The sequence below is a fragment of the Methylomonas sp. Kb3 genome, assembly GCF_002834115.1.
GTDB lineage: Bacteria > Pseudomonadota > Gammaproteobacteria > Methylococcales > Methylomonadaceae > Methylomonas > Methylomonas defluvii.
Genome location: NZ_PIZT01000011.1, coordinates 55,118 through 107,666 on the forward strand (window position 1 = coordinate 55,118; position 52,549 = coordinate 107,666).

The 52,549-nt window shown below is 50.2% G+C and carries 58 protein-coding genes and 1 tRNA gene; 48 read left to right on the forward strand and 11 right to left on the reverse strand.

All coding sequences use genetic code 11. The features are described from left to right. The first annotated feature begins 205 nt into the window (after positions 1 to 205). The 3 genes from CWO84_RS09210 (at position 206) to CWO84_RS09220 (ending at position 3,643) form a co-directional block, all read left to right on the forward strand. Positions 206 to 1,561: a (Fe-S)-binding protein gene (locus CWO84_RS09210; protein WP_033158666.1), complete on the forward strand. Its 1,356-nt coding sequence runs from the start codon at positions 206 to 208 to the stop codon at positions 1,559 to 1,561. A 4-nt stretch (positions 1,562 to 1,565) separates the two neighbouring features. Further along, positions 1,566 to 3,272, forward strand: a complete 1,707-nt coding sequence (locus tag CWO84_RS09215) for an ATP-binding protein (RefSeq protein ID WP_101052392.1) — start codon at positions 1,566 to 1,568, stop codon at positions 3,270 to 3,272. A 179-nt stretch (positions 3,273 to 3,451) separates the two neighbouring features. Beyond that, positions 3,452 to 3,643 carry a hypothetical protein gene (locus CWO84_RS09220; protein WP_101052393.1) on the forward strand — a complete coding sequence of 64 codons (192 nt, stop codon included), beginning with the start codon at positions 3,452 to 3,454 and terminating at the stop codon, positions 3,641 to 3,643. 151 nt (positions 3,644 to 3,794) lie between these two features. On the opposite strand, the gene CWO84_RS09225 is transcribed toward CWO84_RS09220, so the two are convergent. From CWO84_RS09225 to CWO84_RS09250, 6 genes are all read right to left on the reverse strand, one after another. Further along, positions 3,795 to 4,307, reverse strand: a complete 513-nt coding sequence (locus tag CWO84_RS09225) for a GNAT family protein (protein WP_101052394.1) — start codon at positions 4,305 to 4,307, stop codon at positions 3,795 to 3,797. A gap of 77 nt (positions 4,308 to 4,384) precedes the next feature. After that, a complete protein-coding gene (locus CWO84_RS09230; protein ID WP_133120658.1) occupies positions 4,385 to 5,086 on the reverse strand; it encodes a hypothetical protein in 702 nt (233 codons plus the stop codon). Positions 5,087 to 5,220: 134 nt separating this feature from the next. Continuing rightward, the gene (locus CWO84_RS09235) at positions 5,221 to 5,652 is read right to left on the reverse strand and encodes a DUF2513 domain-containing protein (protein ID WP_101052396.1); all 432 of its coding nucleotides are present in this window, start codon (positions 5,650 to 5,652) and stop codon (positions 5,221 to 5,223) included. Positions 5,653 to 5,832: 180 nt separating this feature from the next. Further along, positions 5,833 to 6,099 carry an RnfH family protein gene (locus CWO84_RS09240; RefSeq protein ID WP_201799047.1) on the reverse strand — a complete coding sequence of 89 codons (267 nt, stop codon included), beginning with the start codon at positions 6,097 to 6,099 and terminating at the stop codon, positions 5,833 to 5,835. Between the two features lie 4 nt (positions 6,100 to 6,103). Further along, positions 6,104 to 6,538 (reverse strand): type II toxin-antitoxin system RatA family toxin, encoded by a 435-nt coding sequence (locus tag CWO84_RS09245; RefSeq protein ID WP_026146793.1) that lies wholly within the window; start codon positions 6,536 to 6,538, stop codon positions 6,104 to 6,106. Between the two features lie 3 nt (positions 6,539 to 6,541). After that, positions 6,542 to 7,900, reverse strand: coding sequence for a sodium-dependent transporter (locus CWO84_RS09250; RefSeq protein ID WP_101052397.1), 1,359 nt, complete (start codon positions 7,898 to 7,900; stop codon positions 6,542 to 6,544). A 100-nt stretch (positions 7,901 to 8,000) separates the two neighbouring features. Here CWO84_RS09250 and smpB point away from each other — a divergent pair, with 100 nt between their 5' ends. The 14 genes from smpB to CWO84_RS09320 all read left to right on the forward strand — a co-directional run bounded on the left by smpB (position 8,001) and on the right by CWO84_RS09320 (position 20,704). After that, positions 8,001 to 8,486 carry an SsrA-binding protein SmpB gene (gene smpB / locus CWO84_RS09255; protein WP_020481594.1) on the forward strand — a complete coding sequence of 162 codons (486 nt, stop codon included), beginning with the start codon at positions 8,001 to 8,003 and terminating at the stop codon, positions 8,484 to 8,486. Positions 8,487 to 8,497: 11 nt separating this feature from the next. Further along, the gene (locus CWO84_RS09260) at positions 8,498 to 9,058 is read left to right on the forward strand and encodes a hydrolase (RefSeq protein ID WP_240618011.1); all 561 of its coding nucleotides are present in this window, start codon (positions 8,498 to 8,500) and stop codon (positions 9,056 to 9,058) included. Positions 9,059 to 9,073: 15 nt separating this feature from the next. Further along, complete coding sequence (locus tag CWO84_RS09265) at positions 9,074 to 10,099, forward strand: FAD:protein FMN transferase (protein ID WP_101052399.1); 1,026 nt, start codon at positions 9,074 to 9,076, stop codon at positions 10,097 to 10,099. A gap of 52 nt (positions 10,100 to 10,151) precedes the next feature. Continuing rightward, positions 10,152 to 10,913 carry a DUF2231 domain-containing protein gene (locus CWO84_RS09270; protein ID WP_101052400.1) on the forward strand — a complete coding sequence of 254 codons (762 nt, stop codon included), beginning with the start codon at positions 10,152 to 10,154 and terminating at the stop codon, positions 10,911 to 10,913. Between the two features lie 119 nt (positions 10,914 to 11,032). Beyond that, entirely contained in the window at positions 11,033 to 11,653 is a 621-nt protein-coding gene (locus CWO84_RS09275; protein ID WP_101052401.1) for a phosphoribosylanthranilate isomerase, read from the forward strand. A 5-nt stretch (positions 11,654 to 11,658) separates the two neighbouring features. Beyond that, positions 11,659 to 12,861, forward strand: a complete 1,203-nt coding sequence (gene trpB / locus CWO84_RS09280; RefSeq protein WP_101052402.1) for a tryptophan synthase subunit beta — start codon at positions 11,659 to 11,661, stop codon at positions 12,859 to 12,861. After that, positions 12,858 to 13,661: a tryptophan synthase subunit alpha gene (gene trpA, locus CWO84_RS09285; RefSeq protein ID WP_101052403.1), complete on the forward strand. Its 804-nt coding sequence runs from the start codon at positions 12,858 to 12,860 to the stop codon at positions 13,659 to 13,661. The genes trpB and trpA overlap by 4 nt, the downstream gene beginning before the upstream one ends. Before the next feature lie 24 nt (positions 13,662 to 13,685). Next, positions 13,686 to 14,627, forward strand: a complete 942-nt coding sequence (gene accD, locus CWO84_RS09290) for an acetyl-CoA carboxylase, carboxyltransferase subunit beta (RefSeq protein WP_101052404.1) — start codon at positions 13,686 to 13,688, stop codon at positions 14,625 to 14,627. Between the two features lie 11 nt (positions 14,628 to 14,638). After that, a complete protein-coding gene (gene folC, locus CWO84_RS09295; protein WP_101052405.1) occupies positions 14,639 to 15,904 on the forward strand; it encodes a bifunctional tetrahydrofolate synthase/dihydrofolate synthase in 1,266 nt (421 codons plus the stop codon). An 11-nt stretch (positions 15,905 to 15,915) separates the two neighbouring features. Continuing rightward, positions 15,916 to 16,755, forward strand: coding sequence for an SPOR domain-containing protein (locus tag CWO84_RS09300; RefSeq protein ID WP_101052406.1), 840 nt, complete (start codon positions 15,916 to 15,918; stop codon positions 16,753 to 16,755). 42 nt (positions 16,756 to 16,797) lie between these two features. Continuing rightward, positions 16,798 to 17,316: a CvpA family protein gene (locus tag CWO84_RS09305; RefSeq protein ID WP_101052407.1), complete on the forward strand. Its 519-nt coding sequence runs from the start codon at positions 16,798 to 16,800 to the stop codon at positions 17,314 to 17,316. A 12-nt stretch (positions 17,317 to 17,328) separates the two neighbouring features. After that, positions 17,329 to 18,837, forward strand: a complete 1,509-nt coding sequence (purF, locus tag CWO84_RS09310) for an amidophosphoribosyltransferase (protein ID WP_101052408.1) — start codon at positions 17,329 to 17,331, stop codon at positions 18,835 to 18,837. An 11-nt stretch (positions 18,838 to 18,848) separates the two neighbouring features. Beyond that, the gene (locus CWO84_RS09315) at positions 18,849 to 20,039 is read left to right on the forward strand and encodes an O-succinylhomoserine sulfhydrylase (protein ID WP_101052409.1); all 1,191 of its coding nucleotides are present in this window, start codon (positions 18,849 to 18,851) and stop codon (positions 20,037 to 20,039) included. A gap of 86 nt (positions 20,040 to 20,125) precedes the next feature. After that, positions 20,126 to 20,704, forward strand: a complete 579-nt coding sequence (locus CWO84_RS09320) for a PilZ domain-containing protein (protein WP_101052410.1) — start codon at positions 20,126 to 20,128, stop codon at positions 20,702 to 20,704. Between the two features lie 150 nt (positions 20,705 to 20,854). Here CWO84_RS09320 and grxC read toward each other — a convergent pair whose 3' ends face one another. Both grxC and CWO84_RS09330 read right to left on the reverse strand, forming a co-directional pair. Then, the gene (gene grxC, locus CWO84_RS09325) at positions 20,855 to 21,109 is read right to left on the reverse strand and encodes a glutaredoxin 3 (RefSeq protein WP_033158647.1); all 255 of its coding nucleotides are present in this window, start codon (positions 21,107 to 21,109) and stop codon (positions 20,855 to 20,857) included. A gap of 37 nt (positions 21,110 to 21,146) precedes the next feature. After that, a complete protein-coding gene (locus CWO84_RS09330) occupies positions 21,147 to 21,809 on the reverse strand; it encodes a class II aldolase/adducin family protein (protein ID WP_101052411.1) in 663 nt (220 codons plus the stop codon). Positions 21,810 to 21,852: 43 nt separating this feature from the next. On the opposite strand from CWO84_RS09330, the gene CWO84_RS09335 reads away from it, so the two are divergent. The 31 genes from CWO84_RS09335 (at position 21,853) to CWO84_RS09490 (ending at position 48,820) form a co-directional block, all read left to right on the forward strand. Beyond that, positions 21,853 to 24,513, forward strand: coding sequence for a mechanosensitive ion channel protein MscS (locus CWO84_RS09335; RefSeq protein ID WP_240618012.1), 2,661 nt, complete (start codon positions 21,853 to 21,855; stop codon positions 24,511 to 24,513). Between the two features lie 20 nt (positions 24,514 to 24,533). Continuing rightward, a complete protein-coding gene (locus tag CWO84_RS24905) occupies positions 24,534 to 25,223 on the forward strand; it encodes a mechanosensitive ion channel domain-containing protein (protein WP_240618013.1) in 690 nt (229 codons plus the stop codon). A gap of 83 nt (positions 25,224 to 25,306) precedes the next feature. Further along, a complete protein-coding gene (nrdR, locus tag CWO84_RS09340) occupies positions 25,307 to 25,765 on the forward strand; it encodes a transcriptional regulator NrdR (RefSeq protein WP_033158646.1) in 459 nt (152 codons plus the stop codon). Beyond that, on the forward strand, positions 25,755 to 26,846 hold the full coding sequence (gene ribD / locus CWO84_RS09345) for a bifunctional diaminohydroxyphosphoribosylaminopyrimidine deaminase/5-amino-6-(5-phosphoribosylamino)uracil reductase RibD (protein WP_101052412.1): 1,092 nt from the start codon (positions 25,755 to 25,757) through the stop codon (positions 26,844 to 26,846). Before nrdR ends, ribD begins: the two co-directional genes overlap by 11 nt. 22 nt (positions 26,847 to 26,868) lie before the next feature. Beyond that, complete coding sequence (locus CWO84_RS09350) at positions 26,869 to 27,111, forward strand: hypothetical protein (RefSeq protein WP_101052413.1); 243 nt, start codon at positions 26,869 to 26,871, stop codon at positions 27,109 to 27,111. Positions 27,112 to 27,147: 36 nt separating this feature from the next. Then, complete coding sequence (locus CWO84_RS09355) at positions 27,148 to 27,804, forward strand: riboflavin synthase (protein WP_101052414.1); 657 nt, start codon at positions 27,148 to 27,150, stop codon at positions 27,802 to 27,804. Beyond that, a complete protein-coding gene (gene ribBA, locus CWO84_RS09360) occupies positions 27,801 to 28,913 on the forward strand; it encodes a bifunctional 3,4-dihydroxy-2-butanone-4-phosphate synthase/GTP cyclohydrolase II (RefSeq protein WP_101052415.1) in 1,113 nt (370 codons plus the stop codon). The genes CWO84_RS09355 and ribBA overlap by 4 nt, the downstream gene beginning before the upstream one ends. 62 nt (positions 28,914 to 28,975) lie before the next feature. Next, entirely contained in the window at positions 28,976 to 29,452 is a 477-nt protein-coding gene (gene ribE, locus CWO84_RS09365) for a 6,7-dimethyl-8-ribityllumazine synthase (RefSeq protein WP_033158641.1), read from the forward strand. Next, positions 29,452 to 29,895, forward strand: coding sequence for a transcription antitermination factor NusB (gene nusB / locus CWO84_RS09370; RefSeq protein ID WP_033158640.1), 444 nt, complete (start codon positions 29,452 to 29,454; stop codon positions 29,893 to 29,895). Before ribE ends, nusB begins: the two co-directional genes overlap by 1 nt. Next, complete coding sequence (gene thiL, locus CWO84_RS09375) at positions 29,895 to 30,827, forward strand: thiamine-phosphate kinase (RefSeq protein WP_033158639.1); 933 nt, start codon at positions 29,895 to 29,897, stop codon at positions 30,825 to 30,827. Before nusB ends, thiL begins: the two co-directional genes overlap by 1 nt. Continuing rightward, entirely contained in the window at positions 30,811 to 31,323 is a 513-nt protein-coding gene (locus tag CWO84_RS09380) for a phosphatidylglycerophosphatase A (RefSeq protein ID WP_033158638.1), read from the forward strand. The genes thiL and CWO84_RS09380 overlap by 17 nt, the downstream gene beginning before the upstream one ends. Positions 31,324 to 31,500: 177 nt before the next feature. Then, positions 31,501 to 32,331 (forward strand): heme-binding protein, encoded by an 831-nt coding sequence (locus CWO84_RS09385; RefSeq protein WP_033158637.1) that lies wholly within the window; start codon positions 31,501 to 31,503, stop codon positions 32,329 to 32,331. Positions 32,332 to 32,450: 119 nt separating this feature from the next. Beyond that, positions 32,451 to 32,527: transfer RNA gene (locus CWO84_RS09390), tRNA-Met, on the forward strand. A 145-nt stretch (positions 32,528 to 32,672) separates the two neighbouring features. After that, entirely contained in the window at positions 32,673 to 33,029 is a 357-nt protein-coding gene (locus CWO84_RS09395; protein WP_084153419.1) for a hypothetical protein, read from the forward strand. Position 33,030: 1 nt separating this feature from the next. Further along, positions 33,031 to 33,573 carry a hypothetical protein gene (locus CWO84_RS09400; protein WP_084153417.1) on the forward strand — a complete coding sequence of 181 codons (543 nt, stop codon included), beginning with the start codon at positions 33,031 to 33,033 and terminating at the stop codon, positions 33,571 to 33,573. Next, positions 33,573 to 34,646 (forward strand): site-specific integrase, encoded by a 1,074-nt coding sequence (locus CWO84_RS09405; RefSeq protein WP_033158635.1) that lies wholly within the window; start codon positions 33,573 to 33,575, stop codon positions 34,644 to 34,646. The genes CWO84_RS09400 and CWO84_RS09405 overlap by 1 nt, the downstream gene beginning before the upstream one ends. Positions 34,647 to 34,648: 2 nt before the next feature. Further along, a complete protein-coding gene (locus tag CWO84_RS09410) occupies positions 34,649 to 35,101 on the forward strand; it encodes a hypothetical protein (RefSeq protein WP_033158634.1) in 453 nt (150 codons plus the stop codon). 44 nt (positions 35,102 to 35,145) lie between these two features. Beyond that, positions 35,146 to 35,475, forward strand: coding sequence for a type II toxin-antitoxin system RelE/ParE family toxin (locus CWO84_RS09415; RefSeq protein ID WP_033158633.1), 330 nt, complete (start codon positions 35,146 to 35,148; stop codon positions 35,473 to 35,475). Next, on the forward strand, positions 35,468 to 35,782 hold the full coding sequence (locus CWO84_RS09420; protein ID WP_033158632.1) for an addiction module antidote protein: 315 nt from the start codon (positions 35,468 to 35,470) through the stop codon (positions 35,780 to 35,782). The genes CWO84_RS09415 and CWO84_RS09420 overlap by 8 nt, the downstream gene beginning before the upstream one ends. After that, entirely contained in the window at positions 35,779 to 36,078 is a 300-nt protein-coding gene (locus CWO84_RS09425) for a HigA family addiction module antitoxin (RefSeq protein ID WP_101052416.1), read from the forward strand. The genes CWO84_RS09420 and CWO84_RS09425 overlap by 4 nt, the downstream gene beginning before the upstream one ends. Before the next feature lie 112 nt (positions 36,079 to 36,190). After that, positions 36,191 to 37,240: a hypothetical protein gene (locus CWO84_RS09430; protein ID WP_033158630.1), complete on the forward strand. Its 1,050-nt coding sequence runs from the start codon at positions 36,191 to 36,193 to the stop codon at positions 37,238 to 37,240. A 277-nt stretch (positions 37,241 to 37,517) separates the two neighbouring features. After that, positions 37,518 to 37,769, forward strand: coding sequence for a hypothetical protein (locus CWO84_RS09435; protein ID WP_033158629.1), 252 nt, complete (start codon positions 37,518 to 37,520; stop codon positions 37,767 to 37,769). A 245-nt stretch (positions 37,770 to 38,014) separates the two neighbouring features. Then, positions 38,015 to 40,249: a bifunctional DNA primase/polymerase gene (locus tag CWO84_RS09440; protein ID WP_101052417.1), complete on the forward strand. Its 2,235-nt coding sequence runs from the start codon at positions 38,015 to 38,017 to the stop codon at positions 40,247 to 40,249. 739 nt (positions 40,250 to 40,988) lie between these two features. After that, positions 40,989 to 41,774, forward strand: a complete 786-nt coding sequence (locus tag CWO84_RS09450; protein ID WP_051670363.1) for a head maturation protease, ClpP-related — start codon at positions 40,989 to 40,991, stop codon at positions 41,772 to 41,774. 26 nt (positions 41,775 to 41,800) lie between these two features. Beyond that, positions 41,801 to 43,147, forward strand: a complete 1,347-nt coding sequence (locus tag CWO84_RS09455) for a phage major capsid protein (RefSeq protein WP_033158627.1) — start codon at positions 41,801 to 41,803, stop codon at positions 43,145 to 43,147. 62 nt (positions 43,148 to 43,209) lie between these two features. Next, entirely contained in the window at positions 43,210 to 43,707 is a 498-nt protein-coding gene (locus CWO84_RS09460) for a hypothetical protein (protein ID WP_033158626.1), read from the forward strand. A gap of 213 nt (positions 43,708 to 43,920) precedes the next feature. After that, on the forward strand, positions 43,921 to 44,238 hold the full coding sequence (locus tag CWO84_RS09470; protein ID WP_033158621.1) for a hypothetical protein: 318 nt from the start codon (positions 43,921 to 43,923) through the stop codon (positions 44,236 to 44,238). Between the two features lie 17 nt (positions 44,239 to 44,255). Continuing rightward, entirely contained in the window at positions 44,256 to 45,905 is a 1,650-nt protein-coding gene (locus CWO84_RS09475) for a phage tail tape measure protein (protein WP_101052418.1), read from the forward strand. Positions 45,906 to 46,323: 418 nt separating this feature from the next. After that, positions 46,324 to 46,803, forward strand: coding sequence for a flavodoxin domain-containing protein (locus CWO84_RS09480; RefSeq protein WP_051670357.1), 480 nt, complete (start codon positions 46,324 to 46,326; stop codon positions 46,801 to 46,803). 40 nt (positions 46,804 to 46,843) lie between these two features. After that, entirely contained in the window at positions 46,844 to 47,884 is a 1,041-nt protein-coding gene (locus CWO84_RS09485) for an alpha/beta hydrolase (protein WP_084153415.1), read from the forward strand. Positions 47,885 to 47,950: 66 nt separating this feature from the next. Beyond that, complete coding sequence (locus CWO84_RS09490) at positions 47,951 to 48,820, forward strand: AraC family transcriptional regulator (RefSeq protein WP_225892844.1); 870 nt, start codon at positions 47,951 to 47,953, stop codon at positions 48,818 to 48,820. Positions 48,821 to 48,963: 143 nt separating this feature from the next. On the opposite strand, the gene CWO84_RS09495 is transcribed toward CWO84_RS09490, so the two are convergent. The 3 genes from CWO84_RS09495 to CWO84_RS09505 form a co-directional block, all read right to left on the reverse strand. Beyond that, complete coding sequence (locus CWO84_RS09495) at positions 48,964 to 49,683, reverse strand: hypothetical protein (protein ID WP_101052419.1); 720 nt, start codon at positions 49,681 to 49,683, stop codon at positions 48,964 to 48,966. A gap of 33 nt (positions 49,684 to 49,716) precedes the next feature. Further along, on the reverse strand, positions 49,717 to 52,227 hold the full coding sequence (locus tag CWO84_RS09500; RefSeq protein WP_101052420.1) for a hypothetical protein: 2,511 nt from the start codon (positions 52,225 to 52,227) through the stop codon (positions 49,717 to 49,719). A gap of 164 nt (positions 52,228 to 52,391) precedes the next feature. Further along, positions 52,392 to 52,549: transposase (locus tag CWO84_RS09505; protein ID WP_165786296.1), on the reverse strand; the 158-nt coding region annotated here is incomplete at its 5' end.

Genomic DNA, 52,549 nt, shown 5'->3' on the forward strand with positions numbered 1-52,549 from the left:
TTCTTGCCGGTCTAAGCGGATAACGCTGTGGTAAATCGTCCGCTACGGGTCTTGATTGTCGGATTTGCTACATGGCGGGTTAAGTAACGGAGGCTTGGAAATGTCACAACTGCGCCAATGACAGGGCCGATACGCATAGCGCATCAGTCAAGCACAGTCTGGCTTCGTTTTTGCTTGACCCAGGTTTTTAATCAGCCTGGTGCCTATGAAACTGTTTCTGGATTGGTCGTCTTATGAAAATGCCGGGATGGGCGACGCCTATGCTGATATTCCCAAGCATGGCGCCGATTTCGCCAAGGCCGTGGCGGTGTGTATCGGCAGCAAGCAATGCGAACGGGATGCTAAAGGGGTGATGTGCCCTAGCTATAGGGTTACGCAAAATGCTGGTTTATCGCCGGGCGGACGAGTAAGGGCGTTGAAGGCAGCTTTGAACGCCGATAATGATGCGGCTTTTTTCAATCCGGAACTGGCCGAAACCATGGCCTTGTGTATCAGTTGCAAGGGTTGTAAGCGCGAGTGTGAGAACGAAGTGGATATGGCCTTGATCAAGGCCGAGTTTCTGGCGCAGCAAGTGCAGCGCAATGGCTTGACGCTGCGGCGGCGCCTGTGGGCGGAGTTACCGAAAATACTGCGTTGGCGCGCGCTCCGACCCTTAATCCAGTGGCGCAATCGCATGCCGCTGCTGGCGCGTTTAGGCGAAGCCTGGCTGGGCATCAGCGCCAAAGTCCGCTTGCCGGAACCTGCCGCGCAAGCGTTTCAGGTGCCGGCCCAATCCGAATTAAGTTTGCATCCGGAGTTAGTCGAGAAACAGGTTGTGCTGCTGGTCGATACCTTCAATTATTACTTCAATCCGGCCGCCGCCGAAGCCGCTAAAAAGCTGCTGAATACCGCCGGTTATCATGTGCATATCGCTACACCCTTGGCTGGCGATGAAGCGGATCGGCCCTTGTGCTGTGGCCGCACTTATTTTTCCAATGGTCTGATCGATAAGGCCCACATCGAAGCGCAGCGCATGCTGGGGGCTCTCGCCGAGCATGTCGCTGCGGGGCGCACGATCATTGGTCTGGAGCCATCCTGCATTCTGAGTTTACGCGACGAATATCTAAAGCTGGGTTTAGGCGAACCGGCGCAAAAACTGGCGGAAAAGGTGTTGTTACTGGAAGAGTTTATCGTCCGCGAACAAGCCGGCAAACGCTGGCCTATCGAGTTTCAAGCCATCCCCGGCGTTAACAGTTTGCTGTTGCACGGCCACTGCCATCAAAAAGCCGTTGGTGCGATCAAGTCGGTGCGCAAACTGCTGAAACAACTCCCCGATCTGAAATTCGAACTGATCGAATCGTCCTGCTGCGGCATGGCCGGCAATTTTGGTGTCGAAGCCGAGCATTACGACCAAGCCCAAGCCATGGCCGAGTTGGCCTTATTTCCAGCACTGCGTGCCGAACCTGACGCACTGCTGGTCAGCAATGGTTTCTCTTGTCGGCAGCAGATCGGCAATGGCGGTTTCGCCAAGCCGCTGCATTTAGCCGAAGTACTTTGTTTAGCCTTACCGTCACAGGATTGATGCTATGAAACTAACTATCGACAAACGTCATCTCGAACAACTGCTTAACGATCACCCCCGCTTGCAAAGCATCAATGAGCAATTGCGTTTTGGCACCAAGGCGCAAGTGCCTTACGATTTACTCAGTGAGGCAGAATTAGCCAGTCTGGCTGGCATCTACTTGCAACAAGGCGAAGCCTTACAACAGCAAGCGGCGCTATTGATAGCTTTGCAAGCGGCGCTGGCCGACAACAGCCATCGCTACAACGTCGATCAACTGGAAATGTTGTTGCCGGCTATTGCCAATTATTTATTGGAGGGTGGGCTGCGTGGTTGGCTATTTCATGTGCAGCCTTCCGGCAGAACCTTGGCTTATCTGATCACCCGCCTGGATTACACGCCACCAGGGGAGGAAGAAGCCGGGCGGATCTTGATCGAATTAAAAGCCAACACCAAGGGTAAAATCATGGTTGAGAGCCTCATCATTCGTAGCAAAGATCTGGCGAACAAAACCATCCCGGAGATTTTTGCCACCAAAGGTTATTTAAAAGAAACCCCGGAATTAATAGCCAGTTACGATGAGGCTACCGCGCGGTATTTTGACTGGCGGGCGCGCTATGGCGAACAGTTTTCCGGGTGGGGTACCGGCGAATATGCCGAGGATCCAACCGCCAGCCATCGCAGCAGCGACTGGACGCGCAAGAATACGGTAGTCATGTCCTCCGGCGGCGGGATCTGCCGTTTGGTCAACGACGAGAATATCCTCAGCGAACGGGCTTTGAGCCTGGACGCATCCGGCGACATTCTTGGCACTTATCTGCGCAAAGCCGGCAAAAGCATGCGCTACGACAGCAAAACCGAAAGCGCCATGGAAGCCGCCAAAGCCGAGGTACCCAAGGGCATGTTTACAGAAATGCCGGTGCATGGCTATATCCTTATGTTTCATCTGGAATTGCATCACCATGTCTGGGTGCATGTCGATGATACCCAGCCTTATGTGTATCAGCCGGAGTTGAAACAAAAGCTGATCCTGCCGCCCGAACAAACCGATCTGATCGATATCCTGACGGCGGAAATGGACATGTTGATGGACGACATCGTCGCCGGCAAATCCGGAGGCACTACGGTATTGTGCGCCGGTCCGGCGGGCGTGGGTAAAACGCTGACAGCCGAGGTGTATTCGGAAATCATCAAACGGCCTTTGTACCGAGTGCATTCCGGGCAGTTGGGTTTAAACGTCGCGGAGATGGAAAAAACCTTGAAGGACACTTTGATCCGCGCCCAGCGCTGGGGGGCGGTGATGTTGATCGACGAAGCCGACGTGTACATCAAAAGCCGCGCCGACAACTTGGCCTCCAATGCCGTGGTAGGCGTGTTTTTGCGGGTGCTGGAGTATTTCAACGGCCTGCTGTTCCTGACCACCAATCGAGTGGACGACATCGACGAAGCCATCATATCCCGCTGTATCGCCATGTTGCGCTATCACGCCCCGGATCACGCTGATCGATGCAAAATCTGGCGAGTGATGACCGAGCAATTTAGTTTGCCGGTCAAGGAAGAGTTGATCGACGAACTGGCGGCCATCTTTCCGGGTGCCACCGGCCGCGACATCAAGGGTCTGACCAAACTGGTCGCCAAGTTCTGCCAGCAAAAACAACTGGCGCCGGAACTGGATGTGTTCAAGCGCTGCTCGGTGTTTAGAGGCCTGGAGTTGTTGGATGAAGCTGCTTAATTTAAAAATCGGGTGGCTGTTTGCATCGGATAAGGGGTGAATCACAAATACACTTAGTATTGTTACTGTTTTATTAAGTAAAACAATAAATTACCGCTTGCGTGTATTGTTGAATTTTAATAAGCCGATATAGTGAATGCGAGATTTCGTTTCGACCGACAAACGGTCCGGGAGGCCAAATGAAGATCGCTAAGATAGGAAATACCGGCATAGCTATGCTGATCGTTGTCATTGCCGGTTTGCTGGGGATACTACCGATGGGATTGGTCTTTTCGATATTGCTCTTTGCCGCCTTGATACGGGGTAGCGTGATGTTGATTGATAAAGCCATTGATAGCGGGGCACAAGCGAAGGAAATTGATCGGCATTAATGCCGGTTAGCATATTTACCAATAGCCTGAAGTTTAGGAAAACTAATGGGTAGCGACACCCAGCTTGACGGCTTTTATGCTGCGATTCACGTTGTTCATCCCAGTTGACGGTCCTGCTGGCCTGGCGTTGGCGCTTCGGTTGAACGATCAGTTAGGCGGGATTTGTGCGGCCCCTTACGAGCGCCCAGCGTTCATGGTTTCGCCAGCGTCCTCCGATCTTGAGGTATGCCGGCGAGTAGCCCTCTTTGCTGAAGCCGCAGGCGCGAACCAGCGCAATTGACGGCAAATTGCCTGGTTGAATGTTGGCTTCCAAACGGTGCAGCCGTAGCCTGCGGAAGGCATGCTGGACGACCAGTGAGAGTCCACGCTTCATGTGGCCACGACCCTCGTATCCGCTGAACGCGAAGTAGCCCAGATAGCCGCTGCGAAACGCCCCGTAGACGACGTTGGTGAGATTGATGGCGCCTACTAGTTCACCGGTGTCTTTGAGGACGACAACAAACCCAAAGTGGTTGAGATTGTCAAAGCGAGCCAGGTAGCGAGTGAAGGCTGCCTCGTCGCAGGGAGCAGTAGCCCAGGGATGATGAAGTCGACGGCTGCGGTTAGCGGCAGAGACAAAGTCGTCCGCGTCCTGGGCAGAAACGGGCCGGATAGTGATTGGCATGGCGTCTAACGGTAAGTTAACCGGCGGCGCGCTTTTGCGCCGTCCCGATTGAACGTAGGATTATGCATGCCTTTCAACTAACGCCCTTTCCGCCTTACGAATTCGCATACCGGAATGGATGTCTTATCGGCGGCGACACGCTTGACGGTAACCTTAATAACCTTGTTGCAGCCGTAATAGCCGCCATAGGCCCAACTGCCAGAGCACTCTCTGCCAATAGCGTAGTCAGTGCCCTTGGTGTTAAATATCGGCATCCAAATAGGCGACCAGTCATCAGAAAGTTTCTCGCCGACGGCGAGTATTTGAGCAAACTCGGTAGCGAGTGTTTCCCTCTTAATCTGGTGTGCGCCCTTTACCCATTCCTCGTACTGAAGTGGTCGCGGATCTTTATTTACTAGCGCCATAAGTTGTTCTGTGTTGACCTTCCACGTTTCTAGTTGTCGCGGGTGTCTATCTCCTTGAAAGCCGTCTAGGTACACAATCGAATATGGCTTACCGGGTGCATGGGCTATCGATATGGTGGTGTAGCCATACTGGTTAACAGCAAGTTCAGTGAAGGGCGTTTTCGTAAGCTTTGAATTACCTTCCGTTCCCCACTTGAGCACGAAGCAGTCGTTATCGGTGAGAGGACACACATTGAAAGATGAATACATCTGTTGAAATTCTTGGCAAAGCCTAGGGCTAGTTGCATAAGAAGTCACAAGCATGCGCTGGCTTGTCTCCGCAGAGGCAGGGACAATAGCGCTTGCCAGAAGGAGAAATGAAATCTCAAGTTTCATAATACGCCCCAGCATGCAAACGTGGAGCTAATGGGCAGTTACAGACGGCGCATAAAATGCGAAGCATGCGCAGTTTGTAACTGTCCAGTGACGAGCGAAGCAAGGAAAGACCTTGAGCGACTTGTTATACGCATTCATTTCATTATTGATTCCAGCTTCTTTTGCGCATAAAACTCCAGTAACTTTTGCCCAGTTTCAAAAATAGCCTTAAATGGCGCGTCTTTGAATTCGGATTTAAGCTTGGATAGTACGTCTTTGTTATTGAGCGACAAAGCAAAATCATGGCCAATCTGAGTAAGCCTTATTGGTATAGCTCCATAGTGGTAGCTGCCACTCAATGATTGAATTATTCCGATGTCTTTTAGGCAAAAGGCGCAGCCACTATCGGTTCCAATTAGCTGATTATCAATTGCCAACTCAATGTGAAATATAAATTTCTCAGTAAATTCATCATTTTCTATGGCCGGTAGATCCGATTTTATTAAATTCTCAATAGTGATTCTTGCTGTGTCAGCGCTTATAAAAACTTCTAGTAGTTTTGCCATGTAATCTAGGTCAACTTTCACGATTTCCTCCTTGCGTATAACTACAATTAGACATCCTAAATGACGCAAAACATTGCGTCAAAACGATGTCAAAAAGTTTTAAAAAATAAAAAATATCTTTTCATTTCAACTGTGTGTCTGCATTTAGCACTGCCTAAATCAAATTGGTTAACCATCAACAGATTATCCAGACTACCCAGACTACTTCTGCAACCGCCCCCGCCGCGCATCCATCGGATTCTGCTTTAAAGGTCGATAAATCTCGACACGATCTTCGGCGCTGAGATTTTTGTCCAAATTACAAACCACCCCAAAAATCCCGACCTTCTGCTGACTTAAATCAATTTCCGGAAACTCCCGCAAGATGCCGGAAGCTTCTATGGCTAGTTCGACGGTGGAATTCGCCGCCAGGCTAATGGGAATAAGCAGTTGTCGCTCCGGCGTGGCGTAAGCCACCTCAACCGCAATCAAATCATCCGCCATACAAGGCTTTTGCGCGTTGGGTGAAGGAGGTGACCATGGTGTTGCAGATTTGATTGAACACCGGGCCAAAGGCCAGGTTGGCCAGCATGCCGGAGATCTCGAACTCCAGGTCAAGCGAGATTTTGCTGGCGTCTTCGCGCAAGGGCATGAAACTCCAAAAACCTTCCAGCGAGGAAAACGGCCCGTCCAGCAAGCTGATCTGGATTCTGCCGCCTTGATCGACTTTATTGCGGGTGGTGAAGGATTTATGAAAGCCGGCCTTGGCAATGTCGATTTGGCCTTCGACGATATTGCCTTCTCGTTTCAATATTTTGCTGCCGGAGCACCAGGGTAAGAACTTGGGATACGACTCGATATCATCCACCAGATCAAACATCTGCTTGGCGGAAAATTTGACCAAGGCGCTTTTTTGTACAACCGTGATCATTTACAGCACCCCGAGTACATGTAAGAAGACGATAAACACTGCTGCAGGCGCTACGTATTTGATCAGAAATTGCCAAGCTTGAAAGCCTTGCGCCGGCAGTTCCAGTTCCTGCTCCGCATGGGCTTGTTTCATCATCCAGCCGGCAAACACCGCGATGCAAAATCCGCCCAAAGGCAGCATCAGGTTGGCGGTCAGGTAATCCAGCAGTTCGAACAGATTTTTATCGAAGATTTTGAATTCTGACCAGATGTTGAAGGAAAACACCACCGCCATACCCAAACCCCAGCAAGCGGTGCCTGCCCAGACGCAGGCTTTTTGCCTATCGATATTTTTGTTTTCCACCAGCCAGGCCACGGCCGGTTCAATCAAAGAAATTGACGAGGTGAGGGCGGCGAAAAACAGCAGTACAAAAAACAGCACGCCGAATAACCAACCACCGCTCATATGCCCAAAAGCCAAGGGCAGGGTTTGAAATATAAGGCCCGGACCGGTGGCAACTTCCAGTTGATTGGCAAACACCAAGGGAAAAATGGCGATGCCGGCCAGCAAGGCTACCGCGGTATCCGCGCCGGCAATAAAAAAGGTGGTTTTGGCAATCGAAACATGGCTGGGCAGGTAAGAGCCGTAAACCATGATCGCGCCCATGCCCAAACTTAGGGTGAAGAAGGCGTGACCCATCGCGGTAAGCACCGCGTCGGCGTTGATTTTGCTGAAATCGGGGCTGAACAAAAAGTGGATGCCTTGCGCATAGGAGCCGGAAGCCATCGCATAAGCCACCAAAATAATCAGGATCACAAATAAGGCCGGCATTAAAAAGCGCACGGCTTTTTCCAGGCCGCCTTTCACGCCGCGCATCACTACTTGCATGGTGATGAACATGAACACGGTGTGCCAGAAAATCTGCTGGATCGGGCTGGCCATCAAATTGTCGAACATTTCCTTCACTTCGCCGGCGTCGGTACCGAAGAAGCCGCCGAAGAATGCTTTAAAGATATAAGCCATCGACCAGCCGGCAATCACGCTATAGTAGGCCAGGATTAAAAAACCGGCGATCATGCCCATCCAGCCCAAATAGCCCCAGCGCGGATCGACTTTGGCTTCTTCGGCCAAGGTTTGCATGGTGTTGATCGGGCTTTGCCGGCCGCGCCGGCCCAGCATGATTTCCGCAATCATGATCGGTATGCCGATGGCTGCCACGCAGATTAAATACACCATCACAAAAGCGCCGCCACCGTTTTGGCCGGTGATGTAAGGAAATTTCCAGATATTACCCAAACCGACCGCCGAACCGGTGGCGGCCAGAATAAAGGCGAAGCGGGAGGACCATTCGCCGTGGATGGATGGGGTTTTATCGGTCATGTTGGGGAGCCCTTGTGTTTTTATGTCGTTATTTAACGGGTGTGTGAGTAAAATATCAAAATTCACGTTTTCAGTCAGTTTAAAAAATCTTCGCTACGCAATGGCAGCCAAAAAATCCAAGAAGGACAACAAAGCCACCGATAACACGATTGCGGTTAATCGCCAGGCTTCCCACGAGTACACCATAGACGAGACTTTCGAAGCCGGTTTGGTATTGGAAGGCTGGGAAGTGAAAAGCTTGCGTGACGGCCGGATTCAGCTGAAAGAGAGCTATGTCGAGATCAGACGCGGCGAAGCTTGGCTGAGTGGGGCGCATGTGTCGGCTTTATTGTCGGCGTCCACCCACGTCAATCCGGACGCGGTACGCAAGAAAAAATTATTGTTACACCGACGTGAATTGAACAAGCTGATCGGCTCGGTGGAACGCAAAGGCTACACCCTGATTCCGCTATCGATGTATTGGATCAAGGGCCGCGCCAAGCTGAAAATCGGTCTGGCGAAAGGTAAAAAATTGCACGACAAGCGCGCAGCTTCCAAAGACAAGGATTGGCAGCGCGACCGAGCGCGCATCATGAAGCACGGCTAATTTCGATGACGATGCATCCCAATTTATTGGACGCGGATAATAGCGTTTTGCTGGTGGTGGATATTCAGGAACGTTTGTCGACGGCTATGCCTGCATTAGACCTAGAGCAGATGCTTAAGCACGGCCAACGCTTGCTGCAAGCCGCCGGTTTGTTGAATGTGCCGGTGCTGTTGACCGAACAGTATCCGCAGGGACTTGGGCCTACTCAAGCGGAGATTAGCGAGTGTTTGCCCGGCAATACCCGTATCTTTAGTAAAACCGGTTTTTCTTGTTGCGCCGCGGACGGCTTCAAGCAAGCCCTGGCTGATACCGGTCGGAATCAGGTTGTGGCGATAGGTCAGGAAGCGCATGTGTGCGTGTTGCAAACCGCGCTTGAGTTGTTAAGTGCAAACTATCAAGTTCATCTGGTGGCTGATGCGGTTTGTTCGCGCCAAGTCCAGCACAAAGATTACGCCTTGCAGCGCATGCAGCAGCAAGGTGTCACGTTGAGCTGTCACGAATCGGTGTTGTTCGAATGGTTGCGGGATGCTCGGCATAGCCATTTCAAAACTATTTCAGCGCTTTTGCGTTAATTGCACGGGGGTTTAATGCTACGGAAAGGATGGATCGCGGTAATACTGGGATTGTTGCTGGTACTGGGATGTGCGGAGCCGCTGCCGCCAGTAAAGACTTTTAGCGGTTTCGCGCAAGGTACTACGTATCACATCAGTTATTGGACGCCGCAAGCGCGGGATGATGCGCAAGTCAGCGCTGAAGTTGAAAAAGTTTTCCTGGATTTGGATAAAACCTTATCCAATTACCGACCTGACTCGCTAATCGAGCAGTTCAATGCCAACGCTTCGACCGATGCTCAGCCAGTCGGCGAGGAAATCGTGGCTTTGGTTAAAATCGCGCAGAACGTCAGCGCCCTGAGCCAGGGGTGTTACGATTTGACGATCAAACCTTTGTTCGAGCTTTGGGGCTTCATGGGTGATGATTTGACTATTCCCGACGATGCAACGCTACAGGCCGCTTTGGCGAATGTCGGCATGGACAAATTGCAGTTGGTGGACGATAGCCATATATCAAAAAAACTGCCGAGGTTGCGTGTCGATGTGTCGTCGATAGCCCAGGGTTACAGCGTAGAGAAAATCAGCAATGCGCTGCAGGCTATGGGTATCCAAAACTACTTGGTGGAAATAGGCGGCGAGTTGAAAGCGCTGGGTAGCAAACCGGACGGCAAGGCTTGGCGGATTGCGGTAGAAAAACCGCTGCCGGGCGAACAAAAAATGCATAAGGTCGTGACCTTGCCGAAAGACAGCCCCATGTCGGTGATGACTTCCGGCACGTATCGGCATTATTTTGATGTCAAAGGTAAACGCTACAGCCACATCCTTGATGCCCGCAGCGGCGCACCGGTTACTCACGACTTAGTAGCGGTCAGCGTGTTTAACGAAAGTCCGACTATCGCCGACGCCTGGTCTACCGCTTTATTGTGCCTGGGGCAGGAAGAAGGGATGAAACTTGCCGATGCGGAGAAATTGCAAGTGATGTTTATCCAGCAACAAGGCACCGAGTTTTTGGAAAGTAAAACCAGGGCCTTGACTATGTCCACCCAAGTGACGATTAACTAGGCTAAGGCCTATCGTGGTAGTATCCGCGCAAAACTGAAGCGGGGGAGATTTTATGTGGGGTCTAAACGATCACTTGACGTTCGCCGTGCATGGTGGCGGCGACAACGGTGGAGGAGTGGCCGGTGGGGTGGAGAGCTTATTGTCCTTCATGGAAGTGTTGGTGCGGCAATCTCCTTCGGAAAGTCTGGATAGTTTATTGCCGGGCGTTACTGCGTTACAAAATATTCATCCCTTGCTGGTGCATTTCCCGATTGCGTTGTTGACTATGTTCTTCACTCTGGATTTGATCGGCAGCGTGGCGAAGCGCTCGGAGTGGCGGCAGATAGCCGGCGCATTTCTGTATCTGGGTACCGTGTTTGCAGCGCTTACCGTGGCGGCCGGTTTGGTGGCGGCAGGGAGTGTGGCGCATGGTGGTGATGTTCACGAGATCATGGAGCATCATGAGCACCTGGGTATTTCGGTATTGAGTCTGGCTACTGCGCTGTCGGCGTGGCGTTTGTTTAGCAAAGGGCTGATAGTCGGACCAGCTAACACGCTGTACTTGTTGCTAGCGGCGATTTTAGCCGCCTTGTTGGCGTTTGCCGCCGATCTGGGTGGTCTGATGGTTTATAAACATGGCGTCTCGGTGCACGCTGCGGATCAAGTCAATCAAGCGGCGGCGCGCGCTCATGAACACGAAGGTGCTGTTGAAGATAGTTTGCCGGCAACGCATGAAGAAGCCGAAGTCGAAGATTTGAAGCCGGAAGATAGCCATCATGATGAAGCGGCGCATGGCGTTGCCGGTCATCATCACGACCATCATCATGCCCATTGACGCCCGCCTGAAGAGCCGCCGGACAAAGGCTGACAAGGGTCAGCCTTTTTTTATTGGTCCGGACATGACATATCGGATAGCTGTGTTATCCTACGCCGCCATTTTTTGTGAGGCTTTAGATGCGTACCCGCGTTAAAATTTGCGGCTTTACCCAGGTGGAGGATGCGCTTTATGCGGCCAATTTGGGCGTCGACGCGATTGGTTTGGTGTTTTATCCGCCTAGTCCAAGAAACGTCAGTATTGAACAAGCCGCAAGCATCAGTAGGGCGTTGCCAGCTTTTGTTAACGTGGTAGCCTTGTTCGTCGATGCTGAGCCGGCTTTGATCCGCGAAGTATTGAATAAAGTAAGGGTGGATTGCCTGCAATTTCATGGCGACGAGCCTGCTGAGGATTGCCGGATTTACGATAAATCGTATATCAAAGCCATTCGCATGCAATCCGATACCGACGTCGTAGGATTGCAACAGCAGTACCACGATGCGGCCGGGTTACTGTTGGATGCTTATCATCCGGGCGTGCAGGGCGGCAGCGGTAGCAGTTTTGACTGGGATTTGATTCCTAAGGCCCGCAGTTTGCCGATCATTCTCGCGGGTGGATTGATGCCGGAAAATGCCGGGGAAGCGATTAAAGCGGTAAAACCGTATGCGCTGGATGTCAGCAGCGGTGTTGAGGCCGGGAAAGGCATCAAGGATGCGGCGAAAATGGCTGCTTTCATAAGAATAACTAATCAAGCGACTTGAGAACTATGACAGATAGATACGATATGCCGGATACCCGGGGCCATTTCGGGCCTTACGGCGGTATTTTTGTTGCGGAAACGCTGATGCCGGCCATAACCGAACTGAACGAAGCCTACCAGCGCTATATGCTGGATCCGGAGTTTATTGCCGAGCTGGATGCGGATCTGCGCGATTATGTTGGCCGGCCGTCGCCGCTGTATCACGCCGAACGCTGGAGCCAGCATCTGGGCGGTGCGCAGATTTATCTGAAGCGTGAAGATCTCAATCACACCGGCGCGCACAAGGTAAATAACACTGTTGGGCAAGCTTTGCTGGCGAAGCGCATGGGCAAGACTCGTATCATCGCCGAAACCGGCGCTGGCCAGCACGGCGTTGCTACTGCCACTGTAGCCGCGCGCCTGGGTTTGGAATGCGTGGTTTACATGGGCGCTGTCGATGTCGCGCGCCAAGCCTTGAATGTTTATAGGATGAAGTTGCTTGGCGCTACCGTGGTGCCGGTCGAGTCAGGTTCCAAAACCCTGAAAGACGCGCTGAACGAAGCCTTGCGCGATTGGGTCACCAATATCGACAATACTTTTTACATTATCGGCACCGTAGCTGGTCCGCATCCTTATCCTGCCATGGTCCGTGACTTCCAGGCCGTGATAGGCCGGGAAGCGCGCCAACAATGCCTGGATCAAGCCGGCAAATTGCCCGACGCCTTGGTCGCTTGCGTTGGTGGTGGTTCCAATGCCATTGGCTTGTTCTATCCGTTTATCGACGATGCCGGCGTGAAGATGTATGGTGTCGAGGCTGCCGGCGACGGTATCGAAACCGGTCGTCATTCCGCGCCGTTATCGGCCGGCAGACCCGGCGTATTGCACGGCAATCGCACCTATCTGATGGCCGACGACGACGGTGAGATTATTGAAACCCATTCGATTTCCGCCGGTCTGGATTATCCCGGTGTCGGCCCGGAGCACGCCTGGTTGAAAGATACCGGCCGCGCTCAATATCCGAATATTACCGACGATGAGGCGCTGCAAGGCTTCCATGCCTTGACCAAAATGGAAGGCATTATCCCGGCGTTGGAGTCCAGCCACGCGATGGCTTACACGATGAAACTGGCGCCCACCATGCGCAAGGATCAAATTATTATCGTCAATCTGTCCGGACGCGGCGACAAAGACATGCACACCATTATGCAACGCGAGGGCATCAGTCTATGAGCCGTTTAGCCAACAAATTTGCTGACTTAAAAGCCTCCGGGCGCAAAGCCTTGATCCCTTTTATTACCGCCGGCGATCCTTATCCGGAATTTACCGTACCACTGCTGCATGAAATGGTGGCAGCCGGTGCCGACGTGATCGAGCTAGGCGTGCCTTTCTCCGATCCAATGGCTGATGGACCGGTGATACAACGCGCCAGCGAGCGGGCTTTATCTCATCATGTCGGCTTGCGGAAAGTATTGAGCATGGCCATGGAGTTTCGTAAAACCGATCAGGACACCCCATTGGTGTTGATGGGCTATTTAAATCCGATAGAAATCATGGGTTACGAAGACTTTGCGAATGCCGTACAGCGCGCTGAGGTTGATGGCGTATTGACGGTGGATTTGCCGCCGGAAGAGTCCGAGTCTTGTGTTCGCATGCTGCGCGACCGCGGCATCGATCAAATTTTTTTATTAGCGCCGAACACCAATGCTGAACGGATCCAGAAAATGGATGCGGTGGGCAGCGGTTACTTGTATTACGTGTCTCTGAAAGGCGTCACTGGTGCCGGCCATCTGGATACCGCCGATGTCGAAGAAAAGTTGCAACTCATTCGCCAGAATACTGCACTGCCTGTAGGTGTTGGTTTTGGTGTTAAAGATGCCGATACGGCGAAAACCATTGCCGCGATTGCCGACGGCGTCGTGGTGGGTAGCGCGCTGATCAGTAAAATAGAAGCGAATCTCGATGATCCTCAGCAAGCCAAGCATGAGATCATCACTTTATTGAAATCCATGCGCGCAGCCATGGATGTTTAAGCTTTCAAGCGGAGACTACACCGAATGAGTTGGTTTGAAAAACTGGTTCCCTCTGCCATCAGAACCGAATCCTCGCAGAAGAAAACCACCGTGCCGGAAGGCTTGTGGAATAAATGTCCGCGTTGCGATGCGATTTTGTTTAACGCCGAGCTGGAGAAAAACTTAAGCGTTTGCCCAAAATGCGATCACCATTTACGCATTTCGGCGCGTAAACGCTTGAATATGTTTTTGGATGAAGACGGCCGTCAAGAAATCGGTGCTGGATTAAAGCCCAGCGATCCTTTGAAGTTTAAGGACAGCAAGCGCTATAAAGACCGGATTAGTCAGGCGCAAAAACAAAGCAACGAAAACGATGCGTTGGTGGTGATGAAGGGCACGCTAAAAGGTGTCGGTATCGTTGCGGCGGCGTTTGATTTTGGTTTCATGGGCGGCTCGATGGGTTCGGTGGTTGGTGAGCGATTCGTGCGCGGCGTGAACGAAAGTTTGCGTTCGGGTGTGCCGTTCATCGTCTTTACTGCCAGCGGCGGTGCCAGAATGCAGGAGTCTTTGTTCTCCCTGTTTCAAATGACCAAAACCAGCGCGGCCTTGACCAAACTAGCCGAAGCCGGGATTCCGTATATTTCCTTCATGACCGACCCCACCATGGGTGGTGTTTCCGCCAGTTTGGCGATGTTGGGCGATATTAACGTCGCAGAGCCGGATGCCTTGATCGGCTTTGCCGGCCCGCGAGTCATCGAGCAAACCGTGCGCGAGAAGCTGCCGGAAGGTTTCCAACGTAGCGAATTTCTGCAGGAACACGGGGCCATAGACATGATCGTTGATCGCCGCGAGATGCGCGATAAAATAGCCAGCATTCTGGCTATTATGTGCGCCGGTAGCAGCAGTGCCGACGTGGTCGGAGTGATTGCCACCAGCGAGCCATTAAGCAATCAGGGTGAGAGCGATAATCTGCAGTCTCAGGAATAAATACGGTCGAAATGACACGTTTTGATTCGCTGCAAGCCTGGTTGGATTGGCAGGAAAAACTACATCCTCGGCCTATCGATTTAGGGTTGGGAAGAGTTGCTGGCGTATATCGGCAGCTTAATCCCGAACAAAAAAAACCGCTAACCATCACCGTTGCTGGTACCAACGGCAAGGGTTCCTGCGTGGCGTTTCTGGAAGCGATCTATCGGGCCGCGGGCTACCGGGTTGGCGCTTACACATCGCCGCATATTTTGCGCTATAACGAACGCATTCGTATTGATGGTGTGCCGGTCGAGGATGCCTTGATTTGCGATGCTTTTACCCGCATTGATTCGGCGCGCGGCGAGACCAGTTTGAGCTATTTCGAGTTTGGCACGTTGGCAGCCTTGGGTATTTTCGCCGAGGCAGATCTGGATATTCAGTTACTGGAAGTCGGTTTAGGCGGCAGACTTGATGCGGTGAATATTATTGACCCCGATGCAGCGATTGTGACGACGATAGCACTTGATCATGTGGATTGGCTGGGGCATACCGAAGAAGCCATCGGTCGGGAAAAAGCCGGCATTTTTAGAGCCGGTGTGGCGGCTATAATCGGCGATGCGCAAGCGCCACGCTCAGTAGTCGAAGTAGCCGAGCAAGTCGGAGCCATTGCGCTGCAAATGGACAGCGAATTCAGTTATCAAAAACAGCGCGATAGCTGGGAATGGCGCTCTGCGGATAAGCAAATAGATCGCTTGCCGGCGCCGGCGTTTAAGGGCGAACACCAATATCGAAATGCTTCCGCGGCGATTATGGCTATAAACACCCTACAGCCTCAATTAGCGGTCAGTGACGATGCAATTCGGCAAGGATTGGAAAGTGCCCGGCTATCAGGACGTTTCCAGTTGATTGCCGGCGCGCCGCGCATTTTGCTTGACGTGGGGCACAACCCGCAGGCTGTGCAGACATTGATCAACTATTTGTCTGAATACTTCCCCGAGATCAGAATACATGCAGTTTTTGCGATGATGCGGGATAAAGATATTGCCGGCGTATTGAACATGATGCGCGACAAAGTGGCTACGTGGTATTTAGCGCCACTTGCTAATCCTCGCGCTGCAACTCCGGATATGTTAGAAACCATTTTTCAGCAACAAGGCCTGGATAATGTCCGTAGCGGTTTTACCGATTTTACCGAGGCATTTCAAGCCGCCCGGCAAAATACCGGACAGGACGACTTGCTTTTGATTTTTGGTTCTTTTTTTCTAGTATCCGAATATTTATCGAAATTTTCATAGAGGTGATCAGAATGGATCAAGAGTTAAAGCAGCGATTGATTGGTGCGGCGGTCATTACCGCGTTGGCGGCGATTTTCGTGCCGATGTTATTTGACGACCCGATAGACGAAACCGGCAAAAGCATCAATGAATTGAAAATTCCCGAGCTGCCTGCCAAGGCTCAAGATGTGGAAATCATGCCTCTGCCGGAAAAAGTTGAAGAGGTAGCGGAAACTCTGCCGGCCGAGACTGCGCCCAAACAAACGATCAAAGTGCTGGAAGAAGGCGAATCGGAAGCCCAGTTGGAAGCGCCCAAGCCGCAAGTTAAATTGACTGCCAAAGAGACCGCGCCGGCGCCACGGAGTCTGCCGGCCGCCAAACCTGCTACACAGGCGGCAGCCGTGGCGCAAGTCGATGAAGAACCCGCTGAAGCGGAAGACGTGCCGCCGGCAGTCCTTAGCAAGCCCAGCAAATCGCCGGCGCCTGCCGTCCAGCCTTTACAAGCGGTGAGCCCAACACCGAAAGTGCTTAAACCGGTTAACAAATTACCTGAACCTAAAACAGAGGTGGCGGCAATTCCGGCTCAGGCACCAGTGGCTACCGCGGCCGGCAAAGCACCGGCCGCCGCTACCGAGGACAGCAATCGCTGGTATTTGCAGGTGGGTACGTTCAGTCAAAAACCCAACGCCGTCAGTTTGCAGGATAATCTCAAGCAACAAGGTTTCGCCGCATCGGTTAGAGAGGTTGCCAGCGATAAAGGTACTGTGTTTAAAGTACGCATAGGGCCTATCGTTGATAAAGCCAAGGCTCAGGCGGTGAAGGCCAAATTGGCGCAAATTAACGTCAACAGTTTTGTTTCGGCGGACGAATAGCCCTTTGCCAACGTCGTTTTGTTTGATTTAGCCGGCTAGACCATGTTGGATTTTGTACCCTGGGCTAAGTTGCTGTGGGTGGATTACGTCGTCATCTCCATTATCTTGATTTCGGCGATAATGGGCCTACTGCGCGGATTTGTTAAAGAAGCGTTTGCATTGGTGCTTTGGATGGTCGCGGTTTGGGTGGCAACGCAGTACTGCCGGGATGTTTCGGTACTGCTGCAATCCACCATTAGCTATCCTTCGGCCAGAATCGCTGCGGCATTCGCGTTGCTTTTTTTCGCCACCTTAATTTTGGGTAGTTTAATCAGTTTTTTGCTGAGTCAGCTTATCGAGAAGACCGGCTTGACCGGTAGTGATCGTCTGCTGGGTATGTTATTCGGTATTGCCCGCGGGGCGGTACTGGTTTCCTTGTTGGTGATGCTGGCCGGGCTAACGCCGTTGCCGGAAGATCCCTGGTGGAAACAATCCCTTCTCATTCCTCCGTTCCAAGCCTTGGCGATGTGGTTGAAAACCCACATGCCGACCGGTTTGGCGGATTACATCCATTATCGATAACTTGGGTCTGCTATGTGTGGTATTGCCGCTATTGTTTCCAATCAAAGTGTTAATCAGGATTTATACGACGCCCTGACGGTACTTCAGCACCGGGGTCAGGATGCCGCCGGTATTGTCACGTGCGACGGTAGCCGTTTGCATTTGCGTAAGGATAACGGTTTGGCGCGGGATGTATTTTCCAGCAAGCAAATGATGAAGCTGAAAGGCAATATGGGCATTGCCCATGTGCGCTATCCGACCGCCGGTTGCACCAGTTCGGCTGAAGCCCAACCTTTTTACGTGAACTCGCCGTTCGGTTTGACCTTGGCGCACAACGGCAATCTGACCAATACCGAAGAACTGAAATATCAGGTGTTCATGGATGACCAACGTCACATCAATACCGATTCAGATTCCGAAGTATTGTTGAACGTATTCGCGCATGAATTGGCGCAATTCGGCAAACTCAAACTAACCGTGGATGATGTGTTTCAAGCGGTTAGCGCGGTACATAAGCGGATTCGCGGCGCTTACGCGGTAGTGGTGATGATTGCCGGTTTCGGCGTATTGGGTTTCCGCGACCCGCACGGTATTCGGCCCATCGTGTTCGGCAAACGCAAAACCGAGGATGGCACTGATTACATGATCGCTTCCGAAAGCGTGGCGCTGGACGTGCTGGATTTTCAATTGATACGCGACATCGAGCCGGGCGAGGCCGTGTTTATCGAAGCGGACGGCCAGTTACATACCCGGCAATGTACCGAATTAGTCGATCATTGCCCGTGTATTTTCGAATATGTGTATTTCGCCCGGCCGGATTCGATCATCGACAATATTTCGGTGTACAAAGCCAGAATGCGGATGGGCAGAAAACTGGCGGAAAAAATTCAGCGGGAATGGCCGGACCACGACATCGACGTGGTGATTCCGATTCCGGATACCAGTCGCACCGCTGCGTCGCAGATTGCCCATGACTTGGGTGTGAAGTTTCGCGAAGGCTTTATGAAAAACCGCTATATCGGCCGGACTTTCATCATGCCTGGACAAAAAATGCGCAAAAAGTCGGTCAAGCAAAAACTGAATGCGATTTCACTGGAATTCGATGGCAAGAATGTATTGCTGGTGGACGACTCCATCGTGCGCGGCACCACTTCCGAACAAATTATTCAGATGGCCCGCGATGCCGGTGCCAAGAAAGTTTATTTTGCATCCGCAGCGCCACCCGTACGTTATCCCAATGTCTATGGCATCGATATGCCGGCCGCGCATGAGTTAATAGCGCACGACCGTACCGAGGAGGAAATTTGCCAGGCCTTGGGCGCGGATAAGCTGATTTATCAAAGCTTGGACGATCTGATCGAAGCGGTCGGTAGAGGTAATCCGGACATCAAGCATTTCGATACCTCGTGCTTCAGCCACGATTACATTACCGGCGATATCGACGATGCTTATCTGGCGCGCATCGAAGCCTTGCGCAATGACAATGCGCAGGAATTGCGCAACAGCAGCAGCTTTATCATAGAGATGCAGGTTGCAAAGTAACAGGACCCGAAATGAGTGAATTTGATTGGCAAGATTATGCCCCAGAAACTCAGGCCATCCGCACTGGGCACAAGCGTACTCACGAAGACGAACATAGCATTCCTATATTTGCAACCTCCAGCTATGTGTTCAAATCGGCTGAGGAAGCGGCGCTGCGCTTTACCGGAAAGCAACCCGGCAATATCTACTCACGCTTCACCAATCCGACCGTCAGCGCGTTTCAGGAGCGTTTAGCGTATCTGGAAAAAGGCGAGCGTTGCTTGGCGTTTGCGTCGGGAATGGCCGCGATCATGGCGGTCGGCATGGCTCTACTGAAGGCCGGCGACCATGTAGTATGTTCGCGCAGTGTGTTCGGCAACACGGTACTGACTTTCCAAAATTATTTCGGCAAATTTGGCGTCGAGACCGATTTCGTCAGCTTGACCGATCCGGCGGCCTGGGAAGCGGCGATTAAGCCCAATACCCGGTTTCTGTTTCTGGAAACGCCGTCCAATCCTTTAATTGAAATCGCCGACATTCGGGCCATAGCCGATATAGCCCATCGGCATGGTGCGCTCTTGGTGGTCGACAACGTGTTCTGCACGCCAATCTTGCAACAGCCATTGACCTTGGGCGCCGATTTGGTAGTGCATTCCACGACCAAATACATCGATGGCCAAGGGCGTTGCGTCGGCGGTGCGGTGGTAGCCAACGAAGAATTGATCGAAAAATACGTGTATCCCTATCTGCGTACCGGCGGTGCGACGATGAGTCCGTTCAATGCCTGGGTGTTTTTAGGGGGACTGGAAACGCTGGCGTTACGCATGAAAGCGCATTGCGATAATGCGTTCGAGCTGGCCAAATGGCTGGAGCAACAACCGGCCGTAGCCAAGGTGCATTACCCCGGATTGGAATCGCATGCCCAGCACGAGTTGGCTAAGCGCCAACAGACGCATTTCGGCGCAGTGGTCAGTTTCGAATTGCAAGGTGGCAAAGATCACGCCTGGCAGTTGATTGATTCGACACGCATGTTGTCGATCACGGCGAATCTAGGCGATGTCAAAACCACTATCACCCATCCCGCAACTACCACACATGGCCGGTTGACGCCGGAAGCGCGCGCCGAGGCTGGAATCAAAGACAGCTTGGTGAGAATTTCGGTGGGTTTGGAAAATGTCGATGACATCAAGGCCGATTTGCTTAACGGACTGACAAATTGCTGATGGTGCGGTTCGGTCAAGCCTGCTGTCTCGCCACGCAAATCCAAAATTAAGCTATCTTTGACCGACGTTATAGAGAGATTGCGATCATGTTTCAGGATAGAAAAGAGTACCGAAAAAACTTTAACGCGGAAGGCCAACTGTTTGTGGGTGGCGAAACCTTGCAGTTAAATTGCTACGATGTGTCGCTGAAAGGCGCGATGGTCGAAGTCAGTCCTGGCGATTTGCTCACCACTATCCAGGATTTCGAAGCGTTGCTGAACGAAGACCGGCAAGCTGAAATATTTGTCGCCGAATTAATGTTGGCCGGCGAGGTGGATATTGTTTGGGTTAAAAGGGAACGCAACCGCATCATGATGGGCCTGGAGTTTCGGGATGTCGTGCATAACGCCCACAAACTCTGGCGCAAGCGGTGCGGTTACCGCAAACTCGAAGCGTTTAAAGCCGAATTGTTTATCGACAAGGAGCGATTCAACGTGGAAGGTGTGAATCGTTCGGTACAGGGTATGTGCCTGAAATTAAGCGGTCATCATTCCTGTATTAAGGTCAATGCTCCGGTTAAGTTGTTGGCTGCTGAACTGGGATTGAGCGCTTTGGGCAAAGTGGTTTGGGTCGAGAGCAACGAGCTGACCACTCGCCTTGGTCTGCAATTGGTCATCGTTAAATAAAGTCAGGTTAACCCGCTTGCGCCGGTTCATTCGCTCTGGGGAGTTTTGGGCCAGACGTTAACGTGCACAATACGAATATGTATATCGCAGTTGGACTCATTTAGTTAGAAACGAGTCCAAAAATTCATGTCAAAACCCGTGCTGACCTGCTTAAGCGTTTAATAGCGGATCCAGTTCGTGGCTCATATCCAGCGCATGCAAATCATCAAACCCCCCAATATGCCGCTCACCGATATAGATTTGCGGTACCGTGCGACGTTTGGTTTTTTCCATCATTTGCTGGCGTAGTCCAGGTTCGGCATCCACATTGATTTCCGTATAGCCGACGCCTTTGCGATCAAAAAGTTTTTTTGCCATGGTGCAATACGGGCAGAGCTTCGCGGTGTAAATGATAATTTCCGGCATGAGAAAAAATTAATAAATGCTAATGAATGAAGGTATTCTAAAGCGACGGCTGCTTTTGCTCAATAGTCATGGCCTTGGCGAGTTCCTCGATTAATAAGCAGGACGCTGCGGGTAAGGTCGCGCCAAATGCCACAATCCCGTCAGCGTGACCAAGCATGCTGAATAATCCAGTTTGTTGCAGTCTACCTGAGGTAAATAACTCGGCAACGGCGTTGGCCATTTCCGGGGTGCCGTAGGGCACGTCTGCCGCAGTAAAAGCCAGATTCAGCCGGTCGGTCTGCAACCACAACTCCGGGCAGTGCACATGTATCACGGCACCAATTGCCGGGTGTTGACGATAAACGCTGGCGTGGGTGAGTGCTTCCGAGGACGGTTGAGATAAGCCGCGCGACTTGATGGTATTACGTTCCGGCGATGCGCTTTCGATCAGCGCATAGTGTTGCTTGTTAAGGACCGGCAAGTGTCCGGTTTGTGTGCCGGAGATCAAAAACGCCTGACCACCGGGAGCCAAGCGTCGACTGATATTGCCAAATCCCAGCCCAGCGTATTTTTCGGCGATTTGCCCAATCAGCCGCAAGCGATAAAACAGGCTGCGCCAGGCGTTGAGTTCGCTGATATCAATGTCTGCCGCGAACTCGCCATGCTGATGATCAAGGCGATATTTAATAACACCTTCCAGTTCGCTCAATCCGTTTTCCATTCTTATAATGTGTTTTAAGATTTATTTTTTATCCAGCCAACGCATGAAACCAAATTTTTTAAGACCCGGCTTTGCCTTTTGTTTGCTGTTTTTGTTGATCAGTTTAAACCTTGCCCACGCCGCAAATCAAAACCCGCCCAACAAAACGCTGTCGCATACCGATATACAGCAACGTATTCAAGTCATCAAAGATAAGCAGAATCTGCCTGAAGAACAGAAAAACCGGATTTTGGCGGCGTATCACGAAAGTGAAGATAACCTCAACGAATTGGAGGCACAGGACGCGCAAGCCGAATCCTTCAAGCAGGCTTTAAACAGCCTACCGATAGAAATGAAGCAATTGGCAAGGCAAATAGCTGAGGCCGAGAGCAATTTAAAAAATAGGAAGTCTGAGAAGCTGGTGATTTTTCCGACGGATGAGTTGGAGCAACGCCTGCTTATCGAAAAAACCAAGCTTAGCGATTTAGACGCCGAAATCAGCCGTATTGAAGCGACTTTGGGCGAATTGAACAGCCGGCCGCAATGGATTCGGGAAAAAGTCTCCGAAATCAAGAGCAAACAGACTTCCAGTCAGCAGGAACAGCAGAGTTTGGCATCCAGGGCTGACGACAATCTATATCAAAAAGAGGCCAGGCAGATACAACTAGATAGCCGGATTCGTCTGTTAAACAGCACGCTGAAAACGCTGGAATTGGAAAATCTTAGTAATCCCTTGCAACTGCAAGCTAACAAGGATCGTGTACATCTGTTGACCCTGCAACGGGAGCAGCAGAGTTTACTAATTGCTGACCTCGATAATTTCTTGCTGGAGCGGCGCCAACAGGAAACTGATAAAGAGCAGGCAGCATTATTGCAGGCCGAAAAGGACGCGGAGGGCAAACATCCGTTGATTCGGGCTGCCACGAAAGAGAACATGCAGTTCAACCGCAGTTTGCAGGAAATCAATAAAAACATGGAGCAGTACTCGCTCCAAAAAAATGAAATAGACGTTCGATATAAGCAGCTGGAGAAAGATTTTCAGAGCGCCGAGCAAAAAATCAGCCTGGCGGGCTTAAGTCCTGCTTTGGGCAATTTACTGCGCGAACAGCGCCGTAACTTGCCCCAACGTAAACAATACGGCACCTTGAGTGAAGAGGTTCAAAACCAGATTGCCTTGACCAGTCTGGAAATGTTCAAGTTGGACGAGGCCAAAAAAAGTCTGGCCGATATTAACCAGGTGTTGCTGACGCGCATTGCCCAATTGCCGGCGGAGACGGACGAGTCGGAAAGGCTACGGGTGCGTACCGAGTTACGCATGTTGTTGAACGACCAGAAAGACCTGGTGGCAAGACTGGCGGGCGGGTATAACGACTACGGCCGGCTCTTGGGTGACGTTGATTTCAGTTTGCAGCAAATGTTGAGTATCGCCGATAAATTTAGCGGCTATCTGGATCAGCGTTTATTGTGGGTGCCTAGTGCGCCGGTTATCGACAAACATTATTTCCAGGAAATTTTTTCCTCATTGCTATGGTTCATGAGTCCGAGCAATTGGCTAGGTGTGGCGACGGCTTTTTGGGATGGCATCAACCATTTCCCGCTCCTGGTATTGGTGGGTTTGGGTATCGTAATACTACATTGGCGTTTCCGGGTTCGAATCAAGCAGCAACTCGCCGTGCTGTTAGCAAAAAAAGCTATCAATCACAATTTTGGCGATATTGTTTCCAGTCTGCTTTATCTGTTATTGATGTCTCTTTACGGGGCCTTGTTGATGGCCTGGATCGGTGGCGTGCTGATATTGAACGCGCGAGCCGATTTTTTCAGTCACTCGTTCGCCGCCGGTTTAATCGCTTCGGCCTTGTCATTGTGCCTGGTGCAATTCTTCTATCGATTATTTAGGCCGAGAGGTGTCGCGGATACCCTGTTCCATTGGTCTGATCACGCTATTTTGTTGTTGTACACGCAAATGAAGTGGGCCCGATTCATACTGGTGCCCTGCGTGTTTCTTATCTCAATGACCGGTAGTGATCTGTTCTCCGAACACAGTTATGCATTGGGCCGAACTGCGTTGATCGTGATGATGGCAACGATGGCCTATTTGTTTCACCGTCTGATGCACCCGCAGTCGGGATTGGCAAAAAACTGGTATTTGCAATCGGAAGGCTGGATTAGCCGCTTGCGCTATGTGTGGTACGCAATTGCGATTTTGGTACCCTTGGTAATCATCGGTTTTGGGGTGACGGGTTATTACCAAAGTGCGCTGGAACTGCAAGGCAAGTTGATAATGAGCTTGCGTTTGATATTTCTCACCGTATTGTTCCAAGGCTTGTTATTGCGTTGGTTGCGCAATACCGAACGCAAGCTGGCGTTGAAGAATGCGGAAAAAAAACGCAAGCAGGTCGAGCAAGCCGCCGTTAGCAGCGCCAATCTGGAAGGGGGGTATCCTGTCGAGGAGCAGTTGCTGGATATTTCCAAAATTAATCAGCAAAGCCATAAGTTGTTGACCACGGTGGTCATGGTGATCATGTTGGTCGGTTTCTGGATGATCTGGAGCGATATTTTACCGGCTTTGACGGTATTCGATCAGGTGGTGCTGTGGCAGCATAGTGAAATGGTGGACGGCAAGGAAATATTAGCGCCCATTACCTTGATCAATCTATTGATTTGTTTAGTGTATAGCGGACTGGCTTTTATATTTGCAGTAATTTTCCGGCTCTGGTCGATTTGATAACCGCCGGCAAGTTCGCGATGACCGCCGGTAGCCGTTACGCGCTGATTCAATTGGTGCGCTATTCACTGATTACCGTGGCCTTTCTGGCGATTGCCAACGAGCTTGGTGGCAGTTGGTCGCAAGTGCAATGGTTGGTGGCGGCGTTGTCGGTGGGTTTAGGTTTTGGTTTGCAGGAGATTTTCGCGAACATGGTGTCGGGCATTATTTTGTTGTTCGAGCGGCCGATTCGTGTGGGTGATACGGTCACGGTCGGCGATGTGACCGGCCGGGTCAGCCGCATTCAAATGCGGGCCACGCATATTGTCGACTGGGATAGAAAAGAGTTGGTAGTGCCGAATAAAACCTTTATTACCGATCGATTGATTAACTGGACGTTATCGGATACCGTCACCCGGGTGGTGGTGCCGGTCAGCGTGGCCTACGGCACCAGCGTGGAGATGGTCGAGAAAATTCTGGCTGATGCGGTAAAAAGTATCGAACAAGTACTGAGTGACCCGGAACCGTTGGTAATCTTTATTGGTTTTGGTGATAGCGCCCTACAGTTCAAAATTAACGTATTTGTCCGCGAACTCAGCGATAGGACGGTGGTTACCCATCGTCTGCACACGAAAATTTACGAAGCCTTGCTGGCCCATCATATTGAGATACCTTATCCGCAGCGCGATGTACACATCCGTTCGGTCGCGAAAGGCATATTGAACGAATGAGGTGCGGTTTATTAGCCGATTTCAATATAAAGCCATTCTGTAATAAAATGGCCGCCCTTTGAACCTGGCTTTGGCTCTTTAATATGCGTTGTCCGTTTTGCTCAGCACAAGATACTCGGGTAATCGATACCCGCTTGGCCGACGATGGCGATCAAGTCAAACGCCGCCGGGAATGCGTGGCCTGTAAAGAGCGGTTTACCACCTTTGAAGTGGTTGAATTGACCCTGCCGCGCATCATCAAACGCAACGGCGCTCGGCAGAGCTTTGACGAAGCTAAACTGCGGGCCGGCATGCAGCGAGCCTTGGAAAAACGCCCGGTACAAGTAGACGCTGTCGAGGCAGCACTCAGCCGGATCAAGAAAGCCCTGACGGCAAAAGGCGAGCGCGAGATTCCGGCTCGCGAATTGGGTGAACTGGTGATGCAAGAATTGCAAACACTCGATCATGTTGCTTTCGTACGCTTCGCCTCGGTGTATCGCAGCTTCCAGGATGTCTCCGAATTTACCGCGATGATCGAAAATCTGCAAAAGCATGACGTCTAGCCAAGACGCTGCCTATATGGCGCGTGCCGTCAAATTGGCGCAGAACGGTAAATACACGACCGACCCCAATCCGCATGTCGGCTGCGTGTTGGTCAAAGACGGCAAGGTGATTGCCGAGGGTTGGACACAACGCGCCGGGTTTGCCCATGCCGAAGTTGATGCGCTGGCCAAAACAGACAACGCACGAGGCTCGACAGCTTATGTGACATTGGAGCCTTGCAGCCATCATGGTAAAACCGGCCCGTGCTGCGAGGCATTAATCGCTGCCGGCATCAGCCGAGTCGTCGTGGCGATGCAGGATCCCAATCCACTGGTGGCTGGCCGCGGTTTGCAAAAACTCTGCGAAGCTGGCATTGAGGTGCTGGTCGGCGTCTTGCAGCAAGAAGCGGAAAAGCTAAACCAAGGCTTTTTTAAACGTATGCGGCTGGGTTTGCCGTGGATACGCAGCAAGCTGGCCATGAGCCTGGACGGCCGTACCGCGCTGGCCTCCGGCGAGAGTCAATGGATTACGTCCGCCCCCGCCAGGCAAGATGTGCAGATCTGGCGGGCGGCTAGCAGCGCCATTGTCACCGGCATCGACACGGTGTTGTACGACGATCCACAATTGAACGCGCGTGTGGATTTCGATGCAGTGCAGCCGGTCAAAGTGGTGCTGGATTCGCAATTACGCATGCCTTTGTCCGCCAAGCTGTTGGACAATGCGGTAGACGTCTGGATTATGACCTGTAGCGACGATGCGCTTAAACAGCAAAAATTACGCGATGTGGGTTGCAAAGTCTTTCAAGTCGATGAGCGGAATGGGCGTGCGGACTTGGTTCAGGTTTTTAAGTTGTTGGCCGAGCTACAAATCAACACGGTTTGGGTGGAGGCAGGTGCCACACTAAACGGTGCGCTGCTCGATAGTGGGCTGATCGATGAATGGTTGATTTACATGGCGCCCTGTGTATTGGGCGATCAAGCGCGCGGCCTGTTCACTCTGTCGGGCATATTGACCATGCAGGATAAAAAATGCCTGCGCCTGCTAGAAGCCCGGCAAATTGGACCGGATTTGAGATTGCGCTATCAAGCAAAAACTGATTGAAACGATGAAAAGTATTGTTGTAATGACATTGTTAATTAGCCTGCTGCCTGCTTGGGCGACGGCGGATGAGGACGATAAACCGGAAACCAGCACCTTGCAGATTCAAGGCGGCAAAGTGATCGGCGAAAAGCACGAAATCGAAGTCTACGATTATCATAGCGGCACCTATCAAACCTTTGATGTTTATCGTAAGCCGGCCAAGTCGCCAAACAAAGACACGGCCTCCCAAACCCCAAAGCCATCCACCGAGACCGCTCCGCGCTGATCGTAACGGACATTTTTACTTTTTAGAGTGATAACCATGTTTACCGGGATTATTTTAGCCATCGGCAAAATCAAGGCCATCCAGCCTAAAGGCGGCGATTGCCGGTTGATTATCGATACCGGCAAGCTGTCGCTGCGCGAATGCGCGTTGGGCGACAGCATCGCGGTGAATGGTATTTGCCTGACCGCCGTGGAGTTGGGCGAACATTATTTTTGCGCCGACGTTTCCAATGAGACCTTGTCGCGTACCACTTTAAAGACCGCAAGTACCGGTACGCCGGTGAATCTGGAGTTGGCGATGACGCCTTCCAGTCGGTTGGGCGGGCATATTGTCAGTGGTCATGTCGATGGTATTGGTAAAGTGGTTGAGAGACAGGCCGATGGCCGCTCGATTCGCTTCAAATTCAAGGCGCCGGATTCGCTGGCCAAATACATCGCCGAAAAAGGCTCGATTTGCATTAACGGCATCAGCCTGACTGTCAACACAGTTGATGGCGCTTATTTTTCCGTGAATATCGTGCCGCATACCTTACAAGAAACCACCTTGGGTCAAACCGAAGCCGGCAGCGAGGTAAATCTGGAAGTCGATTTGCTGGCCCGCTACTTGGAACGTCTGATGCAAGGGGAAGTCGCTGCTTACAGTCAAGGCGGCGTCACCGAGGCCTTATTACAAAACGCAGGCTTTATTAAATGAATAGCATAGAAGAAATCATAGCCGACCTTCGTCAAGGCAAGATGGTCATCATCATGGACGACGAAGATCGGGAAAACGAAGGCGATTTGTTGATGGCGGCGGCCTTTGCCCGGCCGGAAGATATTAATTTTATGGCTAAATACGGCCGCGGCCTGATTTGTCTGACCTTGACCCGCGAACGCTGTCAACAGTTGCGTTTACCTTTGATGGTCAGCGACAACAATACGCCGTACACCACCAATTTCACGGTGTCGATTGAAGCGGCTACAGGCGTGACCACCGGTATTTCCGCCGCCGACCGCGCGTTGACCGTGCAGGCGGCGGTAGCAAAAAACGCCCAGCCGAGTGATCTGGTGCAACCGGGGCATATTTTCCCGTTGATGGCACAAGCCGGCGGCGTACTGAATCGGGCCGGTCACACGGAAGCCGGGTGCGATCTGGCCAGGTTGGCAGGCGTGGAACCCGCGGCGGTGATTGTGGAAATTCTGAACGATGACGGCTCGATGGCGCGCAGGCCCGATCTGGAAGTTTTTGCCGAACAACACGGCCTTAAAATCGGCACGATTGCCGATTTGATTCACTACCGTATCAAACACGAAAACACCCTGGAGCGGATCAGCGAATGCGTCTATCCCACCGAATTCGGCGATTTCAGATTGTATGCCTACCAGGATTGTAACGACGACAATGTGCATCTGGCCTTAGTGATGGGCGATGTGGCCGGCGACGAGCCGGTGCTGGTGCGGGTCCACGCCCGCAACTTGATCGACGATTTATTGTTTTCCAAACGCAGCGATTGCAGTTTGCCGGTGCGGGAAGCCTTGAAAAATATCGCCGAAGCTGGGCGCGGGGTTTTGGTGATCATTCGCCAAAAAGAAAATAACAAGGATTTGGTGGAACTGATACATGCCTATCAAATGCAGGATCATGGCGTCAAAAACAGTCAGGATTTAAGTGCCGATTCGGATTGGCGCACCACGGGAGCCGGCTCACGTATCTTGTCGGATTTGGGTGTGCGGCGCCTGAAGGTGATGGGGGCTCAGAAAAAATACATCGGTCTGTCCGGCTTCGATTTGGAAGTCGTCGAACATATCGATTCAACGCATTAAGGCAGGGTCGATTCATTCGACACGTTTTACAGCATTTTAATCATTCAACAACAGGTAAACACATGGCAGCAGTCACTACTCTGGAAGGCAACTTTTCCGCGCAAGGCGGCAAGTTTTGCCTCGTTTCTTCACGCTTCAACAGCTTTATCGTCGAACAATTGGAAGGTGGTGCGATCGATGCCTTGGTGCGCCATGGCGCAGATAAAAACGACATCACTCTGGTCAAGGCGCCGGGTGCTTTCGAATTGCCGATGGTGGTGCAACGTATTGCTGCTACCAAAAAATACGATGCGATTATCGCTTTGGGCGCAGTGATTCGCGGCGGTACACCGCATTTTGAGTATGTGGCAGGCGAATGCGTGAAAGGTATCGCTCAGGTTGCCTTGCAATACGACGTACCGGTGGCTTTTGGGGTATTAACCGTAGACAGCATCGAGCAGGCTATCGAACGTGCCGGCACTAAAGCCGGTAACAAAGGCGCGGAAGCAGCGCTGTCGGCGATCGAAATGGTCAGTCTGTTCAACAACCTGGGTCGTTAATGAGTCAAGCAAAAACCAACGCTAGAAAGTGCGCGGTACAGGCGCTGTATCAATGGCAAATGTCCGGCGAGAGCCTGATCCGTATCGAAACGTATTTTCTGGAAGAAGAGCATCTGAAAGGCGCGCAAAAAACCTATTTCAGCGAATTGTTTCATGGCGTACCGAAACAATTGGCTGTGATCGACGCGGCCCTGGCCGAATTTGTCGATAGGCCGGTGGAAAAAATCGATCCGGTGGAGCGGGCGATTCTGCGCATCGGCGCTTACGAACTGATGAACCGCTTGGAAACGCCGTATAAAGTCATCATCAACGAAGGCGTCAATCTGGCTAAGGATTTCGGCGCCGACGGCAGTCATAAATATGTCAACGGCATTCTAGATAAAGTCGCACAGAAACAGCGTGCCGTCGAGATTGCCGCCAAGCAGGCGAAATCTCAAAACTGATGGCAGTCGCCGAGTTCGATTTGATCCGCCGCTATTTTGCGGTGCATGCTCCTAGGCATCCGTTTAATCAATTGGGCATAGGCGATGATTGCGCGTTACTGAACCTGCCGGCCGGCCTTCAATTGGCGGTCACCGCCGACACGATGGTCGAGAATGTGCATTTCTTTGCCGATGCCGATCCTGAATTGCTGGGGCATAAATTACTGGCGGTGAATCTTAGTGACTTGGCGGCCATGGGCGCCGAGCCTTTCGCGGTCACCTTGGCTTTGACTTTGCCTAAAGTCGATGAAAGCTGGCTGGAAGCGTTCTCACGAGGTTTTATCAATCTGGCGCGTCAGCACAATGTCGACCTGATTGGCGGCGATACGACGTCCGGACCGTTGACTTTGACGGTGCAGGCGATGGGCGCGGTGCCGCAGGGTAGGGCGCTATTGCGTTCCCGTGCCCAGGTTGGCGATTTGATATACGTTACCGGTCAGCTTGGTAACGCCGGCTTGGGTTTAAAAATTAAACAGGGTTATGTCTGCGCAGATCCGGAGTTGGCTTTGCGTTGCTTTAATCAGCCACAACCGCGAGTGTCGGAAGGTTTGGCGCTGCGCGGCATCGCTAATGCCTGTATCGATATTTCTGACGGATTAGCCGCCGATTTGGGGCACATTTTGCAGCAAAGCGGCGTCGGTGCGTGTTTGCAATGGGACAACTTGCCGCTATCCGCTTCAGTGGCAGAGTTCATCAATCACAGCGGCGATTGGCGTATGCCCTTGATTGCCGGGGACGATTACGAATTGTGTTTTACGGTGCCGGCAGATTGTTCTCACGCATTACCGGGGGCTACTTGCGTGGGGATTATCGAAGCCGAGCCGGGTTTGCGGATGCGTAAGGCTGGGCGCGTGGAGGCATTCGAGGTGAAGGGTTTTGAGCATTTTTCTTAGAGAGCACTACGGCAACGCACGTTTGACTGCGTTACAAATCGTCAAAGATCCCACCTTGCTTCTGGCGTTTGGTTTCGGTTCTGGGTTGGCTAAGAAAATGCCCGGTACGATGGGCACGCTCGCCGCGATTCCGCTATACCTTGCTTTACTGCAAACCAATGAGTGGATTTATCTGTCGGTGACGCTGATCAGCGTTTGCATCGGCATCTGGATTTGTGGTCAAGCCGCTAAAAAATTGGAAGTCCATGACTTCGGCGGTATTGTTTGGGATGAAGTCGCAGGATTTTTGATTACGATGACCGGCGTAACCTATTCCTGGCAGAGTCTATTGGCCGGTTTTCTGCTGTTCCGCTTGTTCGACATCGTCAAGCCATGGCCGATTAAATGGCTTGATAAGCATGTCCACGGTGGTTTCGGCATTATGCTGGACGACGTGGTGGCAGGGGTTTTTGCCGGCTTGATTATGCACTTCTGGTTTGATTTTCCGGCGAACTGAGTGAGTGTTGTTTTCATTCAACAAGCCAGTGGTTTTGGGGCATTGTTCTCATTTGACCCATGATAATTCATGCGACTAAAATCCATGCCGGTTTGGGGGATTAGTTGCGTGCAGCGAATGCCGCAAATATTAAGCTTCAAACCTAATAACTATACAAACACTTAGGAGGACTTTTTTATGAATACAAGATGGCTATTCGCTGCTTCACTTGTGATGCTGACCAGCGCTGGTGCGGCAATCGCCGATAAAGATAACAATAAAGGAGTGGGGCAAGCCTGTAGGGGCTTGCCTAATCACGCCACATTGAAAGCAGCACTTGACGATGCAGTGAGTGCGGAGGAAAGCGGGCTTAATTTGCATATGTGGGCCACTTTAGTCAACCGTGACGGCGTGGTTTGTGCCGTAGCGTTTTCCGGCACCAATCGGGGTGCACAGTGGCCGGCCAGTCGAGTTATCTCGGCGCAAAAAGCCAATACCGCCAATTCGCTGAGTCTCGATTCTTCCTCAGATTCCGCGGGTTCCGGCAAACCCAATGGTTTGGCGTTATCGACAGCGAATTTATATTCAGCCGTGCAACCTGGTGGTAGTTTGTTTGGACTTCAAGAGAGCAATCCCGTTGAAACGGGCGCTGCTTACGGCGGAAACCCAGGCTTAAATGGTACTCCTCAAGATCCTATGGTAGGGTCGAAAATTGGTGGTGTTAATGTATTCGGTGGTGGCCTGGGCTTGTACTCAGTCGGAAAAACGCTGGTCGGTGGCGTCGGTTTAAGCGGCGACACCTCTTGTGCCGATCATAATATCGCTTGGAGAGTCAGACATAATCTGGGGCTTGACCACATTGTCGGCGTCGGGGGAGTGAGTGGCGATCCACAGCGTCCTGATAATATCATTTTCGACATTACCGCCAATCCGAACGGTGGTACCGGAATTAGCGCAGGAGGTTTCGGCCATCCCACCTGTTTAAATACCGATCTGAATACAGCGGATTTGCCTGCCGGCCAACCTTAATCATCCGCTTTAAAAGCAACGGCAAGCAGATAAGGAACTTATCTGGTGACATTATTTAACAAATAGCATGTTTATTGCTTGCTAAATAATTTAAGGTCTGTATAATAAGTCAAATCAATCGCGGGGTGGAGCAGCTTGGTAGCTCGTCGGGCTCATAACCCGAAGGTCGTAGGTTCAAATCCTGCCCCCGCTACCAGATAACTGATTGATTCTTAAGGATAAGAATCATAAAGCCATCGGTTTAACACGTTGAAAAAAACGCCACAGGGCACCGTTTAGGGCACATGTGGATTTTTTCAAAAAGGTTCCAGAGAACCTGTGTTACATCGAGGGCTTTTTTTATGTCCGCAATAAATTCAAAACAAACCCCATCAACATCACGACCAGAACCTGGTGCTGATGTCCAAACGTTCAAACAAACAATCACTCAAATCGATCAAACTTCGCAAGAAGCGTTTGATTTAATCGAATTAATTTCAGACTTGCTTATTTGCGCGTCTGAAAGTACAAAATTTCATACCAACCCACGCCTTTTACGTAATGCGCTCCAGGCAATACACTCAATTGCCGTTGATGCACAGAACACCATCAATTGTTTGGCTGAGGATGTTGGCTGCAATTATTCGGAAAGCAGCCACTTGGTCTTCGATAGGTTTCCACAGGCCGTGGAGCCGTTAACTGGCCGCGGGGTGGAATGACATGACCACTATTCCTAAAAGTCAACACAACGCGGGTCCGGTCGTTACTTGTGTCATTTCAGATTATTTTCTATTTGACCGGTTTGCGCATTGTCCTTCATGCGGTGATCCTGAAGGGTTTTTCTTGCCTGCTGAGGTTTATCCGTATTTTCCCGACGGCGGCAGCGTGCAGTGCACGACATGCGGCGCCTACGACCACCCAGTCATTCGACTTTGGACTGTTCATCATCCTGACAATCATTTGTTGGCCTCTCCCGGCTTTCCCACAGAGGGTGAGGCGCGGCGCTTTGGCAACGTTTTTGGCCTGACAGGGTATTGCCTTCAAGATCTGCGCTGTTTTTATGTTGGCGAGGGTGATGACGATCCACGAAAAGGCATACTTTATTCCCTGTCACGGGGCCGAGACGTATATGAGCGATTGCTTGAATCGTTACCGGTAGACTCTGATCCGGAAACATTGCGGCAGCTTGCGTTATCACTCGACCTGAGAGACTACGCTTTGCCGCAATTTTCGGCAGCTTTCAGCGACGAGAGGCCCGCCTAATGGCCACCATCCGAAAAATTGAACGCCAGTCAGGTGTCGTCTATAAAGCGATCATCACCCAGCGCGGCATTGCAATAAAATCCAAAACCTTCACCCGCAAAGGCGATGCGCAAACCTGGGTAAAGCGCATCGAGTCAGACCATGAAATGATGGAGGCCTTGGGCTCGCGCGGTGCTGGTTTGCGGTTTGCTGATCTGGTCGACGAATACATGCGGCAATGGCAAGGCAAAGACGCAGTCAACCAAGCCAGGCGGGCCCAGTATTGGCAAACCTGCCTGGGCGATTATAAGTTGGTCGACATCAGCGCAGATATGATTCGCCAAAGGCTAAAAGCTTTTGAGGCTGGCAAGGTGCTGCGTGGCGATGGCGCCGGCAAGACCAAAGCAATTAATCGCGACCGCTCGCCGTCCACCGTCAATCGTTATCGCACCGTGCTGTCGGCGATTTTCAGATATGCGATTTTCGAGGGCTATGTTGTTGCCAACCCGGTCGCCCGGGTGGCCGCTCGCAAGGTGAACAACCAGATTAATCGATTCCTGGATGAAGGCGAACGGGTACGGCTGCTGGCTGCGTGTCAAAAATCAGACTGGGATAAGCTGCATTTGTTGGTGTTGATGGCGCTGACCTCCGGCATGCGTAAAGCCGAGCTGCTTAACCTCCGCTGGAGTGACATCGACTTCGAGAACAATCTGGCGAGGTTGGCAACCAGCAAAAACGGCGAACCCCGCTGGTGTCCGTTGCCGGATTTTGTAGTGGATCATCTACGCCCGCAGCGCCGGGTGGGTGCCGGCTTACTCTTTGCCAGCGAGAACAAGCCCGAACGACCGTTCGAGTTCAAAAAACATTGGGATAAGGCGTTGCGAGAAGCGGGAATAGAAAACTTCCGGTTCCACGATTTACGCCACAGTGCAGCCAGTTTACTGGCGATGGCCGGCGCTTCGTTATACGAAGTCGGCGAAGTGTTAGGCCACAAATCCACTCAAACCACCAAACGCTACGCGCATCTATCCACCGAGCACAAATCGAAGTTAGTCGAGCGTGTTATGACTGCCGCCATTCGGCAAGGGAGCTAATTATGAAAACCAATAAACCACTTTTTTCACACAGGTTCGCCTCAAATGCTGCCGATATTGAATCGGCAAGTGTCGAAGCCATTGGGCTTATCGTGGAGCGATCCAAGGCGATATCCAGTCTGTTGGCCCCCGAAATATCAGGCCATAAAATCTGTTCCACGTTACTGGCCAGCGTGATCGATGATTTGTCTATGATCGATGAGGTTGTTGGCCACTTTTATCAGCGCGCCGCCGCCGAAAAGGGTGCTGAAGCAACGATGGCCGATCAGGTAACACGCTTAGTGCAGCGCTCCAACGCTGTGTTGTGGGCCATGGATGGTGAATTTGAAACCCGGCCTCTAACGTCGGTGATATTCCAAGCGATCGTGTCGGATTTACAAGACATTGCCGATATTCTCGATGTTTACATGCAAAGCATTGCGGCGGAGTTGTCTAGCAGCGAAGCCAGCGCATAACGGTAAATTCCTTGCGGTTGCCTGTTTGTAACTTATAATTCACAATGTATCATGTTGAAGACTACCAGGCCGCCGATGGGCGCCTACCCTTCAAGGATTGGCTGTCAACCTTGGCGGATAGACAAGCGAAAGCCCGGGTATTAACCAGGGTGCAACGCATGGCCGCCGGTAATCTTGGCGACTGCAAGCCCATACAAGATGGCGTATGGGAACTGCGCATTGATTACGGTCCCGGCTATCGCGTGTATTACGCGCAGGCCGGTGCCAAGCTGCTGCTGTTACTGGTCGGTGGCGACAAGCGCAAACAGCAGGGCGACATCGACAAAGCCGTTGCCTATTGGAAAGACTGGAAGCAGAGAACAGACCATGAGTGAAGCATCAAAACCACACGACCAAACGGTTATCGAGCTATTACGCGAAGATCCTGATTTTGCCAATGAATATCTAGCGGCAGCGTTAGAAGAGGTGGACCAGCCCGGCGGCCGCGAAGCGTTATTGGCAGCACTACGCCAGATTGCGGAAGCGCAAGGTATGGCGGAAGTTGCCGAGCGCGCCGGTATTAAACGCGAAAGCTTATACCGGGCCTTGTCCCCCAAAGGCAACCCCACCATCAAAACCCTGCTGGCTGTTACTAAGGCGGTCGGGCTGAAACTGTCGGTACATCGGCAGGTGGCAGCATGACCGCCCAATTTAACCCGCCCCATCCAGGCAGTATTTTGAAAGAGGACATTTTGCCCGAGCTGGGTATAGGCGTTACCGAGGCGGCCGCGCAATTGGGCGTGTCGCGCGTGGCATTGTCGCGGGTCATTAACGGCAAGGCTGCGATCAGTGCGGAAATGGCGATTCGATTGGAAGCCTGGACCAGTGGCCCTGCTGCCAAAACCTGGGTGCGTATGCAGGCCGAGTATGACCTATGGCAGGCCCGCCAGAAACCACGCCCCAATGTCACGCCGGCAGCTCGACCAGAGGCGGCTTAACCTGTTTTACCAAGCCTAGCCCGACGGGGCGAAAAGCGGATTTCTCACCCGCCTGGCTTGGTATCTTTTTTGAGAATCACACTAGAGAGGTGTTGATGTGGTCATAGTTAGTATGACTGAGCGCGAGATCGATAGATGGGTCGCTAGCCAAAATTTGCCGCCTAGGGCGGGGTATTTGTTTCGGTATCCGTTTCTTGGTTTCGAAAATCCTCATTTTCAGGATTTCAAAAAAGCTCACGATATCATTCGTACATTCACTGTTTATGCTGCGCACGAAGGTGGCCACCTTGAAATAATCAGTCAGTTTATTGCCTCAAAAAATCACTGTGTCGAGTCGTTGCGAAAGATTTGTGAGCTTTTAGAAAGTGACGAACACATGATGATTTTTTGTTTCTGTTTACATAGAGCTTGGATGATTTGGGGAATCGGAAAAGAAAAAAGTGCGTGTGAATTAGGCTTATCACCCCTAGCAAAGGGCTGTTCACGGAGTAAAAAAGCTGATGAGATCAGGGGGCAAATCAAACAAAAAACGGAGGAAATTGTTGGGTTAGTCAATGGTTTGGCTGAAATTGGTGGCGTTCATTGGATTAGTGGCCCTCAATCCTCGATTTATGCTGCATTGCTACAACGCGCGGTCGATATTCAATCAAACTCGCTGCCTGAGCCTATTCGACAGTGGGCAGATTGGGTCGCTTATGACGCATCCGACGGTGTCTTGGCGCAAAAATTCCAGAAATTTAGTGGTGATATTGGGGCTTTTTATGGCACGGATTTTCCTATGCCGACATTTGAAAGCTTGATGCTTGCCTATGGGCAACAAGTTGCTGAAGATTTTGGTCGTAACTCTCCTTATCGGGATGCGCTGAAGGCTTCAAAACGAAAGGAGTTTAACCCTGCATTTTTTGCCAGGGGGTTTCTCGGGTTGCTTAGCCGTATGGTTGATGATGGGCTGTTGCCGGAGAAAATCAAAACTCTCCGCCGGGTTGACTTCGATAGGTTGTTCAATCCTCCTTTTCCAGTGGTTGAATTTAAGAGATATGTCGATTCGGATTGGCGGAAAGATATAGATACAACTGCTGAAGAACATGAACGCAAGCAGAAAAAGGAAGATAAACGCAAAAATAAGGCAATAAATACCGCAAAATCTCCAGCAAATATCTGATAAATAAGGGGAAAGATAATATGTAAAAACAGACATATTATCTTTCTTACATCGCTCCAAACCATTCGCATAATGTCCGTAATGCTGCGAAACGCGGCAGAACTTCACACGCTAGAGGCGGCATTGATGCAAACAAATCAAAACCATTTGATTTTCCCTCGCTTGGACCCTGAAACTCCTTGACTGCCTTTGTATTCTTTGATCTGCGCGACAATATGTCCAGGCGCTTTGAGTCGCTTTCAAATTTCAACACCATGAATATTAATGAGGAATAACTATGGAAAAACAACAAGGCAACTTTGCCGGCGCTTGCGCCGGTTTGAATGATGTTTCTCTAGGGGAGATTATTATTCTTGAAAAATTCCAGGAAAAGTACGCTGACAAGTTCACACCCGGTCAATTGACTTGGTTCATGCGTAATCGCGCGCGCAATGGATTGTCAAAGTCCGGCGCGGTGATTTTGTCGGCCAGAAAGTTTTACATCAACGAGCGATTATTTACGAAGTGGTTTGCTAGTCAAAAAGCCTAATTCTCTTTCAGACGACTTATCAACGTGGCCGCGCGGATTGCGGTCGAGTCGGACCGATGGCAAATGAGAATGGGTGATTTTGATGACGAAGTTTAAAAACTGTTACAAAAAGCAGGAACCTATGTGGCAATGCCGGCTATGCTGCGGCACCTGCAAAAAGCGCTTAATGCGTGAGGGCTATTGCGTGACGTGCTTGCGGGGTAACCGGGTGGCATTCGTTACCGAGCATTACAAGAAGGCGCTCAATGCCAGCAATTGAATCCCGATTTGAGTACGCATTGAAGTATGCGGCGCTGGGCTGGCCAGTGTTGCCGTTGCACTGGATTACCGAGCGGGGTATATGCAGCTGCGGCAAAACTGATTGCCGGTCTGCTGGCAAACATCCGCTATTGCAGAAAGGGCTGCTTGATGCCGCTACGGATACAAAGACATTAAATGCCTGGTTTAAAAAATGGCCTAAGGCGAATATCGGTATTCGAACCGGCGCGGCCTCTGGTTTTTTTGTACTCGATGTTGATCCTCGCCATGGTGGCGATGATGCGCTGGAGCAGATGAAGCGTGAACTCGGCCCAATCCCGGATGATGTGGTACAGGTGACCGGTTCAGGTGGTAGTCATATTTGTTTCAAATATGCCGGTCAAGAGTGTGTGTCGACAACCAACTTTTACCCGGGGATCGATCTTCGCGGGGATGGTGGGTTTATTGTTGTCGAACCATCCAATCATGTGACGGGTGGCAAATATTATTGGGATGGTGATTCGCCTTTGGAAGGTGCATCTTTGCCGGATATGCCAAGTAACCTTCTAGCAAAGTTACGCGCTAAAAAGCGGGCGATCCTGCCGCAATCTGAACCAGCGGTCGCAAATCCTTTAGCGGCGGTTGAAGTTAAGAAAATCCGCGCGGCACTGGGGTTTATTCCAGACTTTGACGACAGAGACCAATGGCGCACCATAGGCATGGCGTTACACTCAACCGGGGCAGGTGATCAGGCTTTTGGGTTGTGGGGTGAGTGGTCGCAGCAGTCGGACAAGTTCAACCTGGCTGATCAGCGGCGAGTTTGGAATTCATTCAAGCCGGGTGGCGGGGTAAACCTGGCTACCTTGTTTGGTATTGCCAAAGGCAACGGTTATTCGCCGCCGGAAGTATCTCGACCACCTGAGCCGCCTTTGTCGGTTTATGCGACTGAAGCCACTCAGACAGAAACATCAAAACCAGCGCAGGCAAATAAATCAAAGCGTAAACCCAATGCGGCCCCGCCAGGCAATACTGAGCAATTTCAGCGCTTTGTATTTCTGAAAAATCACAATCGGATATTCGATACCGTGACGCGCAACGAGTTGAGTCGAGACGGTTTCGACGGTGCGTTTCTGCATGTCTTTCCTGATCACAAACCATCGGCTGTTTTTCTAAAAAATCCAGCCACTATCAAGGTTGACGGTCTGATTTATCTGCCTGGCGAAACGGATAACCCGGTTCATCGTGACGGTGCGGTGCTTTGGAATATTTGGCGCGATCCTGGCGTCAGTTTACCTGATGAGGCTACGCGGGAGGACGTGGAGCTGTGGCTTGAGCACCTAAATTATCTGTATCCGAATCGGGAGGAACAGAATCATTTGCTAGATTGGATGGCTTGCACGTTGCAGCGTCCGTCGACCAAGATTAATCATGCGATTTTAATCGCTGGGAACATGGGAGTGGGTAAGGATATGTTGTTAAACCCGCTGCGGTACGGGCTTGGGGAAGCCAATATCTGTGAGCCGCCGGCGGGGGAATTGAAAGAGACATTCACCGATTATTTACACCATTCCAAGTTGGTTATTTTTCAAGAAATTCAGATTTTCGAGGGGTTGAACCTTGAAAACAAATTAAAGCCCATGCTGGCATCGCCGCCCGAAATGTTGAGGGTTCGGTTGTTTGGTCGTGGTTTTTACGAAACACCAAACATCGTTCAGGCCATCTTTATGAGCAACTACAAAGATGCTCTGCATATATCTGAAAACGATAGGCGATACTTTGCGGTGTGGACTGACGCGAAACCAATGCCAAAAGACTATTACGATCAATTAGGAGTCTGGCTTGATGGTGGTGGCAATGGTCTGGTGGTCCGTTGGTTGCTGGATCGAGACCTTAGCGACTTCAATCCCAAGCAACCAGCACCATTGACCCGGTTCAAATCAGAGCTGATCGGCACAAGCAAGTCACCGCTCAAACACCAGATTGAGGACATGATTGCTGCGGGCGATTATCCGTTCAACGTTGATTGTGTGCGGTCTATCGATGTGGCCAAAGCCATGCGCGATAAATACAGCGCCAAATCTATCGGGGTGGTGATGGCTGAGTTGGGGTGTTTGCCGATGATGTGTAAGCGCTCGACCGGCAAACGCGAGAAGGTTGCCTTATTTGCGGTGCGGGATGTTGAGGAGTGGCGGCAGCAGTCGGCCATCAAGTGGCTGGATGAGTATGACGCACGAAGAGATTAGTCACCATGTGCCCCTATTTATTATTGTCAACGGGACAGATAACGGGACGCGCTAAGACCTTGCTATCCGTGGGCTGAGGGGCCATGTGTCCCCTTGTCCCCTTATTTTTCACACATGTTAGAGATATAGAGAGTAACGGTAATAACAGGACACTTATGCAAACACACGAAAGAAAGCAGTATCAAAAAAACCAGGGGACAAGGGGACGGATTGCCGCCAAAGCCACGCACGACGCGGCTTGTAGCCGTCCCCTTGTTGAAAAAATACGGGTGATCCGTCCCGTTATCTTGGGCTGCTGTCCAAGGGGGCGGGTGGAAAGTCAAACGCAACCCCAGGCTAGACCGATAGCAATTAGTTTCTTGCAGGCGCGCGAGTTTTGGGATGGGGGTATAGCAATGGGGGGGGGTGAAAAGTCATGAGGTTCGTTACCCGTGACCCGTTAGCCAGCTANTTATTTAGGATTTTTTGAATAGAAAAAGCCCATTATGTTATTGATATTATTAAGGAAAGATAATCGTGCATATTTTGCCTATATCTTTCTGTTATCGGCAATCCTGCGTGTTAGATTGGCATCAACCTCTACCGGAGTGATTCCGGTAAGGCTAGCGAACCAGTGAGATGCTGGCCGCGATCAGACAAACCTTCTGCTGCGAGATGCAGCAACAGCACATGTCAATCGTATTGTTTAAACCACGATTTTAATCGACGGCTTTCTGTCGTCTTTTGTGCGAGACAACCAATGAAAAACTGGTATCAAATTAAAAACCTAACGGCAGCTATCGCCAAAATCAGCATCTTTAACGAGATTGGGCTTGGTGGCATTACGGCGGCAGAATTCATTGCCGAATTACGGGCGCTGGGTAACGTTACCACGCTAGAGCTTAACATTCATTCACCTGGCGGCAGCCTGTTGGATGGCTTGGCGATTTATAACGCGCTGAAAAACCATCCGGCCAAAATATTGGGACATGTCGACGGCCTGGCGGCCAGCGCGGCCTCGATCATACTGATGGCCGCTGACCGGATCAGCATGCCGGAAGATGCTTTCCTGATGATCCACAACGCCCAAGGCGGGGCTTATGGCGATGCGGCAGAGCTGCGCGATATGGCGGACCTGATGGATAAGATCCAAAGCAGCGCCGCCGACATCTATGTGCGGCGTACCGGCTTAGACCGCCAAGCGATTGTCGACATGATGAGCAAAGAGACCTGGATGTCAGCGGCGGAAGCCAAGGCGTTAGGGTTTTGCGATGAGGTTATAGGTCGTGTTGGCTTGGCAGCCAAATCCCGGCCCTTTGACCACCGCTTCAAGATGTCGCCCATGAGTGAGCCGGACTTCGATGAAGTGGAGAACGAGCGAGACTTTGAGCGACTGCTTCGAGACTTGCATTTCACTAAGCGTGAAGCAACCGCCTTTGTGAGCAGATTGAAAAACGTGGTCAATCGGCCCGCAGTCGACAACGCCGACGACGAAATTATGGAACGATTGGAAAATTTAAAAATACCCAAATCGATCCTCAACTAAACACATTTTTTACAGGAATTATATTTATGAAGACTTTTAAATTTATCGGCCTTTGCATGGCTTCCTTTGGGCTGCTGGTCCTGGCTTTCAATGTTGGCGCCGCACCTCATGAGGTCGCCGCCGGACTGTCCGGACTGTCCGGACTGGCCGCACTGGATCACAGTCAGTTATTCACTGGCCTGCTGATGGCGGGCACGGTTGGCAGCTCCGACGCGGTTATGAAACTGCTGGACGGCGTGGAAAAATCACTGGCCGACTTCCAAATGAAAGCCCAGAGAGAGCTTCAGGAGTCTAATCGGGTCTCTACCGAAACCAGCAACGCATTGGAAGCAGTTCAATTGAAACAGCGCGAATTGGCTGACACAGTTTTGTTACTGCAACAAAAAGCGGTCGCTGGTGGCGATGGCGGCAGTTTTAGCGGGCTTTCTAAAGGTTGGGGTGGTCAAATCGTTAACAACGCGGCCTTCAACGAGATGATGCGCGGGGGCCGGGCGCGGGCGAAATTCGATATTCAGAATAATACGTTAACCGGTAGCGGTAATATTGGCGGCGTCGACCGTCGCCCCGGTATCGTGCCGGGGGCCTTTTCGCCGCTGCGCGTTGAGGATTTATTCCAGCATTTTCCGACCGATTCGCCGTTGATTGAATACAGCCGTGAGAACGTGTTTACCAATGCTGCTGCAGAGACCGCGGAAGGGGGATCTTCGAGTGAATCCAGCTTAACTGTCACCCTGGTTCAACAACCCGTATCGATCGTCACGCACTTTATGAAGGTCAGCAAACAACTGGCGGCGGATAACGCCCTCATGGCCGCGTACATCAACGCCCGCCTGATGTACGGCGTTCAACGCCGTGTTGATGCACAAATTGTGAACGGTAACGGTGTGGCGCCGAATATGAGCGGGTTGCTGCAAACCGGGAATTTCAGCGCGCACGGCTACACCGCCGCACAGGTCGGCACGCCGTTGCCAAAGCATCGCTTAATCCGCAAGGTGATAGCAGATTTGCGCTCAGCGGGCTATACGCCGGGCGCCATATTGCTTAATCCGGCGGACTGGTTAGCGTTTGATTTAGATCTGTTGTCCTCCACGCCGGCGGCTGTCAGTTCAAGTGATATCGCCAATGGCTTCCAGCAGATTTTGTTCGGCGTGCCGGTCGTCGAGACAAGCTCGGTGACAATCGATACCTTCGCGGTTCTCGATGCCTTAGCCGCTGCGTCGATCTTTGATCGGCAGGATGTAGGGATTGAAGTGTCAGATAGCGATGGCGACAACTTCACCAAGGGCTTGCTTACTGTGAAAGCCGAGCGCCGCCTGGCGCTTGCTATCGAGCAAACAGGAGCAATTCGCGGCGGTGATTTAACCCCAGCGTAATCAACTCGCAACCGGGTTATGGCTTAGGTCGTAGCCCGGCCATTAATGGATGGAGAGCTAGTATGAAATTCTTAGAAAGTATCCTGAAAAAATCGCGAATTATCGATGAGCTGTTTCAGAACGATTTGCAAGAACGCTCGGACGACAGACAGGCTTGTGCTGAAAAAATCCAGAGTTTATCCAAAGCGTTGCGCGATTTGCCAACCGATCAGCTTGCACAAGCCGAGAAAGAGGTTGCCGACTCGACGCTTAAGCTAGCGCAAGCCCAGCGCAAATATAGCGAGCTGGCCACGGAGATCGAAGGCAGACGGCGCAAATTGTTGTCAGCTATTCAAGCCGAGGAACAAAAACTACAGCAGTTGAAACCGTTAATCATTCAGCAGGCCGTCAATAATCTGCATGAACGGGTACAGTCTGCCGGTCCGTTAACGCCCAATAAAACGGGCCTGCTCAACGGCATATATGAAGAATTGCGCGCCTTGCCCCTGGTTGTCGATGACAAACGATTGCTTTCATGTATTGCCGATATTGACGGCCGCATCCAAGCGATTTTTAGCTAAATGCGCCAGTCCAACAAACTCGCTGGCGATCATATCAAAAGCGAGCTAATTCACTTTGGCGTTATTGACAGGCCACCCTGGCAGCGAGCCGGATTCTTTACCTATGGCGACTATTGGCTGAGCAGACAAATGCTAAAGACATTAAATCACGCGCAAGGGCGGGCATGTCAGCCACGCTTAGCCAATGGTTAAGCGTTAACCGAGGATTATGTTATGAAAAAAATGGGATTTTCCATTACCACCGCCGAAGGGCATTTTTTGACACGCTGCGAGCTTAAGCAAGAAGGCCAAGGCATCTATCTGGACACATCCTTTGAAAAGAATGTTGTGAAAAGCGTAACCGTGCCAAAGCTAAAACAGTTAGCTGAAATTAAGCAGAAACTTGAAGCCGCTCATCCCGAAGTAAAACTTTGGGCGGTCGAGTTATTTAAAGATCAAGGCAAAGCGTTCTGCCGGTCGGCAACGAGCGACGCGCCACCTTGGTTTAAAACCCAACACGAACGGAACGGCCGCTTGTATTCCGTCCAGTAGCTGACAGGAGAATTATCATGTCAAAAGACTTCGATTTAAAAGCCGTGATAAGTATGGTTGACCGTATGTCGCCAGGCTTGAAGCAAATCACCAAAAACCTAAACATATTGCATAGACAATTAAGAACTGTCGGCAATGGTGCGCCGATGCTTGGCGCCGGTTTTGTCGCGTCGATGGCGGTACCAGCCAAAGCGTTTATGGATTTAGAGAATTCCGCAGTCTACCTGCAAAACACCTTGATGGATAAGAACGGGAATATCCCGGCGGTATTCCAGAAAATCAGCGAGGAAGCGATAAAGCTGGGAACTCAGTTACCCGGAACAACAGCCGACTTTAACGCGATGTCGTCAACACTAAAAGCCTTTGGCGTGAATGCGGACTCTATTGCCAATGGCGTATTGAGGGCCACTGCATACCTTGGCGTCGTTGGCAAAGACATCTATGTGACTTATGACAGTGCGGCGGAATCAATGGGTAAGCTCAGCCGGGCGTTTAACATTGCCGACAGTGATATGGTGCCGTTTGCCGATTCTATCCAAAGGGTGTTGTTCAACGGCACCAAGCTGGATGAATTGCAATATGCTATGTCCCGTGTCTCTGGCCCGTTGAAAGTCGCTGGTGAAGAAGGCCTAAAGGCGGCAAACCAAATGCTGCCGTTGGTCTCGGTCTTTACCAGCACGGGTATTTCAGGTGAAGAGGCCGGTACCGGCATTCGTGAGATTATCAACCAGGCCACCAAGCTGAATAAATTCTCCGGCATTCCAAAGCTGATTGCCGACCTGGACAAAATAAACCACCTACCGAGCAAGCTACGCTTTACGAAATTGGAAAACCTGTTCGGCAAGGAGCACGCCAGCAAAGCCGCGCTGATCACCCTGGAAAGCTATAACCGGCAAGTGCAGGCGATGGCCAACCAAGGCAGTCTGCTGGACAAAATCGCCAACTCCGCCGGCACGCTCACTAACAAGGTGGAGACAGCCGGCGGCACCTGGTCAAATTTCATGGCGAAATTCGGCAGCCAGTACGCGCCGGAACTTAAAGCGGCTGCCGACTCCGTCAACCGTATATCGGAAAATCTCACCGGCTTTATTGATCAAAATGGGCCGGCGGTGATGACAGCGGCGAAGATGGCCGGCGCCTTTGTCGGCTTGAAAGTTGCGGCCTGGGGTTTGGCTGGCGGTATCGGCGCAATAACGGCGGCCATGAAGTTAAACCCACTGATGTTGCTGGCACAAGCGGCCATCGTCGCGGCACCGTTGATCATTGATAACTGGGATAGCATCGTCAACCGGCTTAAGGAAGGATTCAGCAGGATCAAGGATTTTTTCCAGCCGCTAATCGATATGTTCAAATATATCGGTAACTGGGTTTCGAACGATCCACTGTTAAAACTGGTTGGCAGCGTGCCCATGTTCTTGGGTAAATCGGTTGCCTCGTTGTTGCCTGATTTCTCGGGGGTTCAATTACCCAGCGGCGAAGGCATGCGGGCACCGGGCTACCAAAAAAATATTGTTGGATCGGTGAAAGGCGGGGTTGACGTCAATGTCCGGTTCGACAATTCACCCGCAACGATGCGAGTGGCTCCGAGTAAAACCCGTGGGCCGGTTCGGTCGAATGTGGATGTGGGCTATGGGTTTACCCATGCTATGTATCTAGGCATGCCGTAACTTGATCGGTTAGCCGGATCAAAAGCCGCCTGGCAGTAATGCAGGCGGCTTTTTTTGGCACTATAGACCATCGGTTTTTTTGCCCGAGGGCGCAAGGCAGGGCACATATTAGGGCACATTCAGACACAAACCAAACGCATCGAAACACGCTTGACCTTCGGGCAATTTCTGTTATCCTCTTGATCCATAGGACGTTTCAGCGTGTCCCGATGTGTTCGCCTGTTATTGGTTGGCGCTCATAACCCGAAGGTCGTAGGTTCAAATCCTGCCCCCGCTACCAGACAAATCAAAGGCTTAGGTTTAACGACCTAGGCCTTTTTTGTTGCTTGTAAGTTTCTGGTAAGCAGATAGTAAGCGAATTTATGGAATACAAATCAGCGCCATTTGCTTTTCCCCACGCCTAACATCGAGAGATTGCATGAGCGAATTTGAAGGCGGCTGCATGTGCGGAGCGGTTCAATACGCAGTGAAATCCGAGCCGCGTCTGTCTTTTTATGCCAATGCAGGCAGTGTCAACGAATCAACGTCACAGGTCATTCGGCCGAATTTGTTGCATCGGCAAAAAACACAATACGAATGGGTGCGCCGAAATTTAGCGATCCTGATCAACAAACCCAGCGCTTTTTTTTCGGTCAATCTGACGGCACGAAAGCCTGATAAAAATCGACCGGAAACCAATCCTTATATTAGAAAGTTTCTGAAAGAATCCGCGTGGCAGCCTTGTGAGTTGGCGGTCTTTGCTGGAAAAATTGACTATCCAAGTTGTCGTTTCTTAGATAGACATATCATCCGTTGCATCATGTGGATGACTAACAGGCCTACCAATTCCAATCTAGTGATTGAGTTTACCGATTGGGAGCGTGTGAATGCATTCGCACCGCGTATCTGTTTTATGTAGGTGGTTCCATTGTTCGCAATTCATTCTTTCGTTGGCTGACATGACATTCGTTTTATCGCGGCGTATGCGCTACTTGCTCTTAAGTTTGACCATCGGCAGTCTCGCCGCGCTAACGGGCACCTTTTATCAAGCCAAAAGAACCGCAGCCGACCTGGCCGCATTCCCGCCGCCCGGGCAGATGATTGCGGTGAACGGCGCGAATTTTCATCTGTATTGCATGGGTTCCGGTTCGCCAACGTTGGTTCTCGAAGCGGGCCTAGGCGAAAACGTGTTGAGCTGGTATCCGGTTCACGCCAAGCTGGCCCAGACCATGCGCGTTTGCGCCTACGACCGCCCAGGCTTGGGCTGGAGCGATCCCATAGCCGCCGCCATCCAGCCGGAAGCGGTGGCTGAAAACCTGCTGGCCTTATTGCACAAAGCCGGCATTGCCCCGCCGTTTGTGCTGGTTGGCCATTCGCGGGGCGGAATCTACGTGCGTGCTTTCTATCACCGGTTTCCCGAACAGACACAGGGTATTGTTCTAGTCGATTCGTCGCACGAACAAGGCCCCATGCACCATTATCCTTATGCCGCTTGGGATTATCGGAAACAAGCCCGGCAAATCGCAATTGCGGAACCGTTGTCGCGGCTCGGTATCGTCAGGCTGCTGGGCATCGCCGATGCCGACCGCCGGCCATCTCCGCTACCGGCTGAAATCCTGGCCGCGAAAACCGCGATACAAAATCGCACCGATACCGCTCATGCGGTGGTCAATGAAATCGCCGTCATGCGCCAAGGACTTGATCCGACGACACCGCCGCCACGCAGCTTAGGCAATCTCCCGTTATTGGTGCTAACCGCCAGCAATCTGGTGGATTTGGCTATTGTCGCGCGCGAAGCGGAGAGAGCGGGTAAAGATGTCGAAGCGGAAAAGGCGCTTGCCGAAATTCAACTGGCCGAACAGGATGATATGGCCCGTCTGTCCAGCCATTCGCGGCATATCGTGGTCGGCAACAGCGGCCATTTCATCATGCACGATCAGGCCGATGAATTCGTCGCCGCAGTGCGCGAATTTGTTTTAGATATGCCTCCGGTCAATTGAGCACGTTGAGTCAGGCGAGATGATTCTGCGCTTGTTACAGTAGCGCTCGATTGAGGAGGTATGAAAGTGGACGATAAAACGGCCAGCGCGGCCTATGCCATGCGCTTCGATAGGATTTTCGATTACATTGACAAGCATCTGTTCCAGCCGCTGTCGGTCAATGAACTGAGCAAACAGGCCAATTTTTCCCGCTTTCACTTTCAACGGCAATTCTCCGCTTACACCGGGCTGAGCACGACACGCTACATCCAGTTATTGCGTTTGCGTAAGGCTTCTTACCAACTAGTGTTTCAGGAGCAGCGCAGCATTACCGATATTGGATTGGAGGCCGGTTTCTTAAATGCGGAATCGTTTTCCCGCGCATTCAAAAAATGCTTCGGACAAACGCCTACTCAATTTCGAAAGCACCCAGCATGGCAGCCTTGGAATGAGCGCATGCTATTACCCCAACGAATCAGGAGTCCGCAGATGAACGTCAACATCGTCGAATTTTCAGAAACCACAATAGCCGTCTTGGAGCACCGTGGCCCGCCCAGCCTGGTAATGGAGTCGGTCAGAGGCTTCATAGACTGGCGCAAGCAGAGCGGCTTGTCGCCGATCGCCAGCAGTCGGACGTTTGGTATCGCGTATGACGACCCGGCTGTCACGCCCGCTGAATCATTCCGATTCGATGTATGTGGCGAGGTCAAGCAACCCGTGCCGGAAAACTCGCAAGGGGTGATTAACAAATTGATTCCGGGAGGACGTTGCGCCGTGGTGCGCCATATCGGTTCGACCGACCGGATTAGCGACAGTGTTTATTACCTTTACCGGGAGTGGCTGCCGGAAAGCGGAGAGGAATTGCGGGAATTTCCACTGTTTTTTCATTACATCAAACGGGTGCCTGAAACGCCCGAACACGAACAGATTACGGATGTATATCTGCCTTTGGTGTAAACGAAAGCGGTCGAATAGTTGATCCATGGTAAAACTCAGCCGCGCAGGGCGCATTAGCTTTAGAGTAGCGCGCCGAAACGTTAATGACCAACATGCGGCGCAATACGGCTACACCTATTGACGCCCTACGGCCTTATCATTTATTACGCCTTACCGCGTTTATGAAGAATCTCAAATACAGGGGGATTTGCTACATTGTCTGGAATAATAGGAATATCATTTTCATTAATCGCTGATGCTTCTATGTCATGATTTCCTATTTTCCAAGCTTCAATTATCTTAATTTTGTTTTTCTTAATCCAATATTTTTGTTCTGCCATTTCTGGTGGAGAGTTTTCAGAATATTGTGCAGGAATTAGTAAATAACCTAATCCTCTCGATAAGTATTTTTTAAAATTATCTAAGTTTATTGAGTTATTGGGCGTCATCGTGTGAAATCTGTTCACGCACATGAGTAATGTTGAGTTTTTATTTCCCAATATATCAATATTATGGCTTACCATTACTTTATAATTATGCGGATTATTTTTATCTATGCCTGTAATGATGGAGATATTAATTTCTTCATTAGCGTCAATATTACCAAATCTTTTTCTCCAGCCGTTAAAGATTTTTAAACCCTCTGTTACGTTTCTGAATCCTAAGCCTAGTATCGGAATTGGTGAGTAAGGTATAAATGCATATAGAGTTCCAAACCATTTTGCTTTATCCCAAAGTCTCACATTTATAATAGAAGTCGAGCAAATTTTATTGTGCTTGGCCTGTAAATAAGAAATGGAATCTTTGTGTTCAATTTCAGAGGTATTTTTATTGAAAGTCGTGTTTGAATGATATAGGTCTTTTGACCAGGGTTGATCTCTCATAAGCTCAAATTTTCTATCGCTTTCATAAGCCTTCTATTGGTTTATAGAATATCTCAGCTGAGAACCTAATATATTATCTAAAATTGTTGGCAAGTTAATCAAATGATTCATCCTATCCAAAGCTAAATCTTCTTCTATCATGGCTTTCATACCATCATCATCTTGATATATTACAGCCTCACAAATAATTTTCATTACAAGCTCGAAAATATCTTTATGGGCTTTTGTATCTTGCAATAAAAATAAAATATCGGGCTGAGCTGAAATATGTATTGCAATTTCACCGCAATCATCTTCGACTTCTTTATAATAAATTGAACTTAATGTGCTGTCTGTCTTTAATATGCAATTAACATTAGCTTGAATAGGAAACCATTTATGAGTCAGTCCAGTTGTTAAAAAACACTCTATCGCCGATAGTATTGACTCTGCAAACAGGAGCAACTCTTTGTCATTAGGTAAATCAAAATTAAATTTGACACCTAAAACTAAAGAGCTAATCGAAATTATTTTATCTGCATTCCAAACAGAGTATTTTGGTAATTCTGTGTTTGCAGGCTGATTAAGCCAGCTTGTACAAAACTCATATAAATCATTTTCAAATTTAAAATCTGCTTTAATTACTTTATCATGTCCAAGCGCATATAATGCTGCAAATTCAGACATAAACAAACCTAATCTATCGAGTAAGTCAGGAAGGAATGATAGATTGTCTAAATCAGTGTATTTTGTTTTAAGGATTAGTATCCCTAAAACTGTATCTATAAGTTCATTATTACTGTTGCTTTTCTGGTCTGGTACTAATTCGAGTATATGGAAGTCAATTATATTTTTAAAGTTTAACCACATAAGTGCACATGGTACTCTTCCTAGCCTAATTTCAATCCAAACTAAATGACTTAATAGACTGCTCATTACTTGAGGCATTGTGCCATGTTCGTCAAAGTCTTTATTTATTTGATGAACAGCAATAGCATAACAGCCACGAGCTGCCCAAAATAATCCCATTGATTCATAAGTGCTTGCAATAAGAGCTTGAGCTTGAATAAAGTCATGCCTATGTTCATATTGCAACAAATGGCTTATTGCTCTAGCAAATAGCTTTATTGCTTCATGTTCATTATTTGACTGTAGCTTTCTTAATCCTTTTTGAATCAGTAGCCTCCCTTTTTCTTCATTACTTAATTGCGTAGAACTTATCGCAATGATTTTTTCAAACAAATTGTCAAAATTACTATCGTCAATAAAGTTATTTAACTCTTTTATGATTTTTATTAATGGATCAATAGGAACGTCTATTAAATTATGAGTTGCATCCAGCAATAGTTGCAATTCATAAAATATATTAGACAGTGACTTATTATCCATAAATGCTTTGGATAATTCTAAAAGCAATATATGAAACTTGGCAGCAGTTGAGGTATTGGGTCTTGATTTATCATTAGCAATGGTAGACAATTTATTAAGCAGAGCGCTATATCGGCTGTCTAATTTTGCCTCGTCAGATGTTAAACATTCAGTGTGTGTCGCTGTTTGAAGTACTGTGAATAAATTACATAACCTCTCTAAATCCCACACCTGATTGCTGTTGATGGATAAAGCTTCAAGTACATCATATAGTTTATTAGCAAGCTTAAAATCATTAAACCACCAATAAGCTGTCCAAGCATGTTGATATGTGATTCTAATAACTTGCTGGTTAACCCCAAACTCTTCTGCAACACGCTTGGCTCTTTCAAAACGCCCATATACTTCAAACTGAGGTTTTTCTAATTCTCGTGATAAGGTAGCAGCATACAAACAATCTTCAACAAATAGATAGCCTGAATTTATATAGGAATCAAAACCATCAATTTGTTTTTCAACTGTTGCTAAGTCAGATAGTTTTTCCGCATCATTAAATCCAATTAACTTTTTATTTTCGATGTATGAAATATTTAAAGTTGAAATTGCAATGTCAAAACGATTATTAGAATATACCTTGTCAACTATCCATTGCTTATCTAAAATCCAAACAGGTAATCCATATTTTTTTGTCAATTCATCTTGTATTTTTGATTTATCTTTATCACGAATCGCCTGATTAGACATAAAATAAATACGTTTATAACCTCTGTTTGTTAAAACAATTTTCTCAACATCACCTTTGATTTTTGTCTTCCATGTTTTTTGAACACTAATAGCAAAAGCCCAGCGTTCATTTGCGGCCTTTCTATCAATACATTCATACCATTTTAAGGAAATTTCATCAGAAACAGGATAGGTTTCAGTATCAGCTTTGCTGTCGCCGCCGCCAGTAGAACCTGTTTGTATTGTCAAATTCGGACAAATTTCTTTTTGTGCTAGTAATCTGCAAAAATTCTCAAAATCCTTTTCTTGGCAACGCTCTGTCATCGTTGCAAGATGATAATCAAATTGTTCTTTTGGAATAAGTGGTTCTGAATTTACTTGTGAATCAGAAAATTGTTCTGGTCGTCTAGCTTTCATAAATTCAGAAGGCTTAAAGGTTTTGTGATTTAGTTGAGAAAAATTTGCTTTTTTCATATGATATTTATTCTATTACAAGCCGATGGCCGTAGGCTGGGTAGAGCAACGCGAAACCCGGCAGATACTTTGAAATAAACGAGTTCTTTACATTCAACAAATACTCTCAGGGTGACAAAACATATCCGCTTCTAAGCTGGGTTTCATTAGGGGCTGTTGCCGTTTCACATCGGTAACCATATAAATGCACAAGCCAGGGCGATAGCACCTTCAAAATTGCGTTTTAGTTTGTCATATCGGGTGGCAATAGCTCTAAAATGTTTCAGTCGCGCAAATACGTTTTCAACGAGGTGGCGATATTTATAGAGACACCAGTCCATTT

Bases quoted from the DNA above. Each gene is read 5' to 3' on its own strand.
- CWO84_RS09230 (WP_133120658.1), bottom strand. From the start codon at position 5,086: ATGAAACTTGAGATTTCATTTCTCCTTCTGGCAAGCGCTATTGTCCCT.
- CWO84_RS09425 (WP_101052416.1), top strand. From the start codon at position 35,779: ATGACCGCCCAATTTAACCCGCCCCATCCAGGCAGTATTTTGAAAGAG.
- thiL (WP_033158639.1), top strand. From the start codon at position 29,895: ATGGCAGTCGCCGAGTTCGATTTGATCCGCCGCTATTTTGCGGTGCAT.
- CWO84_RS09300 (WP_101052406.1), top strand. From the start codon at position 15,916: ATGGATCAAGAGTTAAAGCAGCGATTGATTGGTGCGGCGGTCATTACC.
- CWO84_RS09265 (WP_101052399.1), top strand. From the start codon at position 9,074: ATGCTACGGAAAGGATGGATCGCGGTAATACTGGGATTGTTGCTGGTA.
- CWO84_RS09320 (WP_101052410.1), top strand. From the start codon at position 20,126: ATGTTTCAGGATAGAAAAGAGTACCGAAAAAACTTTAACGCGGAAGGC.
- CWO84_RS09385 (WP_033158637.1), top strand. From the start codon at position 31,501: ATGAATACAAGATGGCTATTCGCTGCTTCACTTGTGATGCTGACCAGC.
- CWO84_RS09350 (WP_101052413.1), top strand. From the start codon at position 26,869: ATGACATTGTTAATTAGCCTGCTGCCTGCTTGGGCGACGGCGGATGAG.
- nrdR (WP_033158646.1), top strand. From the start codon at position 25,307: ATGCGTTGTCCGTTTTGCTCAGCACAAGATACTCGGGTAATCGATACC.
- CWO84_RS09415 (WP_033158633.1), top strand. From the start codon at position 35,146: ATGTATCATGTTGAAGACTACCAGGCCGCCGATGGGCGCCTACCCTTC.
- CWO84_RS09260 (WP_240618011.1), top strand. From the start codon at position 8,498: ATGCATCCCAATTTATTGGACGCGGATAATAGCGTTTTGCTGGTGGTG.
- ribE (WP_033158641.1), top strand. From the start codon at position 28,976: ATGGCAGCAGTCACTACTCTGGAAGGCAACTTTTCCGCGCAAGGCGGC.
- CWO84_RS09430 (WP_033158630.1), top strand. From the start codon at position 36,191: ATGACTGAGCGCGAGATCGATAGATGGGTCGCTAGCCAAAATTTGCCG.
- CWO84_RS09485 (WP_084153415.1), top strand. From the start codon at position 46,844: ATGACATTCGTTTTATCGCGGCGTATGCGCTACTTGCTCTTAAGTTTG.
- CWO84_RS09450 (WP_051670363.1), top strand. From the start codon at position 40,989: ATGAAAAACTGGTATCAAATTAAAAACCTAACGGCAGCTATCGCCAAA.
- CWO84_RS09330 (WP_101052411.1), bottom strand. From the start codon at position 21,809: ATGGAAAACGGATTGAGCGAACTGGAAGGTGTTATTAAATATCGCCTT.
- trpA (WP_101052403.1), top strand. From the start codon at position 12,858: ATGAGCCGTTTAGCCAACAAATTTGCTGACTTAAAAGCCTCCGGGCGC.
- CWO84_RS09305 (WP_101052407.1), top strand. From the start codon at position 16,798: ATGTTGGATTTTGTACCCTGGGCTAAGTTGCTGTGGGTGGATTACGTC.
- purF (WP_101052408.1), top strand. From the start codon at position 17,329: ATGTGTGGTATTGCCGCTATTGTTTCCAATCAAAGTGTTAATCAGGAT.
- CWO84_RS09410 (WP_033158634.1), top strand. From the start codon at position 34,649: ATGAAAACCAATAAACCACTTTTTTCACACAGGTTCGCCTCAAATGCT.
- nusB (WP_033158640.1), top strand. From the start codon at position 29,452: ATGAGTCAAGCAAAAACCAACGCTAGAAAGTGCGCGGTACAGGCGCTG.
- CWO84_RS09215 (WP_101052392.1), top strand. From the start codon at position 1,566: ATGAAACTAACTATCGACAAACGTCATCTCGAACAACTGCTTAACGAT.
- CWO84_RS09420 (WP_033158632.1), top strand. From the start codon at position 35,468: ATGAGTGAAGCATCAAAACCACACGACCAAACGGTTATCGAGCTATTA.
- CWO84_RS09440 (WP_101052417.1), top strand. From the start codon at position 38,015: ATGCCAGCAATTGAATCCCGATTTGAGTACGCATTGAAGTATGCGGCG.
- ribD (WP_101052412.1), top strand. From the start codon at position 25,755: ATGACGTCTAGCCAAGACGCTGCCTATATGGCGCGTGCCGTCAAATTG.
- CWO84_RS09500 (WP_101052420.1), bottom strand. From the start codon at position 52,227: ATGAAAAAAGCAAATTTTTCTCAACTAAATCACAAAACCTTTAAGCCT.
- accD (WP_101052404.1), top strand. From the start codon at position 13,686: ATGAGTTGGTTTGAAAAACTGGTTCCCTCTGCCATCAGAACCGAATCC.
- CWO84_RS09455 (WP_033158627.1), top strand. From the start codon at position 41,801: ATGAAGACTTTTAAATTTATCGGCCTTTGCATGGCTTCCTTTGGGCTG.
- CWO84_RS09250 (WP_101052397.1), bottom strand. From the start codon at position 7,900: ATGACCGATAAAACCCCATCCATCCACGGCGAATGGTCCTCCCGCTTC.
- CWO84_RS09480 (WP_051670357.1), top strand. From the start codon at position 46,324: ATGAGCGAATTTGAAGGCGGCTGCATGTGCGGAGCGGTTCAATACGCA.
- CWO84_RS09220 (WP_101052393.1), top strand. From the start codon at position 3,452: ATGAAGATCGCTAAGATAGGAAATACCGGCATAGCTATGCTGATCGTT.
- CWO84_RS09400 (WP_084153417.1), top strand. From the start codon at position 33,031: ATGACCACTATTCCTAAAAGTCAACACAACGCGGGTCCGGTCGTTACT.
- CWO84_RS09355 (WP_101052414.1), top strand. From the start codon at position 27,148: ATGTTTACCGGGATTATTTTAGCCATCGGCAAAATCAAGGCCATCCAG.
- CWO84_RS09405 (WP_033158635.1), top strand. From the start codon at position 33,573: ATGGCCACCATCCGAAAAATTGAACGCCAGTCAGGTGTCGTCTATAAA.
- CWO84_RS24905 (WP_240618013.1), top strand. From the start codon at position 24,534: ATGACCGCCGGTAGCCGTTACGCGCTGATTCAATTGGTGCGCTATTCA.
- CWO84_RS09435 (WP_033158629.1), top strand. From the start codon at position 37,518: ATGGAAAAACAACAAGGCAACTTTGCCGGCGCTTGCGCCGGTTTGAAT.
- CWO84_RS09270 (WP_101052400.1), top strand. From the start codon at position 10,152: ATGTGGGGTCTAAACGATCACTTGACGTTCGCCGTGCATGGTGGCGGC.
- CWO84_RS09275 (WP_101052401.1), top strand. From the start codon at position 11,033: ATGCGTACCCGCGTTAAAATTTGCGGCTTTACCCAGGTGGAGGATGCG.
- CWO84_RS09225 (WP_101052394.1), bottom strand. From the start codon at position 4,307: ATGCCAATCACTATCCGGCCCGTTTCTGCCCAGGACGCGGACGACTTT.
- CWO84_RS09395 (WP_084153419.1), top strand. From the start codon at position 32,673: ATGTCCGCAATAAATTCAAAACAAACCCCATCAACATCACGACCAGAA.
- CWO84_RS09475 (WP_101052418.1), top strand. From the start codon at position 44,256: ATGTCAAAAGACTTCGATTTAAAAGCCGTGATAAGTATGGTTGACCGT.
- CWO84_RS09470 (WP_033158621.1), top strand. From the start codon at position 43,921: ATGAAAAAAATGGGATTTTCCATTACCACCGCCGAAGGGCATTTTTTG.
- CWO84_RS09315 (WP_101052409.1), top strand. From the start codon at position 18,849: ATGAGTGAATTTGATTGGCAAGATTATGCCCCAGAAACTCAGGCCATC.
- smpB (WP_020481594.1), top strand. From the start codon at position 8,001: ATGGCAGCCAAAAAATCCAAGAAGGACAACAAAGCCACCGATAACACG.
- ribBA (WP_101052415.1), top strand. From the start codon at position 27,801: ATGAATAGCATAGAAGAAATCATAGCCGACCTTCGTCAAGGCAAGATG.
- CWO84_RS09335 (WP_240618012.1), top strand. From the start codon at position 21,853: ATGAAACCAAATTTTTTAAGACCCGGCTTTGCCTTTTGTTTGCTGTTT.
- grxC (WP_033158647.1), bottom strand. From the start codon at position 21,109: ATGCCGGAAATTATCATTTACACCGCGAAGCTCTGCCCGTATTGCACC.
- folC (WP_101052405.1), top strand. From the start codon at position 14,639: ATGACACGTTTTGATTCGCTGCAAGCCTGGTTGGATTGGCAGGAAAAA.
- CWO84_RS09210 (WP_033158666.1), top strand. From the start codon at position 206: ATGAAACTGTTTCTGGATTGGTCGTCTTATGAAAATGCCGGGATGGGC.
- trpB (WP_101052402.1), top strand. From the start codon at position 11,659: ATGACAGATAGATACGATATGCCGGATACCCGGGGCCATTTCGGGCCT.
- CWO84_RS09460 (WP_033158626.1), top strand. From the start codon at position 43,210: ATGAAATTCTTAGAAAGTATCCTGAAAAAATCGCGAATTATCGATGAG.
- CWO84_RS09495 (WP_101052419.1), bottom strand. From the start codon at position 49,683: ATGAGAGATCAACCCTGGTCAAAAGACCTATATCATTCAAACACGACT.